Annotated in this window: 54 protein-coding genes and 4 tRNA genes (2 of these 58 running past the window's edge); 29 read left to right on the top strand and 29 right to left on the bottom strand. The window is 43.3% G+C overall.

Annotated features, from left to right (window positions below; translation table 11 throughout):
• On the top strand, positions 1 to 428 hold the 3' portion of the coding sequence (cysC, locus tag AC5FX4_RS03460; protein WP_493605118.1) for an adenylyl-sulfate kinase. 169 nt of this gene lie to the left of the window's left edge; only the last 428 of its 597 coding nucleotides appear in the window; its start codon lies beyond the left edge, outside the window; it ends in the stop codon at positions 426 to 428.
• A 3-nt stretch (positions 429 to 431) separates the two neighbouring features.
• A complete protein-coding gene (gene cysQ, locus AC5FX4_RS03455) occupies positions 432 to 1,205 on the top strand; it encodes a 3'(2'),5'-bisphosphate nucleotidase CysQ (protein ID WP_493605117.1) in 774 nt (257 codons plus the stop codon).
• A gap of 52 nt (positions 1,206 to 1,257) precedes the next feature.
• On the opposite strand, the gene AC5FX4_RS03450 is transcribed toward cysQ, so the two are convergent.
• Positions 1,258 to 2,586: a tetratricopeptide repeat protein gene (locus tag AC5FX4_RS03450; RefSeq protein WP_493605116.1), complete on the bottom strand. Its 1,329-nt coding sequence runs from the start codon at positions 2,584 to 2,586 to the stop codon at positions 1,258 to 1,260.
• Positions 2,587 to 2,745: 159 nt separating this feature from the next.
• Here AC5FX4_RS03450 and AC5FX4_RS03445 point away from each other — a divergent pair, with 159 nt between their 5' ends.
• On the top strand, positions 2,746 to 3,516 hold the full coding sequence (locus AC5FX4_RS03445) for a substrate-binding periplasmic protein (protein ID WP_493605115.1): 771 nt from the start codon (positions 2,746 to 2,748) through the stop codon (positions 3,514 to 3,516).
• Here AC5FX4_RS03445 and AC5FX4_RS03440 read toward each other — a convergent pair.
• A complete protein-coding gene (locus AC5FX4_RS03440; protein WP_493605114.1) occupies positions 3,513 to 4,355 on the bottom strand; it encodes an arylamine N-acetyltransferase family protein in 843 nt (280 codons plus the stop codon). The two genes, AC5FX4_RS03445 and AC5FX4_RS03440, sit on opposite strands and share 4 nt — an antisense overlap.
• A 142-nt stretch (positions 4,356 to 4,497) precedes the next feature.
• Here AC5FX4_RS03440 and AC5FX4_RS03435 point away from each other — a divergent pair, with 142 nt between their 5' ends.
• Positions 4,498 to 4,965: a GNAT family N-acetyltransferase gene (locus AC5FX4_RS03435; RefSeq protein WP_493605113.1), complete on the top strand. Its 468-nt coding sequence runs from the start codon at positions 4,498 to 4,500 to the stop codon at positions 4,963 to 4,965.
• A gap of 712 nt (positions 4,966 to 5,677) precedes the next feature.
• Here AC5FX4_RS03435 and tuf read toward each other — a convergent pair.
• From tuf to murB, 8 genes are all read right to left on the bottom strand, one after another.
• Positions 5,678 to 6,862 (bottom strand): elongation factor Tu, encoded by a 1,185-nt coding sequence (gene tuf / locus AC5FX4_RS03430; protein WP_152087331.1) that lies wholly within the window; start codon positions 6,860 to 6,862, stop codon positions 5,678 to 5,680.
• Between the two features lie 127 nt (positions 6,863 to 6,989).
• Positions 6,990 to 7,065, bottom strand: a tRNA-Thr gene (locus AC5FX4_RS03425).
• A 12-nt stretch (positions 7,066 to 7,077) separates the two neighbouring features.
• Positions 7,078 to 7,152: transfer RNA gene (locus AC5FX4_RS03420), tRNA-Gly, on the bottom strand.
• A gap of 45 nt (positions 7,153 to 7,197) precedes the next feature.
• Positions 7,198 to 7,282, bottom strand: a tRNA-Tyr gene (locus AC5FX4_RS03415).
• Between the two features lie 46 nt (positions 7,283 to 7,328).
• A tRNA-Thr gene (locus tag AC5FX4_RS03410) sits at positions 7,329 to 7,404 on the bottom strand.
• Between the two features lie 121 nt (positions 7,405 to 7,525).
• The gene (locus tag AC5FX4_RS03405; RefSeq protein WP_493605112.1) at positions 7,526 to 8,230 is read right to left on the bottom strand and encodes a type III pantothenate kinase; all 705 of its coding nucleotides are present in this window, start codon (positions 8,228 to 8,230) and stop codon (positions 7,526 to 7,528) included.
• Complete coding sequence (gene birA, locus AC5FX4_RS03400; RefSeq protein WP_493605111.1) at positions 8,227 to 9,219, bottom strand: bifunctional biotin--[acetyl-CoA-carboxylase] ligase/biotin operon repressor BirA; 993 nt, start codon at positions 9,217 to 9,219, stop codon at positions 8,227 to 8,229. The genes AC5FX4_RS03405 and birA overlap by 4 nt, the downstream gene beginning before the upstream one ends.
• On the bottom strand, positions 9,212 to 10,225 hold the full coding sequence (gene murB, locus AC5FX4_RS03395; RefSeq protein WP_493605110.1) for a UDP-N-acetylmuramate dehydrogenase: 1,014 nt from the start codon (positions 10,223 to 10,225) through the stop codon (positions 9,212 to 9,214). The genes birA and murB overlap by 8 nt, the downstream gene beginning before the upstream one ends.
• Positions 10,226 to 10,356: 131 nt before the next feature.
• On the opposite strand from murB, the gene AC5FX4_RS03390 reads away from it, so the two are divergent.
• Entirely contained in the window at positions 10,357 to 12,204 is a 1,848-nt protein-coding gene (locus AC5FX4_RS03390; RefSeq protein ID WP_493605109.1) for a M1 family metallopeptidase, read from the top strand.
• A gap of 30 nt (positions 12,205 to 12,234) precedes the next feature.
• On the opposite strand, the gene AC5FX4_RS03385 is transcribed toward AC5FX4_RS03390, so the two are convergent.
• A complete protein-coding gene (locus AC5FX4_RS03385; protein ID WP_493605108.1) occupies positions 12,235 to 12,834 on the bottom strand; it encodes a DUF2057 family protein in 600 nt (199 codons plus the stop codon).
• 143 nt (positions 12,835 to 12,977) lie between these two features.
• Between AC5FX4_RS03385 and AC5FX4_RS03380 the strand changes: the two genes are divergently transcribed.
• The 4 genes from AC5FX4_RS03380 to AC5FX4_RS03365 all read left to right on the top strand — a co-directional run bounded on the left by AC5FX4_RS03380 (position 12,978) and on the right by AC5FX4_RS03365 (position 20,005).
• Entirely contained in the window at positions 12,978 to 13,349 is a 372-nt protein-coding gene (locus tag AC5FX4_RS03380) for a histidine triad nucleotide-binding protein (protein WP_493605107.1), read from the top strand.
• Positions 13,350 to 13,578: 229 nt separating this feature from the next.
• Positions 13,579 to 14,235, top strand: coding sequence for a helix-turn-helix transcriptional regulator (locus AC5FX4_RS03375; protein WP_493605106.1), 657 nt, complete (start codon positions 13,579 to 13,581; stop codon positions 14,233 to 14,235).
• 110 nt (positions 14,236 to 14,345) lie between these two features.
• Positions 14,346 to 16,505 (top strand): ATP-binding protein, encoded by a 2,160-nt coding sequence (locus AC5FX4_RS03370; RefSeq protein ID WP_493605105.1) that lies wholly within the window; start codon positions 14,346 to 14,348, stop codon positions 16,503 to 16,505.
• Positions 16,506 to 16,717: 212 nt separating this feature from the next.
• Positions 16,718 to 20,005, top strand: coding sequence for a methyl-accepting chemotaxis protein (locus AC5FX4_RS03365; protein WP_493605104.1), 3,288 nt, complete (start codon positions 16,718 to 16,720; stop codon positions 20,003 to 20,005).
• A gap of 31 nt (positions 20,006 to 20,036) precedes the next feature.
• On the opposite strand, the gene AC5FX4_RS03360 is transcribed toward AC5FX4_RS03365, so the two are convergent.
• Together AC5FX4_RS03360 and AC5FX4_RS03355 are read right to left on the bottom strand one after the other, a co-directional pair.
• Positions 20,037 to 20,822, bottom strand: a complete 786-nt coding sequence (locus AC5FX4_RS03360; RefSeq protein ID WP_493605103.1) for an amidohydrolase — start codon at positions 20,820 to 20,822, stop codon at positions 20,037 to 20,039.
• Complete coding sequence (locus tag AC5FX4_RS03355) at positions 20,810 to 21,904, bottom strand: methionine aminotransferase (protein ID WP_493607764.1); 1,095 nt, start codon at positions 21,902 to 21,904, stop codon at positions 20,810 to 20,812. The genes AC5FX4_RS03360 and AC5FX4_RS03355 overlap by 13 nt, the downstream gene beginning before the upstream one ends.
• Before the next feature lie 155 nt (positions 21,905 to 22,059).
• On the opposite strand from AC5FX4_RS03355, the gene AC5FX4_RS03350 reads away from it, so the two are divergent.
• From AC5FX4_RS03350 to AC5FX4_RS03340, 3 genes are read left to right on the top strand one after another with little or no spacing between them, the layout of a single operon-like run.
• A complete protein-coding gene (locus tag AC5FX4_RS03350) occupies positions 22,060 to 22,668 on the top strand; it encodes a methylthioribulose 1-phosphate dehydratase (protein ID WP_493605102.1) in 609 nt (202 codons plus the stop codon).
• A 2-nt stretch (positions 22,669 to 22,670) separates the two neighbouring features.
• The gene (gene mtnC, locus AC5FX4_RS03345; RefSeq protein WP_493605101.1) at positions 22,671 to 23,357 is read left to right on the top strand and encodes an acireductone synthase; all 687 of its coding nucleotides are present in this window, start codon (positions 22,671 to 22,673) and stop codon (positions 23,355 to 23,357) included.
• Positions 23,354 to 23,896, top strand: coding sequence for a 1,2-dihydroxy-3-keto-5-methylthiopentene dioxygenase (locus tag AC5FX4_RS03340; protein ID WP_493605100.1), 543 nt, complete (start codon positions 23,354 to 23,356; stop codon positions 23,894 to 23,896). Before mtnC ends, AC5FX4_RS03340 begins: the two co-directional genes overlap by 4 nt.
• 65 nt (positions 23,897 to 23,961) lie before the next feature.
• Here the strand turns inward: AC5FX4_RS03340 and AC5FX4_RS03335 are convergent, their stop codons facing one another.
• The 3 genes from AC5FX4_RS03335 to mtnA all read right to left on the bottom strand — a co-directional run bounded on the left by AC5FX4_RS03335 (position 23,962) and on the right by mtnA (position 29,287).
• On the bottom strand, positions 23,962 to 25,947 hold the full coding sequence (locus AC5FX4_RS03335) for an alpha/beta hydrolase family protein (protein WP_493605099.1): 1,986 nt from the start codon (positions 25,945 to 25,947) through the stop codon (positions 23,962 to 23,964).
• 244 nt (positions 25,948 to 26,191) lie between these two features.
• Positions 26,192 to 28,153, bottom strand: coding sequence for an alpha/beta hydrolase family protein (locus tag AC5FX4_RS03330; RefSeq protein ID WP_493605098.1), 1,962 nt, complete (start codon positions 28,151 to 28,153; stop codon positions 26,192 to 26,194).
• 117 nt (positions 28,154 to 28,270) lie between these two features.
• Positions 28,271 to 29,287, bottom strand: a complete 1,017-nt coding sequence (mtnA, locus tag AC5FX4_RS03325; RefSeq protein WP_493605097.1) for an S-methyl-5-thioribose-1-phosphate isomerase — start codon at positions 29,285 to 29,287, stop codon at positions 28,271 to 28,273.
• A gap of 118 nt (positions 29,288 to 29,405) precedes the next feature.
• Here mtnA and mtnK point away from each other — a divergent pair, with 118 nt between their 5' ends.
• On the top strand, positions 29,406 to 30,608 hold the full coding sequence (mtnK, locus tag AC5FX4_RS03320) for an S-methyl-5-thioribose kinase (protein WP_493605096.1): 1,203 nt from the start codon (positions 29,406 to 29,408) through the stop codon (positions 30,606 to 30,608).
• Between the two features lie 356 nt (positions 30,609 to 30,964).
• On the opposite strand, the gene AC5FX4_RS03315 is transcribed toward mtnK, so the two are convergent.
• Positions 30,965 to 32,698, bottom strand: a complete 1,734-nt coding sequence (locus AC5FX4_RS03315; protein ID WP_493607763.1) for a DUF885 domain-containing protein — start codon at positions 32,696 to 32,698, stop codon at positions 30,965 to 30,967.
• A 350-nt stretch (positions 32,699 to 33,048) separates the two neighbouring features.
• Between AC5FX4_RS03315 and AC5FX4_RS03310 the strand changes: the two genes are divergently transcribed.
• The 11 genes from AC5FX4_RS03310 (at position 33,049) to hemB (ending at position 42,631) form a co-directional block, all read left to right on the top strand.
• Positions 33,049 to 34,032 carry a GGDEF domain-containing protein gene (locus tag AC5FX4_RS03310; protein WP_493607762.1) on the top strand — a complete coding sequence of 328 codons (984 nt, stop codon included), beginning with the start codon at positions 33,049 to 33,051 and terminating at the stop codon, positions 34,030 to 34,032.
• Between the two features lie 125 nt (positions 34,033 to 34,157).
• Positions 34,158 to 34,913 (top strand): bifunctional demethylmenaquinone methyltransferase/2-methoxy-6-polyprenyl-1,4-benzoquinol methylase UbiE, encoded by a 756-nt coding sequence (ubiE, locus tag AC5FX4_RS03305; RefSeq protein WP_493605095.1) that lies wholly within the window; start codon positions 34,158 to 34,160, stop codon positions 34,911 to 34,913.
• 8 nt (positions 34,914 to 34,921) lie between these two features.
• The gene (locus tag AC5FX4_RS03300; RefSeq protein ID WP_493605094.1) at positions 34,922 to 35,524 is read left to right on the top strand and encodes a ubiquinone biosynthesis accessory factor UbiJ; all 603 of its coding nucleotides are present in this window, start codon (positions 34,922 to 34,924) and stop codon (positions 35,522 to 35,524) included.
• A 10-nt stretch (positions 35,525 to 35,534) separates the two neighbouring features.
• Entirely contained in the window at positions 35,535 to 37,139 is a 1,605-nt protein-coding gene (gene ubiB / locus AC5FX4_RS03295) for a ubiquinone biosynthesis regulatory protein kinase UbiB (RefSeq protein WP_493605093.1), read from the top strand.
• A gap of 64 nt (positions 37,140 to 37,203) precedes the next feature.
• Complete coding sequence (tatA, locus tag AC5FX4_RS03290; protein ID WP_476290225.1) at positions 37,204 to 37,425, top strand: Sec-independent protein translocase subunit TatA; 222 nt, start codon at positions 37,204 to 37,206, stop codon at positions 37,423 to 37,425.
• Positions 37,426 to 37,428: 3 nt separating this feature from the next.
• Positions 37,429 to 37,743, top strand: coding sequence for a Sec-independent protein translocase protein TatB (gene tatB / locus AC5FX4_RS03285; RefSeq protein ID WP_493605092.1), 315 nt, complete (start codon positions 37,429 to 37,431; stop codon positions 37,741 to 37,743).
• A 22-nt stretch (positions 37,744 to 37,765) separates the two neighbouring features.
• Positions 37,766 to 38,509: a twin-arginine translocase subunit TatC gene (gene tatC / locus AC5FX4_RS03280; protein WP_493605091.1), complete on the top strand. Its 744-nt coding sequence runs from the start codon at positions 37,766 to 37,768 to the stop codon at positions 38,507 to 38,509.
• Positions 38,506 to 39,003, top strand: coding sequence for a hypothetical protein (locus AC5FX4_RS03275; protein WP_493605090.1), 498 nt, complete (start codon positions 38,506 to 38,508; stop codon positions 39,001 to 39,003). Before tatC ends, AC5FX4_RS03275 begins: the two co-directional genes overlap by 4 nt.
• The gene (locus tag AC5FX4_RS03270) at positions 39,003 to 39,782 is read left to right on the top strand and encodes a TatD family hydrolase (protein ID WP_493605089.1); all 780 of its coding nucleotides are present in this window, start codon (positions 39,003 to 39,005) and stop codon (positions 39,780 to 39,782) included. The genes AC5FX4_RS03275 and AC5FX4_RS03270 overlap by 1 nt, the downstream gene beginning before the upstream one ends.
• An 8-nt stretch (positions 39,783 to 39,790) precedes the next feature.
• The gene (locus tag AC5FX4_RS03265) at positions 39,791 to 41,611 is read left to right on the top strand and encodes a sensor domain-containing diguanylate cyclase (protein WP_493607761.1); all 1,821 of its coding nucleotides are present in this window, start codon (positions 39,791 to 39,793) and stop codon (positions 41,609 to 41,611) included.
• Positions 41,612 to 41,620: 9 nt separating this feature from the next.
• Entirely contained in the window at positions 41,621 to 42,631 is a 1,011-nt protein-coding gene (gene hemB / locus AC5FX4_RS03260; RefSeq protein ID WP_493605088.1) for a porphobilinogen synthase, read from the top strand.
• Between the two features lie 32 nt (positions 42,632 to 42,663).
• On the opposite strand, the gene AC5FX4_RS03255 is transcribed toward hemB, so the two are convergent.
• From AC5FX4_RS03255 to AC5FX4_RS03225, 7 genes are all read right to left on the bottom strand, one after another.
• Positions 42,664 to 42,972, bottom strand: a complete 309-nt coding sequence (locus AC5FX4_RS03255) for a hypothetical protein (RefSeq protein WP_493605087.1) — start codon at positions 42,970 to 42,972, stop codon at positions 42,664 to 42,666.
• Positions 42,973 to 43,248: 276 nt separating this feature from the next.
• Positions 43,249 to 45,336, bottom strand: coding sequence for an elongation factor G (gene fusA / locus AC5FX4_RS03250; RefSeq protein WP_493605086.1), 2,088 nt, complete (start codon positions 45,334 to 45,336; stop codon positions 43,249 to 43,251).
• A 202-nt stretch (positions 45,337 to 45,538) separates the two neighbouring features.
• The gene (locus AC5FX4_RS03245) at positions 45,539 to 46,840 is read right to left on the bottom strand and encodes a GntP family permease (protein ID WP_493605085.1); all 1,302 of its coding nucleotides are present in this window, start codon (positions 46,838 to 46,840) and stop codon (positions 45,539 to 45,541) included.
• 95 nt (positions 46,841 to 46,935) lie between these two features.
• Positions 46,936 to 47,631: a LytR/AlgR family response regulator transcription factor gene (locus AC5FX4_RS03240; RefSeq protein WP_493605084.1), complete on the bottom strand. Its 696-nt coding sequence runs from the start codon at positions 47,629 to 47,631 to the stop codon at positions 46,936 to 46,938.
• On the bottom strand, positions 47,628 to 48,668 hold the full coding sequence (locus AC5FX4_RS03235; protein WP_493605083.1) for a sensor histidine kinase: 1,041 nt from the start codon (positions 48,666 to 48,668) through the stop codon (positions 47,628 to 47,630). Before AC5FX4_RS03235 ends, AC5FX4_RS03240 begins: the two co-directional genes overlap by 4 nt.
• The gene (locus tag AC5FX4_RS03230; RefSeq protein ID WP_493605082.1) at positions 48,665 to 49,582 is read right to left on the bottom strand and encodes a serine hydrolase domain-containing protein; all 918 of its coding nucleotides are present in this window, start codon (positions 49,580 to 49,582) and stop codon (positions 48,665 to 48,667) included. The genes AC5FX4_RS03235 and AC5FX4_RS03230 overlap by 4 nt, the downstream gene beginning before the upstream one ends.
• 43 nt (positions 49,583 to 49,625) lie before the next feature.
• Positions 49,626 to 50,267 carry a hypothetical protein gene (locus AC5FX4_RS03225; RefSeq protein WP_493605081.1) on the bottom strand — a complete coding sequence of 214 codons (642 nt, stop codon included), beginning with the start codon at positions 50,265 to 50,267 and terminating at the stop codon, positions 49,626 to 49,628.
• 833 nt (positions 50,268 to 51,100) lie between these two features.
• Here AC5FX4_RS03225 and AC5FX4_RS03220 point away from each other — a divergent pair.
• Positions 51,101 to 52,516, top strand: coding sequence for a sensor domain-containing diguanylate cyclase (locus tag AC5FX4_RS03220; RefSeq protein ID WP_493605080.1), 1,416 nt, complete (start codon positions 51,101 to 51,103; stop codon positions 52,514 to 52,516).
• A gap of 10 nt (positions 52,517 to 52,526) precedes the next feature.
• On the opposite strand, the gene ylqF is transcribed toward AC5FX4_RS03220, so the two are convergent.
• From ylqF to AC5FX4_RS03195, 5 genes are all read right to left on the bottom strand, one after another.
• Positions 52,527 to 53,480 (bottom strand): ribosome biogenesis GTPase YlqF, encoded by a 954-nt coding sequence (gene ylqF, locus AC5FX4_RS03215; RefSeq protein ID WP_493605079.1) that lies wholly within the window; start codon positions 53,478 to 53,480, stop codon positions 52,527 to 52,529.
• A gap of 332 nt (positions 53,481 to 53,812) precedes the next feature.
• The gene (locus AC5FX4_RS03210) at positions 53,813 to 53,977 is read right to left on the bottom strand and encodes a hypothetical protein (protein WP_493605078.1); all 165 of its coding nucleotides are present in this window, start codon (positions 53,975 to 53,977) and stop codon (positions 53,813 to 53,815) included.
• Between the two features lie 205 nt (positions 53,978 to 54,182).
• The gene (locus AC5FX4_RS03205) at positions 54,183 to 54,365 is read right to left on the bottom strand and encodes a hypothetical protein (RefSeq protein WP_493605077.1); all 183 of its coding nucleotides are present in this window, start codon (positions 54,363 to 54,365) and stop codon (positions 54,183 to 54,185) included.
• 59 nt (positions 54,366 to 54,424) lie between these two features.
• Complete coding sequence (locus tag AC5FX4_RS03200; RefSeq protein WP_493605076.1) at positions 54,425 to 55,057, bottom strand: hypothetical protein; 633 nt, start codon at positions 55,055 to 55,057, stop codon at positions 54,425 to 54,427.
• Positions 55,057 to 55,395, bottom strand: coding sequence for a helix-turn-helix domain-containing protein (locus tag AC5FX4_RS03195; RefSeq protein WP_493605075.1), 339 nt, complete (start codon positions 55,393 to 55,395; stop codon positions 55,057 to 55,059). The genes AC5FX4_RS03200 and AC5FX4_RS03195 overlap by 1 nt, the downstream gene beginning before the upstream one ends.
• A 337-nt stretch (positions 55,396 to 55,732) precedes the next feature.
• Here AC5FX4_RS03195 and AC5FX4_RS03190 point away from each other — a divergent pair, with 337 nt between their 5' ends.
• The 4 genes from AC5FX4_RS03190 to AC5FX4_RS03175 form a co-directional block, all read left to right on the top strand.
• The gene (locus AC5FX4_RS03190) at positions 55,733 to 56,101 is read left to right on the top strand and encodes a hypothetical protein (RefSeq protein WP_493605074.1); all 369 of its coding nucleotides are present in this window, start codon (positions 55,733 to 55,735) and stop codon (positions 56,099 to 56,101) included.
• 10 nt (positions 56,102 to 56,111) lie between these two features.
• Positions 56,112 to 56,417, top strand: a complete 306-nt coding sequence (locus AC5FX4_RS03185; protein ID WP_493605073.1) for a helix-turn-helix transcriptional regulator — start codon at positions 56,112 to 56,114, stop codon at positions 56,415 to 56,417.
• Between the two features lie 200 nt (positions 56,418 to 56,617).
• Positions 56,618 to 57,154, top strand: a complete 537-nt coding sequence (locus AC5FX4_RS03180) for a YaeQ family protein (RefSeq protein WP_493605072.1) — start codon at positions 56,618 to 56,620, stop codon at positions 57,152 to 57,154.
• A gap of 8 nt (positions 57,155 to 57,162) precedes the next feature.
• Positions 57,163 to 57,671, top strand: partial view of a PGAP1-like alpha/beta domain-containing protein gene (locus AC5FX4_RS03175; RefSeq protein WP_493605071.1) — the 5' portion only. The gene runs 115 nt beyond the window's last position; the window shows 509 of its 624 coding nt (coding positions 1-509); it begins with the start codon at positions 57,163 to 57,165; the stop codon falls past the right edge of the window.

Raw genomic sequence — 57,671 nt, 5'->3', positions numbered from 1 at the left:
ACTTACTTGATGGGGATAACGTGCGTCATGGCCTGTGCAAGGATTTAGGCTTCAGTGATGAAGACCGAGTGGAAAACATTCGTCGTGTCGGCGAATTAAGCAAGCTCATGGCGGATGCGGGTTTAGTGGTTCTAACTGCCTTTATTTCACCCTTTCAGGCAGAACGTGATATGGTACGTTCGCTACTGGATGAAGGCGAATTTATAGAAGTCTTTTTAGATACCCCGCTAGATGTGTGTGAGCAACGAGACCCTAAAGGCCTGTATAAAAAAGCCCGAGCGGGTGAAATCAAACACTTCACGGGTATTGACTCTGAATATCAGGTCCCTAATAACCCGGAAGTTATTTTGGACACGAGTACAAACTCGCTCGACCAATCTGTTGCACAGTTAGTAGCATACCTAAAAGACAATAACATCATAGGATAAGCCATGAACCAAACAGATCTGCTTGAAGAGATCCTTCTGTTGGCACGAAAAGCCGGCGATGCCATTATGCCGATTTATGCCAAAGACTTTAATGTCGAATACAAGGCCGACGAAAGCCCTGTAACGGACGCCGATTACGCGGCACATAAAGTGATCGTCGCAGGTCTTAAGGCTTTAACGCCCGAGTTACCAATCCTCAGTGAAGAAAGCGCCAACATTGACTGGGCCACACGACAAACTTGGCAGCAATACTGGCTAGTTGATCCAATTGATGGCACCAAAGAGTTCATTAAGAAAAATGGTGAATTCACTGTCAACATTGCGCTTATCAAAGATGGTAAGCCTATTCTCGGTGTAGTCCATGCGCCAGCATTAAATGTGAGTTATCTTGCCGCCGAAGCAATTGGTGCGTTTAGAGAATGTGGCGAAGCTCGTATTGAACTGAAAGTGACCGAAAAGGCCAACAAAGGTAAAATTAACGTGGTGGGCTCTCGTTCACACCCATCTCCCGACTTAGCCGCTTACCTTGAGCAATTTGATGAGGTTGAAATGGTGCCAAAAGGCAGCTCGTTAAAACTTTGTTTAGTGGCTGAGGGCCAAGCTGATATTTACCCTCGTTTAGGTCCAACAAGTGAGTGGGACACAGGAGCCGGTCATGCCGTTGCGCACATTGCAGGTGCCAAGGTTACACAAGTTGATGGCTCTCCTTTACTTTATAATCAAAAAGAGAGTTATCTTAACCCTTACTTTGTTGTTTCAAGACTCGTTAGCGAATAACAGCAAAAAGGTCGGCATTGCCGACCTTTTTACTGCACAAATCACTTTAACCTTACACACCATATAACGTACGCATAGCTTTGTAATCAATGCCAAATTGGCGTTCAAACCAACTGTTCACATAGCTATCTGAAGGGGCGACTTTGGCACAACGGAGTACATTTTCTGCATCCGCTTCGGCATATTGATTATGACAATACTGATTAAGCCATAGCTGCTCAAGCTGCTCATCGAAGTTAAATGTGAGCTGTGACAAGTAGCTCGACATTGTTTTACTTTGATCCAAAAATTGTGCGATCTGTGGTTTTAATTCCGCCTCGTCGAAATTGGCACTATGACTGGTTGTTTGATTACTTTGGCTATCCATGTATTGGTTTGACAACAGCATGCCAGCCAACTGGCCTTGATAACTTAAACGCACCGAGTAGTTCTCTCGGTAATCCACGACAGGATAGATATAAACACGCTCCACTTCGACTTCGACTTGCTCACTGCTGTTATTCGGATCAGGACGATATTCATTGACCAAATAACGCTTTTCTTGCTGCTTATGAATACTGTCCCGTTTGTAGTCAACATCCGCAAGCATATTCAGCGTCAGGGTATTCGCACCTTTGGGCGAGTACCAAAGGCTGCGCTGAAACCTATCCTTCAGTTCACTGACAGTCCCCTCTACAAGCTGCTGGTGCGCGCGTCTGTTTGGTGTATTGAGCTGTAATTGCTTATTAAAAACCACACTACGAAAGCGGCTTTCATCAACGCTATCCACTTTCAATTGCTTTTTAGTTTGCCATACCGAACAGTATTTTTGGGTCAACTGTTTAAGATAAAAGCGTTGACCATACACCTGATTGGCCAATTCATCGCACTTGTGTTGTGCCAGCTGCGCTAATGTTTGCTGATAGCCGTGTAACTGAGGCGATAGCTGCGTATTTGAAATTAAGAACGCGTATTTGTGCTCAAACCAACGGAATTTATCGGGAAATTGGCTCGCAGCTAGGTCTTGTGCGTGCTGACGCAAAAACTGGCCCGCATAGCCCACTTCTTCATGCTGTGTAGCCGCTTGCGCCCCCATCGTTTCCAAATGCCACTCACTTTGATTGCGCAATATGGTTTCTAATTTATCTGCCGCTGCAACATGATTGGACGCCAGACGCAACATCCGCACTTCAATTAAGCCTCGGTCAATGATCTTATGCCTTGCTTGTGTTAAACGCTGCTGCGCTTCCACGTCGTTTGCATCTTCATTTAATGCTTGTTGATAGAAGTCAGCAGCCTGCTGGTACATCCCCTGCTCATAGAGCTTATCGCCCTTTTCAACTAGGCTTGTGCAGGCGCTCATGAACACTACCGCAGCCATCAATACACTAATTCGAGTCATACCGCTTTAATCCTTTTTAATCTCAGTCTCAAGCATAGAAATCATTGAAATATGGTTTCATTGTATCCAATTAAGGCGCAATTCGCGATGCATAAAATACCGTCATTTTGTATCAGTTTGACTACGCTTAGTAAACCACCATCACATTTTGGAATGCTTATGCCGCATCGGGGTTATTTTTTCATTACTTTATCCTTATTGGTTGTAAATTTCATAGCTTCAGCCAATGAAAAAAATGCACCCATTCATGTCTACACTGAAGACTTTCCGCCCTATCAGGAGTTTTTAGGGCCTGGCAAAATTGGCGGCGTCGCAACTGAATTTGTTGATGCTTTATTTAAACATGTGGATATGAATTACAAGATTCATGTACTTCCTTGGTTTCGTACCAACCATGTAGTCAACCATACCCCTAACGCACTGATTTATTCTTTGGCTAGAACACATGAACGCGAAAAGCTGTATCGCTGGATTGCGCCATTATGTGAGATCAAGGTCTCATTTTATAAGCTCAAAGCGCGTAAAGATATTCAAATCAATAGCCTTGAAGATGCGAGAAAATACGTGGTCGCCGTGGCGTCTGGGCAACCAACAGAGCAACACCTTGTCGAGGAAGGGTTCAGCCAAGAAGATAATTTGGTGATTTTGGCCAGCCATGAGCAAGGCGCACAAATGCTCAATAAAGATAGGGTCGACCTGCTTTATGGCGCGGATTTATTTATAAAAAATATACAAGATGCCTTAGGTAGAAGTGGTGAATGGGAGCGGGCTTATGTTTCCCCCCATCTAAGTAAGCGCATGTATTTGGCTGCAAATATTAATAGCGATGACGCGTTGGTCAGAAAGCTGCAACAAGGCTTCAAAGAAATCAATCAGAAGCTCAATACCGCAGCGCGATGTGCACAAGCCATGCAGCAGCACGCCAATTAGCTGGCCTGCTGCGCAAAACGCTTGATGACTTTATCAAATACAAACTGGAGTGATGCAAATTGCGCATCAATGTTGAAATAGTCTTTTAATAGCTGTTGTAGCTGCTCTGGCTGCACAATTTCCGTCTCCACTTGTTCACCGGTGTGTTCGTTCAAGTGATTAAAGTGCAAGTTTCGGATCAAATAGCGGTGGCCATTTTCAATACGCGATACCACTAAATTATTCACAAACGCGGCCTCTGGGTGTTGATGACTATAGAAATGCCCAACTTCGCAATCCCCTTCAAATACCTGCGCCAAATCGATTTGATACAAGCCTAAAAGCTCCGGCTTGGTCATGGCGATGGTCGCGTGAGATGACGTACGAGTGACTTGGTAGCAATTTGGCCCTTGGCTCAATGTTTGATTTTGATCAATTGCGATTGGCATAACGGGCGCTTTAACACCAAACCCCACATCAATTGCGTAGGATTTTCCAGCATAAGTTAATAAAGTCACTCGGTGTGTACGAGGATTATCGCTTTTGCCGTTGAGCATAACGCGTGCTAAAGCAGGCCTCACTTCATAGCCCAGTGCCGCCAGTGTTAAAAACATGATTCGATTGTGCTCAAAGCAGTAGCCTCCCTGACGCTTGTCAATCAAACGCCCGAACAAAGACTCCGCATCTAGCGTAAGATATTGTCCTTGCATGGCATTAATACTGCTAAAGCTATAGGTAGCAAGATGTTGCTTTTGCAGTTGCTCAACAAATTCAAAGCTGCCAACGGGTGCGAGAATTTGCAAGCTATTTAAATAACGAGTCATATATTCGGGTATTATGTGATGATGCATATCTAACATTCTGAGTTCCTTGTTGCTTTTTTTAGCTTCGAAACAAGATAAAAGCTCAAGTTAAGTTAAGGTCAAACATTTTTTGTACCTTATTTAAAAATAAGGCACACTGCTCTACAACTCAATAATTAATTCTTTAATTCAACCAATTATGAAATTAGACACTCAACGACTTATAATAAGAAGTGCCGATGTCAACTTTGCTGACGCAGTCGCGTCGTTTTACACCACCAATAAAACCTTTTTTGCCCACTCCCAACCCGCTCGTGATGCATACTTTTTCACTGCTGAGTATTGGCATGAGAATCTCACCCATTTGAAAACGAGCTTTGAAAATGACACCCAATATCAGTTTTACCTGTTTGCTAAGCATGATCCCAATACCATCATTGGTCAGATTTGCATTTCAGGTATTCAAAGAGGCCCATTTCAAGCCTGCTTTGTTGGCTATCAACTTGATAAACAGCACAATGGTTTCGGTTTGATGCATGAAGCTCTGAGCCGCGTTATTGACTGGTTATTTAGCGAAAAGCATCTCCATAGGATCATGGCGAACTACGTTCCGACTAATGAAAAAAGCGCGTCGCTTTTGAAAAAGCTCGGGATTACTTGTATTTAAACGGTCAATGGCAAGATCATATCTTAACCGCACTTGTGAATGATGAATTAAGTGTAAAGGGCTAACGACAGCGAACGAAGTGAGAACGTTTCCTTTACGCAAGGTGAAATGAGCTAGTTTAACTACTGCCGAGGAAAATGACCTCTAAGAGAAACTCTCACCGTCGGAAGGCGCTTCGCTTATACCGACCTACAAACATAAAAAAACCCGAGATCTAAACTCGGGTTTTTCTAATGCTTTATGGCATATACGTTCAAAAGTTTAATGACAAAGCGCGAAGCATTTACATTCCTTTTGCGCAAGGTGATTAAGGTGTAAAGGGTTAACGACTGCGAACGAAGTGAGAACGTTTCCTTTACGCAAGGTGAATGTCGTGCAAAAGTTTAATGACAAAGCGCGTAGCGCTTACATTCCTTTTGCGCAAGGTGAAGCAAGCCAGTCTAACAACCGCTGAGGGACTCACACCGTCGGATGGCGCTTCGCTTATGCCGACTACAAGAGCCAAATTTCAGGCATTAAAAAAGGCCGCATCCTTTATCAGGAAACGACCTTTTTTACAGTGTTACTGCAATCTAAAAATTATTCTACGATTGTAGCTACAAGCACCTACTTACCCTGTAGAGAGCGCCACCTTCACCGTACACTAGATACAAAAAACCCGAGCCTAAGCTCGGGTTTTTCTAATGCTTTGTGGCATTAACTAAAGTTAATATTACTCAACGATAGTTGCTACAACACCAGCACCAACTGTACGGCCACCTTCACGGATAGCGAAACGTAGACCTTCGTCCATCGCGATTGGTACGATTAGGTCAACAGTCATCTTGATGTTGTCACCAGGCATTACCATTTCTACGCCTTCTGGTAACTCAACGTTACCTGTTACGTCAGTTGTACGGAAGTAGAACTGTGGACGGTAGCCTTTGAAGAATGGCGTGTGACGACCACCTTCATCTTTAGAAAGTACGTATACTTCTGAAGTGAACTTCGTGTGTGGAGTGATTGAACCAGGCTTCGCTAGTACTTGACCACGCTCAACTTCGTCACGCTTAGTACCACGTAGAAGTGCACCGATGTTCTCACCCGCACGACCTTCGTCTAGAAGCTTACGGAACATCTCAACACCTGTACAAGTTGTCTTCGTAGTGTCTTTGATACCTACGATTTCAACTTCGTCGTTCACGTTGATGATACCAGCTTCAACACGGCCAGTTACAACAGTACCACGACCCTGGATTGAGAATACGTCTTCGATAGGCATGATGAATGGCTTATCGATGTCACGCTCTGGCTCTGGAATGTAAGTATCTAGTGCTTCTGCAAGCTCAACAATCTTGTCTTCCCACTCTTTCTCGCCTTCTAACGCTTTAAGCGCTGAACCTTGGATTAGAGGTAGGTCATCACCTGGGAAGTCATACTCAGAAAGTAGTTCACGTACTTCCATCTCTACTAGCTCTAGAAGCTCTTCGTCGTCAACCATGTCACATTTGTTCATGAATACGATGATGTAAGGTACACCAACCTGACGTGAAAGTAGGATGTGCTCACGTGTTTGAGGCATAGGACCGTCAGTAGCCGCAACTACTAGGATCGCGCCATCCATCTGTGCAGCACCAGTGATCATGTTTTTAACATAGTCAGCGTGTCCTGGACAGTCTACGTGTGCGTAGTGACGAGTTGGCGTGTCATACTCAACGTGTGAAGTTGAGATTGTGATACCACGCTCACGCTCTTCTGGAGCGTTATCGATTGATGCGAAATCTTTTGCTTCACCACCGTATACTTTTGCAAGTACGTTAGTGATTGCTGCTGTTAGAGTTGTTTTACCGTGGTCAACGTGGCCGATTGTACCTACGTTTACGTGCGGTTTTACGCGTTCAAACTTTTCTTTTGCCATGACGGAACCTATCAGTTTTTGTGTATCTAGATTACATATAAAAATAACCCGCAATACGCGAGCTAAGATTATTCTTTCAATAATTTAATGACAAATCAAAGGAAGTATATGAGAAGATTCAAAAGACTGGTGCTGATAGGCAGATTTGAACTGCCGACCTCACCCTTACCAAGGGTGCGCTCTACCAACTGAGCTATATCAGCACACCAGAATACTGGAGCGGGCAGCGGGAATCGAACCCGCATCATCAGCTTGGAAGGCTGAGGTAATAGCCATTATACGATGCCCGCTTTAGGAACCTGTTCTTAACTACCTCAGAACCGTCAAGAATAAAGTGGTGGAGGGGGCTGGATTCGAACCAGCGAAGGCAGTGCCGTCAGATTTACAGTCTGATCCCTTTGGCCGCTCGGGAACCCCTCCACGAAAAATTCTTTCCTAAAGCAACTGCAATTTGCAGTGTAAAAAATGGTGCCGACTATCCGAGTCGAACGGATGACCTACTGATTACAAGTCAGTTGCTCTACCAACTGAGCTAAGTCGGCACTGCTTTAGTACGGGGCGAGATTCTAAGGCAAGGTTCCTAGCGATGCAACAACAATCTGCAAAAAATTGATAAAATCTTGTTTAAGTGCTCATATTTACGTCAAAAAGACATAAAAGCACCTAAATTTGTGCGTTTTTACGCCAAAAAAGCAGTCCGTGTAATACGAGATGTTCATGAAATTCGCTTTCACAATTAAGTTGTTGGGAGATAAACGCCCCATATCCACCAGCACAAACCACACGATACCGCTTAGTCTCCGCTTTTAATAGCTCAATACCGGCGTAAACAGCTCCCAAAGTGGCAACCAATGCGCCGTTTTTAACTGCATTTGGTGTATTTTTGCCTAGCTCTTTAGAAAATTGCGTTTGTTCATCACTGAATACTTTTTGGGTATTATTCACCAAACTGTCAATCATCATATCAAGACCCGGTAAGATCCATCCTCCTAGGTGCTGACCATTCGCATGTAACACATCGACTTTGCTGGCAGTGCCTGAGTCCACGATCACGCAATGCTGATTGGGATATAAATAGTGACAAGCCACGACAGTCAACCAGCGATCAATTCCGAGGTTTTGAAATTGCTCATAGGCGCATTTTACGTTACCCAATTGGGGGGTTACTTTTGCATGTATTACTTTGATACCTAACTGGCTGGCTTGCTGCTCAAATGGCGCCAGTAACTCTGATTTACCCACCTGCGCCACCAGCACTTCTGAGATATGCGCCCATTGCAGTGCATGCTCATCAACAAAGTTGATCTCACCTTGATGCTCCAACGCCAATTTGATGGCGGTATTGCCCACATCAATCAATAACCTCATTCAGCTTCTTTCCTCAATGAAATTTCACCACCATAGTAGCTTTTTAGCTCACCATCTTGACGAAGCACCACACCCCCTTGCGCATCAATCCCTTCACATATACCTCGCCATTGTCGCTGCCCGGTGCTCAATGTCACCACCTCACCCGCAAACGCATTCAGTACATTCCACTGCGCGGTCATATGTTGCAAACCCGATGTTTGATATTGCTGTAATCTCGCAGCTAAACATTGTGTCAAAGTCGCAACTAACTGGTTTTTGTCTAATGCCCGGGTATGCGTAAAAAGGTCCGTCCATGGTTGATCGATATGACTGGACGCCCCCTCTGGCATCAGTAAATTAATACCAATGCCCATGACTAAGTGACACGGCCCTTCTACTTGACCATCTAGCTCTACAAGTACACCCGCTAGCTTCTTGCCATTTAAATAAATATCATTAGGCCATTTAAGTGATACCGTTAAATCATACAGCGCGTTTATCGCATCATGTACCGCCAATCCAACCGCAATCGACACACCCATCGCAGCTTGCAAACCATCATCTAATCGCCAGTAATAACTGTAATACAAATTTGCACCAAAAGGAGACTGCCAAGTACGGCCACGGCGACCCCGTCCAGCTTGCTGCATTTCAGCGACCAGCACTTGCCCAGAGACGAGATCTTGCTTGCTCTGCACTCGTCGCATCAGCTCACTATTCGTTGAATCAATAATGGCTTCCACTTCAACAGGGTTTGTACAATTCACTTGAGCGAGACATTGCTCAATTTTACTTTTGTCGAGCAGGAGTAAGCTTCGATTTAAACAATACCCTTTGCCACTCACAGTAAAAATATCAATGCCCATGTCTTGCAAGGAGTTGATATGTTTAGATACCGCCGCACGGCTGATCCCCAGCTGTTTCCCTAGCATTTGACCGGAAACAAACACACCTTGGTTCAGCGCCTTAAGTATGGCTAGCTTATTCCCTTGTGGCGCTTTAGTCATCGCTGACTCCCTGTAAGTGAATTTCTCGGTCGTGTGCTAACAATCGCACCTCGTGCTCTAGCTTAACAGCAAATTTTGACCATACCTGTTGTTGAATATGCTCAACCATTGCTATGAGCTGCTTGGCATTACCTGCGCCTTTATTGACTAACACCAAGGCTTGTTTGTCATACACCGCTATATCACCAATTTGATAACCTTTTAACCCAGCTTGCTCTATCAGCCAGCCTGCCGCTAATTTACTATGTTGTTCGTCGACGGGGTAAACTGGAATATGTGGATAGATATGTTGTAGCTTTTCCACCTGCGCCACTGCAACTATCGGGTTTTTGAAAAAGCTACCCGCATTGGCAAGTGCATTGGGGTCTGGCAGCTTACTTTGGCGAATTTTAATGATTTCATGGCACACTTGCTGCGCTGTTGGTGACGAGTCCTTAAGCTGTTGCAATGGCCCATAATCAAGTACAGGTTGCCATTGTTTATTGATTGTCAAACCCACTTTGGTGATCACAAACGCGCCCTTTAGCGCATGCTTAAAGATGGAATCTCGATAAGCAAACGCACATTGCTGTGGTGTTAAACGCTCAATTTGGCCGGTTCGATTGTTAAAACCCTCAACATAAGCCACAAATTGCGCCAATTCGACACCGTATGCACCAATATTCTGCACTGGGGCAGCACCCACATTGCCCGGGATCAATGCTAAATTTTCAAGCCCTGCAACGCCTTCATCAAGTAAGTGTAAAACTAACGCATGCCAATTTTCTCCCGCTCCCACTTCAACTAGCCAATGATGCTCATGCTCAACAATTGCGCGTCCCGCAATTGCCATCTTAATGACGGTCCCAGCAAAGTCATCTAAAAATAAAGTGTTGCTCCCCTCGCCCAATAGACAAAAAGGCACAGAGAAATCGATATCTAGCAATTGTTGCCAGTGTTCAATCGTGACGAGTTGGTGACATTGACTTGGAAGTGCAAAAGTATGGAGTGACTGCAAAGCTTGCACATTTAGGGCCTTAACGAAAATTATATTATGGATAGTTTACCCTATCGTAAAACTCAGCGCATCCATGTGTGATCTTGTGCTCAAGCATGCTATAACATGCGCTCTTACATTCCATAATGAGCAAGGATATTATGAAATTAACCGCCTTCGCGACCAGCTTAGCACTGGCCGGACTCTCACATACAGTCATGGCAACACAAGCTGTCGACCAGCATACTTATGCCAACTTAACTGATGTTATCTCAACCCATTTGTATTTAGACTTAGACGTCGACTTTGCTGATAAGCAGCTCGAAGGCTTCGTTGAACATACATTAGCGTGGCAAAATGCCAACGCAAGAAAGCTCGTACTTGATACTCGCGACTTAGATATCAATAAAGTCATCTATCAAGGAAGCAATGGTCAGTGGCATAAGGCTAAATTTACCCTTGCAAAACGTGATGATGTAAAAGGCGCAAAGCTCACCATCACCTTTAATGAACAAACAAAAAAAGTACGTATTTACTATAACAGCCTGCCTCAAGCCTCAGGTTTGCAGTGGTTAACACCAGAGCAAACGGCAAGTAAAACGCACCCGTTTATGTACAGTCAATCTCAGGCCATTCATGCCCGTAGTTGGATCCCTGTACAAGATACCCCTGCAATGCGCGTCACCTACTCAGCGCGTATTCACACACCAGAAGATGTACGTGCAGTGATGAGTGCAGACAACACCGGTGCGCTTATTAAAGATGGTGATTACTTATTTGATATGCCACAAGCTATTCCACCTTATCTTATCGCCATTGGTGCAGGTAACTTAGAATATAAAGAGATGTCGCACCAAACCGCCATTTTTGCAGAGCCACAGATCCTGGATGCGTCAGTTGCCGAATTCAATGACACGCAAACCATGATAAACAAAACCAATGCAATGTATGGTGAATACGCATGGGGCCGTTATGACTTGCTCATGCTGCCGCCTAGCTTCCCATTTGGTGGCATGGAAAACCCACGCTTGTCGTTTATCACACCAACGGTTGTAGCGGGTGACAAAAGCCTAGTAAACCTAATTGCCCATGAACTCGCTCACTCTTGGTCTGGTAACCTGGTGACTAACGCAACATGGGAAGACTTATGGCTCAACGAAGGTTTTACTTCATACGTTGAAAACCGCATTATGGAAGAAGTTTTTGGTCGTGAACGCGCAGTCATGGAGCAAGCACTCGATGCAGCTGGCCTACGTGAATTGTTAAAGACCATTGCTGAGCCAGATACACGTTTGAATCTAAAACTAAATGGCCGCGACCCTGATGATGCATTTAGTTCAGTACCTTATACAAAAGGTCAACTGTTCTTAATGTACCTAGAAGAAAAGTTTGGACGTGAGAAGTTTGATGTATTTGTCAAAGAATACTTTAAGACTTACTCATTCAAATCCCTCACTACCGCGGAATTTGTGCAGTACTTAAATACCAACCTGCTGCAAAAATACCCTGGTATCGTGAGCTTAGAAAAAGTCCAAGAGTGGATATTTGAGCCTGGACTACCTAGCGATGCACCAAACCCAACGTCTGACGCGTTTGACAAGGTCGACGCGCAAACACAGGCGTGGCTGAAAAATGAAAAAGCCCTCAGTGAACTGCCTACAGCTCAGTGGTCGGTACACGAATGGCTGCATTTTATTAACAACCTACCTCGCGATCTAGACTTAACACGTATGGCTGAATTAGACGCAGAGTTTAACTTAACCAACTCAACCAATGCAGAGCGTGCCTTTGCGTGGTATATGCTGGCGGTAGGCAGTGGTTATGAAGCAGTCTACCCGGCACTAGAAAAACACCTAACAACCATCGGTCGTCGCAAACTGATTGTTCGTTTGTACAAAGCGCTTGTGGCAAATGGTAAACGTGACTGGGCCCATGATGTGTATGAAAAAGCACGCCCTGGCTATCACTCGCTGGCGCAAGGAACGATAGACGCGATTTTTGCGAAGTAAGCTGATAACATCGTTAATTTAAAAGGGCCATTATTGGCCCTTTATTTTTGCTAAAAAGGCTGCGCGTTGGGCGTCATTGGCTTGTTGCCACCAAAACTCGAGCATGGAATAAGCATCGGGATGTGCAATACCTTGCTGTATCGGCCTGCTCTTAGGTGCAGGTTTGCTGATTGGCGTTGTTGCGACTGGCCGTGTATTAGACTGCTCACTGGCAAGTGAATAAGCCGTCAGTGGTGCTAGTTTGTATACATTATTTTGTGGCGTTGTAACACTTGCTGCAGGCTTACTAATGAACTGCTTAGCCGCACTCACTGAGTCAGGACGTTTGAAAGTTACCTGGTAATCACCTTCATTTTCAATCTTTAACGATACCCAGAAAGGTTCAGACTCAACCACTTCATGTTCATCATAATCGAGTTCAAACAAATCACTGTATTTCAACTTCAGCGCATATTCACCAGGAGATAACTCCAGCTCCGTTGTTTTACTAAACAACGAGTGCTCAATCATTCGTTCATTCACCTGCAGCGGATAAAGCTCATTTGAAAATTGCACAGTGGCAGCACTGACCGCCGATATATTCAGCATGCTCAGTACACCAATGAACACCCCATATCTTTTATTATTCACACTTGTTCCTTACTTGCCCTAAATTCATCGTTCCAGTTTGACAGTCCGAATAAACTTTGTCATTAGTGTAACCATTAAACCTTAGTATACTCACTTTGAACCTCCATCTATTGATGGACAAAGATAAATTAGTAGGATCTAACATGACTGACAGTACCATTTTCGACAAAATAATCGCCAAAGAAATTCCCGCTGATGTGATTTATGAAGATGAACACACCCTCGCTTTTAAGGACATTAATCCGCAAGCCCCTTTTCACGCTTTGGTGATCCCCAAACAACGTATTGTCACCATCAATGATGTGAATGAAGATAATGCCCACCTAGTTGGCAACCTTTACGTTGTTGCGGCAAAACTGGCTAAAGAATATGGCTTTGCGGAAGATGGCTATCGCGTCGTCATGAACTGTAATGAAGATGGCGGACAGTCGGTATACCACATCCATTTGCATGTATTAGCTGGTAAAACAATGGGATGGCCGCCTTATCAAGATAACAAGAAAAAATTAATTTAAAGTATTCTTTGTTAACTATTGTAAACAGTTAAGTTATTATACTGAAAACCAAAATTGTTTTTAGATCAGTCGCTTAAGGTATGCCGTGTTGCTAACCGGCACTTTGTATAGGTCCATGCACTTGGATATATAGCAAATACTTCTATGACTTAACCAAAATACTAATACAAAAGGGCGGAACCTCATGTTAGCATTAAAACAATCAGTTTGAAGAAGAGTGTTAGCATCAATGAGCAGTTCTGCCTTTTTGTTATTAGACAAAAACCCAATCAATACCATAGGAATTAACGTCCTTCAGCCATTGCTGAAAACGCAAGGGTTGGAAGTCACAACAAGTACAGAGATTGAAGACGTACCTGAAGGTACCCGTATATTGTTTATTGAAACGGCAACAAATGACGCTTGGGGCACCTTAAAAGAGCAACTCACACGTTTAAAAGTTAACTGTGACATTGTACTATTTAACTTAGATGAAAACCCTGAGCTCGCGAATCGCGCATTACTTAGTGGTATCCGTGGCGTTTTTTATACGACTGATAATGCAGATGTGCTTATGAAGGGTATTCGCTTGCTGATGGAAAATCAGCTTTGGTACCGTCGTGAAATTATGTGTAATGCACTTAATCGCATGCTGCAGTTTAACAAAGATGCACTGCATAAGCTCACTGAAGGTGATATTGAACCTGTCAAATTGACTAAACGTGAAAAAGCCATTATTTCGTTAATGAGTAAAGGTGCGAAGAACAAAGAAATTGCTGAAGACTTGAATATCAGCCCACATACGGTTAAAACGCATCTTTATAGCGCATTCAGGAAAACGAAGTGCCGTAACCGTATCGAGCTTCTTTCATGGGCCCAGCAAAATATTCCCGATGAAATTCGATAACGTCAATTTTTAACAACAGCCGCTCATGCGGCTGTTTTGTTTCTTTACTCCCATCGCACAAGTCTCTATGCTAGCTAGTTAAGTACCTCATTCATAAAATAATAAACGTCATGTTTGATCCAAAAACTTTGTACATTACCAGTGCAGCCATGATGGCGATGATGGTGTTACTCAACTTTTTAACGTGGCGAACCAACAAAGATACTCCTGGTACTTTACTTTATATTTTCTATCCTTTAGTTTTGTTTGCGGCCATCATTGGCTTTTCAATTCACAGCCAACTTAACATGTGGCAAACCATTGGCTGTGCTAATGCTCTGTTGTTTACCGCTTCAATTATTCATTGCTTTGCGATTTCCCAATTTTTGAACTATCAAGGCGCTGAACTAAAGCTATTTTTAAGCGTGACGGCCGTGCTGTTTGTCGGCTTAGTGTACTTTAGTGTTATTGACGATCACCTGAGATATCGCATTCTTGTTTCTGATTTACAGCATATTGCAGAAACCATCTTCCTTCTGTATCTATTTTGGCGTTTTGCACGACCGCTTTACCCCAACGGAACGATTGTTTACACCATCATTTTGATGCTAGTCATGGTTGCCTTTACTGCCCGCACTTTCTTAATGGAAGAAGTCACACCGTTTACTTTGCTTGACGATAACTGGTTTGTGACAACCTTGTTTATCAATGGCGTACTGGCACCTATTTTTTATGCCACCGGTATGGCTTTGCTCTGCAACGAGCGAAGAGAACTCAACTTAAATCGACTCACAGCTAAAGCACAGAAAGATTTAGAGATCCGAGGGCTCTTCTTATCCACCATTAGTCATGAAATTCGCACGCCCCTAAATGGCATTTTAGGCAGTGCCCAACTGGTACTTAACCGCACCACCAATCACCGTAACAAAGCATACTGTGAAGCCATCATTAACTCGGCAGAATCACTGAACTTGCTCATAGACAAAGTGCTTGACTACGCCAGCTTAGATCAAAGTGATGAAGCGCTGTATGAGGAAGATGTCGAGCTCAAAAGCTGGCTCAATAATCTCTGCCTGCTACTAAGTCCGCTCGCCGAGCAAAAGAAACTATCATTCGAATTAGTCTATGATTTACCCGATCAGGCCTGCTATTACTGCGACCAACAAAAACTTCGTCAAATAGTGATTAACCTAGTCGGTAATGCCATTAAATTTACCGACAAAGGCTGTGTGCGGATCCGTGTTGAGCTGGTTGCTGAAACCAATATGAGTCATACTGTTCGGTTTAGTGTTATTGACTCTGGCCCTGGTATAGAAAAAGAAGATATCGACAAACTCACAGAACCCTATGTGCAAAGCAGTGCCGGTAAAACCAAAGGGGGCACCGGTCTGGGTTTAGCCATCACAAGTAAATTACTAGAGCGTTTAGGTAGCCAACTACAAATACAAAGTGAAATCGGCCAAGGTAGTGCTTTCAGCTTTGATGTGACATTGGCCTTAGGTGAACTGAGCTTAGTAGAACAAAGACATCATAACCCTGACTGTTTGCTAGGGTTAAACGTCCTACTAGTGGAGGATTTGGATTTAAACCAAAAGATTGCCATTGAGTTTATGGCAGCCGACGAACACAAAGTGAAACTAGCCACTGATGGTAAGAGTGCCATTCAATTACTTCAGCAGCATCAATTTGATGTGGTACTGCTGGATATGAACTTGCCAGATTTAACCGGGCAAGAAGTCATGCGCCAGCTGAAAAACATTGAACACAAAAACAAACGCACGCCATTTCTTGCTTTCACAGCCAGTTTAAGTCCAGATGAAATAAAAGAATATTTAACACTCGGCATTAAAGACATTGTGGGCAAACCAATTAAACAAGAAAAACTGCGACAAGCGCTCAGTGACTCACAAACCGCACAAAAACCAAATATAAGCGTGGAATTGTCTGACACGCTGTACGATGAAACCGCTGTCAATTCACTGAAAGGCGGCTTTAACGAAGATGAAATTTCATCGGTATATAACGAATTCGTACTCTCGGCACGCAATAAGCTCATTCATATCCAGCAATTGCAAGGCGTTAATAACGAACAATGTATAAAGCTATTGCATCGCCAAGCAAGTACCGCACTGCAGCTAGGTTTTAATCGCTATGGATTAGAGCTCAAAAAAATAGAACGACGCCTACTCGATGGTAAATGCAGTGACACAGAGCTGACTCAAGCTATGACATTATGGCAACAAAGCTTAGAGACATACCTCGGTTTTGTGCGAAAAAATACCTTAGGATAACGAACGATTCGGCCGCATAAAATTTTATTTGCGGCCAACTTTAAGCTATCTGTTTGTACCAGCAACTTATTATTATTTTTGCATCAATTAATCAACCTATTATCCGATAAAAGCGACGAATTTATCTAGACGAGAACGAGAACTGTTCTAAACTTCATAGGTGTTTGCCGTTTTGATTTACCCTTTTCAACATAGGTAACAAGGATTATGTGATGCGCCAGTTATTTCAGTACTTAACCACTTTGAACTTGAGTAAAAAGCTCACCATCGCATTTTTACTCGTCGCTTTAGTGCCAATTACATTCATTATTTCAATCGCTCTATATCAAGCATCAACAGCACTTCAGGCCCAGTCTTACGCGCAACTAGAAGCGGTAAGTGAAGTAAAAAAGAACGCGATTATCAGGCATTTTCAAGACCTAGATGACAAACTACAGATGCTCGCTTCAAGTCCCCATACTGCCAGCGCTGTAAAAGCATTTACGTATGCAATCGCCAACCTTGATCCGCCAACTTTTGTGCCCTCGGCACTCAGTCATTTTTATGCCGATGAGTTTTCAAATAAATTTATCGCGGAAAACCCAAGCACTATCCCGCCAACAGATCTCGTCGATAAATTAACCCCAGAAGGCATTGAGCTGCAAAATCGTTATATTGCCAACAACACCTTTGTGCTTGGAGAAAAAGACAGCTTGATTTCAACAGGTCATGAAGATAGCTACGATAAGGCCCATCAGCAATATCATGGGTATTTTCAAAAAATTGTACAGAGATACGATTTATACGATTTATTCCTCATCGACAATGACACTGGCATGGTGACCTATTCCGTTTTTAAAGAACTCGATTTCGCAACTTCTTTAATCAACGGCGCATTTGCACAAAGCAATCTAGCGAATGTTTTCAACAAGGCAAAGCAGCTACCTGAGGGTCAGAATTATGCTTTTGTTGACTATCAAATGTATCTACCCTCATACAATGCTCCGGCAAGTTTTATTGCCGCACCCATCGTTATTGATGGGGAAAAAACCGCGACATTGGTATTTCAAGTATCCGTTGCTGCACTGAACAAGATCATGACTGAACGCGAAGGCTTAGGTGAAAGCGGCGAAACTTACTTGGTCGGACAGGATGGTTTAATGCGCTCCGACTCGTATTTAGACCCAATTAATCATTCGGTCGTCAACTCGTTTAAAAACCCTTCGTCAGGGCGGATCGACACTGAATCATTCAACCTCGCTATATCCGGTGAACAAGGGCAAAAAGTCGTCATTGATTACAACGGTCAACCAGTCCTTTCAGCCTATACACCGATTAATGTTCTAGGCGTTCAATGGGCATTGCTCGCTGAAATAGATGAGAAAGAAGCCTTTTCAGCGGTAAACAAGCTAACGAAGTTACTCGCTATTGTTTTAGCCGTAAGTTTGGGGGTGATTGTTTTCGCCGCTTTCTTGTTCGCTCGTTCGTTAACAAAACCCGTTCATCAACTCGTTCACACCATGCGTCGCGTGGAAGATGAGGGGGATTTTTCGCTTCGAGCGCCTGTTTCTTCCAATGATGAAATTGGTGACTGTGCCAATGCTTTCAACTTCTTGCTCGATGCCTTGCAGTTGTCAATTACAGAGACTAACCGTGTGATGAATACCATGGCCAAAGGCTGTTTTTCAGAACGCATCGAAGCAGACTGTAAAGGGGAATTAGCGACCTTAAAACAAGCGACTAATCACTGTGCGCGCACGTTAGATATTGCAATCGGTGAGATAAACACCGTTGTAAAGGAAATGTCAGAAGGGCAGTTTGGCGGTCAATTGCAAGCCACGATGTCTGGGGATCTTGATAAGCTGAAAAGCAATGTGAATTACACTTTGCGCGCGCTCGACAATACCATGGATGCCATCGTCCACGTGATGGAAAATGTTGAACAAGGTAATTTTAAAGAACAAATTGATGTTGACGCAGGTGGCAAACTAAACCAATTGAAAAATAGTGTAAACAACTCGGTTATGAGCTTATCAGGTGCAATGGATGACATCAGTATGGTCATGAATGCACTTAGAAATGGTGACTTTTCACAGCGCATCTCACTACCACTGCAAGGACAGTTAGAGGCGCTGAAAGACGATATCAACTTTAGCGTGGCAAACCTCGCCGACATTATGCTAGACATCAGTAATGTGATGGCGTCGGTCAGCCAAGGCGACTTCAAACACACGGTGAATTGTGCTGCCAATGGCCAACTTGGTAAGTTAAAAGAAGACATTAATTTATCTATTGAGTCTCTCGATTGTGCCGTCAGTGAGATTTCATCGGTAATGACAGCGATTAGCTTCGGTCGTTTTGACAGAACAATTACTTCGCCGATGACAGGACAACTTGATAATTTAAAAACAGATATCAACCGCTCTGTAGGTAACCTAAATCAAGTTATAGCAGAGCTAGGAAGTGTGATGGCTGCGATGTGCCAAGGTAACTTCAGCCTGCAAATTAGATCTGAATTACAAGGCGAATTGTTACAGTTGAAAAATGACGTCAATGGCTCAACCGCGATTATCAACGACGCGATCTGCGAAGTAACGCAAGTGCTTAGTGCATTGGCTAAGGGCGATCTCACGCATTCTATTCAAGGAGAATACGAAGGCGTATTTGCAACCTTGAAGGGAGATGTAAATGCAACCATTAAAAAACTCACGGAAGTCATAGAAGGCATCCAGTTATCGGCAAACAATGTGTCGCAAAGCGCTTCTGAAATCGCTGACAGCAATACGGAGATCAGTGCCCGTACGGAAGAGCAAGCCGCCAATTTAGAGGAAGCCAGTGCTAGCACCAGCAATATGCTTGATGCACTCACGAATGTATCAAAACGCTCAGGTGTGGCAGTACAGCTCGCCCACAAGGCGGAAGACACGGCTAAAGAGGGGGGCGCATTGTCAAAAGATACTGTTGCCGCCATTGATGAAGTGGAAAAAGCCAGTAAAAATATCAATGAGATTGTCTCAGTGATTGATGGCCTTGCCTTCCAAACTAATTTATTGGCGCTCAATGCCGCAGTTGAGGCAGCAAGAGCGGGAGAAAACGGACGAGGCTTTGCAGTCGTAGCTAATGAAGTACGGGAACTCGCGGGGCGTAGCGCAGCATCGGCTAAACAAATCAAAGAAATTATCGCCAATAGTAACGATAAAGTGGGCCAAGGTATTGAAATGGCGAATAGTTCTGGTCAAAAACTTGACCATATTGTTGCAGCCGTCGCAGAGGTCAGTGATACCATAGTCAATATCAATAAGTCGACCGTCACTCAGCAACAAGCAATTAAAGAAGTTGATCAAGTCGTACAACGTTTAACTGACTTAATTCAGGAGAATTCGGCCATTACCGAAGAAACCATGGCCGCAGCCAAACAAATGGCAGAGCAATCACGTGAGATGAAGCGACTACTCGACTACTTCAATCTCGACAAACAAACGCCCAACGCGACTTTGCTGGTACACCAATTTAACGCGTAACAAACAAGGGCCCGCAGCGGGCCCTTGTTGTTTAAACTAATTTAAATTCGTCGGCATCAAGATAAGCTGGAAAATGAGCTCGATACTTGTTTAACTCATCCAAGCTAAGGGTGACGATATTCAAGCTCTCCACATCATCACTTGCTTGCATCAGAGGTTGGCCTAAAAAGTCATAAGCCGCCGTGCCACCTGAATGTGCAACCCCTTTACCATCTTCACCAACTCGCGTGCACCCTAGCACATAGCTTTGATTTTCTATCGCACGGGCAATAAGCAAATGATCCCAAGCATAACGTCTTGCCGCGGGCCAATTTGCAACATTCACCATCACATCATAGTCGTTACGATTTCTTTGAAATACGGGAAATCTCAAGTCATAACATACCTGCGGCAGAATTCTAAATCCGTTGATGGTGTAGATTTCACGAACTTGACCCGCACCAACGTGATCACCTTCATTGCCCAAACGGAACAAATGGCGTTTATCGTAAAACTTCACTTGCCCATCAGGCCACACCCAATAAAAGCGATTTCGCTTTTTCTCTTCAAACTGAACCAATACCGAGCCCGCGACAACCGCATTTAAGCGTTTTGCCGTTGTTTTCATCCAATTTAGCGTATCGCCATTTTCCGCCGTCTGCGCAACGTCTAAGTCAATGGCAAAGCCTGTTGCGAAGGTTTCAGGCAACAGCACCAAATCTACCTGTCCACATTGTGACAAAAGCTCATCTAAGTGAATTAGATTTTGTTCAACGTTACACCAATGAATATGGGTTTGTAACAAAGCAACTTTCAACGTGTTTTCTACAGTTGACATAATTTGTTTGCAGCCTCTAGCAAGGTTGAAGTTTCCTTTGCAAAGCAAAGGCGGATCACAGTGTCATTCACCGGGGTTTGATAAAACACACTCAGTGGAATAGCCGCTACGCCGACTTCTTTGACGAGGTATTCACAGAACTCAGTATCAGCCTGCTGCGATATGTCAGAATAATCAAGCAGCAAAAAGTATGTGCCTTCGCTCGGTAAAATCTTAAAACGACTGTTAGCAAGCGCTGCGATTAACGTATCTCGCTTTTGCTGATAAAACAGCGCCAACTCGCCAACATGCTCTGGCTGTGCCTTTAGCATATCTGCTAGAGCTAACTGCGCCGGCGTAAAACTAGAAAACGTCACATATTGATGGATTTTTTTAAATTCAGCCATCAAAGTCGGCGGCGCAACACAGTAACCCATTTTCCAACCAGTACAGTGAAATGTTTTACCAAAACTGGATACCACGAAACTGCGCGCAAAAAGTACGTCGTCCGACAAAGCACTTAAGTGCGCTTGGCCATCAAAAGTAATATGTTCATACACTTCATCGCTTATCAGTAGCAAATCGTGCTTTACCAACAAGCTTTTTAACGCGGCCAAGTCGGTTTGTTTGAGCACCTTGGCACTGGGGTTGTGTGGGGTGTTGATAATCAATGCACGCGTGTTTTGCGTAATAGCATTACTCACCAACTGCCAATCAATGCTGTAATCGGGTGCACGTAGCGCGATATGCACAGGTTTCCCCCCTGCCAATTCAATCGCTGGCGCGTAGCTATCATAGGCAGGATCAAAAATGATAATTTCATCCCCTTGGCGCGTGATTGCTTGTATTGCGACAAATAAGGCTTCGGTCGCGCCACTGGTCACGGTGATCATACTTTGTAGATCAACATCACGGTCATAACAGCGGTTTACCAGATTGGCTATTTCTTGTTGTAATGCTGGCACGCCGGATGAGGGAGAATATTGATTTAATCCCTGCTCGCTATAGTGAGCAAGCTGTTGCTTGAGAAAATTTGGTGCATCAAATTCAGGAAAACCCTGAGATAAATTAATGGCTTGATATTGATTAGCCAGTGCTGTCATCTGACTAAAAATACTGGTGCCTACGTGCGGTAATTTACTTTCCAATGTCCGTCTCTCTTTGATGATGGTGCAAAACTAAAAGCAATGGTATTATTACACAAATAGATGTATAGCCGTCTAAAATATTTTTTAGCTTTAACACAAGGTAACACAGGATGAACAGTGATGCTGCAAAATCAGCGCTCATCGAAACGGGTCAATGGGTAAGCCAGCGTGGTTGGGTACCCGCCACAGGGGGCAACTTTTCGGTTAAAACAGACACTGGTTTTGTGGTCACAGCCAGTGGTCACGATAAAGGATACTTGCATAACGAGCATTTTTTGGAATTGGATGAACTCGGCACGATTTTGCATGGTGCAGGCAAGCCATCGGCGGAAACTGCCCTCCACTTAAAGCTATACCAACTTGTACCCAGTACAGAATGCGTATTGCATACGCATTCCGTTGCCGCAACCGTCTTATCAAGGTATGAACAAAGCAATGTACTGTCTATCAATGGCTATGAAATGCAAAAGTCCCTATCCGGCATCGCAAGTCATCATACCCCTGTAAATATCCCTATTTTCGACAACGATCAAGACATTGACAGGCTTGCAAAGCTCGTCGCCGAATATCACAACCACAATGCTGTGACTCATGGTGTACTTATCCGAGGCCATGGCCTCTATGCTATCGGCAGCAGTGTCAGTGAAACTCGACGTCACATCGAGGGGTTAGAATTTTTATTTGCGTGCGAATTAGAGCGCATAAAATTGGAGAAGTAACCGTGATCAAAGCGATTTTAACGGACATTGAAGGCACAATTACCCGCATATCTTTTGTAAAAGACGTGCTTTTCCCTTATGCGGCGAAACATTTGCCCGATTTTGTTCGTGAACATCAAAATAACGCCCAAGTTAAAGCGCAAATTGAAGCGGTTAAGCAGGAGCTAAAAGATCCAAATGCAGATATTGATGCTGTCATTAGCACTTTGCTTACTTGGATTGCGGAAGATAAAAAAATAACACCACTAAAACAGCTGCAAGGGTTAGTCTGGCAATTTGGTTATGAAAATGGTGACTTTACGGGGCATTTATATGACGATGCCCACCAATTTTTGACGCAGCAGAAAGCGAGCGGTCGTCAGTTGTATGTATACTCTTCAGGCTCTGTCAAAGCGCAACAACTGTTATTTGCACATTCAGACTTCGGTGATATTCGTGAATTATTTAGTGATTTTTTCGACACTCAAGTGGGTGCAAAACAAGACCCTGACGCATATCAAAATATTCTCTCAAAACTACCTTACAAAGCCGAGCAGATCCTCTTTTTAAGTGATGTGGTTGCTGAGCTGGATGCCGCCAAAGAAGTCGGTATCAAAACATTACAGCTTTTCCGAGATGGACAAGTGACATCAAACGCACACCCTATCGTCAACAACTTTACCGAATATGATGAAGGAACACTACTGTGAGCCAGTTAAGTATTTACCACGAAAGTACGCCTAATACACTGTTTGAAAAAGAAAATGAGCCAAATGCAATTGCCGAAAAACTGGCACAACAAGGCGTCCGTTTTGAGCAGTGGCAAACAGCAACAGATACCCACTCTGACATGTCTCAAGATGACATCATCTGTGCCTATCAAGCAGATATAGACAGGCTCAAAGCACAAGATGGCTACCAAACCGTGGATGTGATCTCATTGGCAAAAGGCAATCCAAATGCTGCAGAGCTTAGAGAGAAGTTTTTATTTGAACACACTCACTCAGAAGATGAAGTGCGCTTTTTTGTCAAAGGACAAGGGCTTTTTTGCTTACATCTTCAAGGCAAGGTGTATCAAGTGCTATGTCAGCAAGGGGATCTAATTTCTGTGCCTGCAAATACCCCGCATTGGTTTGATATGGGAAGTGACCCTGAATTTACGGCAATTAGGCTGTTTAACAACCAAGAAGGTTGGGTTGCTCAAGGTACAGGCTCTGATATTGCAAAACAATTTCCTCTGCTCGATTAATCTAAAAAAAAGCAGCAATTTACGTTGCTGCTTTTTCGTTTCATATTGCATTGTAGAACGGTGTTTTAGAGCTTTAGGTGTTGTGACAAAAACGCGAGTACTTTCTCATAATATTGCGTTCTGCTTGTCGCGGTATAAAAGCCATGCCCTTCATTCTCAAGCACATAATAGCTATAATCTTTGCCCTTCTTTTTCAAAGCATTCACTAGTGACTCGGCTTGTTCAATAGGCGCTTTCTTATCTTCACCACCATGTACAATAAACACAGGAACTTTCAATTTATCTACGTTATAGCTGGGTGAAATAGCACTTAACTTGGCAGGTTCATCGCCGAGTACTTTCTTCAGATAACTCAAGCCAGCGTCACTTTCGGATAGCTCGCCTGCTTCAAACATTTTAGGCAAGTCGTACATCCCCATGACCCCAACGGCGCATTGAAACATATCAGGCTCCAAAATTGCGCTTTGCAGTGCCGAGTACCCACCAAAGCTAGCTCCCATAATGCACACGCGCTTTTTATCCGCAATGCCTTGATCAAATAAGAAGTTTACGCCATCAATGATATCGTGCTGAACGGCACCGCCCCAATGACGATAACCAGCCTCTTCAAACTCACTGCCATAACCACTCGAGCCCCTATAGTTAACCTGAAGCACCGCAATACCGCGACTGGCCAACAATTGCACCTGAGGATCAAACTCCCAAACATTTCGCTCATCATGTGGACCTTGGTGAGGCAATACAACCAAAGGCAGATTTTTCTTATCTTTGCCTTTAGGCACCGTTAAATAGCCATGGATTGTTAGTCCATCTCTCGATTTATACTCAATGGGTTCCATCGCTGACATTTGCGCAGGATCCACCCATTTTCTGCTAGATGCGAGATATTTAAGTTCATTCTTTTGTGTATCAAATAGATAATAATCTCCCGGATTGACGTCGCTGTGTGCCAACACAATAACTTTACTACCATCCGTCGTGGCGCTAATAATTTGTACTTGATTTCCGGGGATAGAGGCGAGCAATGATTTTAACTGCGCGCTTCTAGCTATGTTGTCTGCGGTAAACGCATAAGTTGGATAACCCTGTTCTAACTCAATCGCAAATAAACGTTTATCGACTGGATCAACCCATAACTGGGAAGGGTCAACTTTTTTATCTTGGAAAATCAGCTTAGTTGCACCACTTTTTAAATTTAGAGAATACACGCCCTGAGGCTGTCCATTGCTCGAACCCGAGATATAGGCATTGTCACCGGTTTCATCAAATGCATGGACTTGAATCTTGGATAATTTTTCTGATAACTGTAGCGCTTTCCAATCTGACTTATCTGCGGTGCGTACAAAGATACTGTCTTGCTCAAAGTCTTGTGCAGAAACGGCAATTTTAACTTGCCCTTGGTTATCCGTTAAAAAGCGGCCTTTTCTATTCGGAGCGGCCGCAACTTTTCGTCTTTTTCCCGTATTCACATTCAGTTCGTAAACGATGGCGACCGATTCTGTTAACATGTTATCGGGTAACATCTTATCTGAAGATGCCCAAGGGTAGCTGACGATCAGCGCCTTGTCTTCTTCATCTACGAGAGGGTCCAGTAAGTAAGAGGTTGCGCGCAGCGCTGTCGCTTCTCTCACATTAGACCCCGTTTTCATTTTGCCACGATAACCAATTAAATACTCGGAGCGACTGCCATCGGCATTAATCCCAAACAGTTCGCCATAATAGTTCGGCTTTGCTTCCCACCCGTCAACATATTGCTTTTGAAGCACAACCCGCTCTTCATTCACCCACTCATAATCACCGACTTGGCCATTATCTGGAAAATTGACAACATGCAGCACTGTAAACTTGTTTAACTCTAAAAAGATAAGCACATTCTTACCCGCGTGCTTAGAAATGAACGCCAAGTATTTGCCCGTTGGTGAAATTTTTACTTGATTGTATTCGCGCTCTTTACTGAACGTTTCGATAGGTAGAGGTTTACTCGCGTAACTTGGGGTATTGAACAAAACCGCCCCCAATATCACACTGACCATGATTAGTATTTTTTTCATTATTTTTCTCATCCGTTAGTAATAAATTGGTGGGTAACTACATTAAAAATAAGACTTAATTATTTAATGTAAAATATAAAAATATGATAAAGTTCATATTTTGTACACCAATAAATCACTTCTAGACAAAAGAATCTTACGTTATCCACAAGGAGCAGTGAATTTTGATAGAGGTTTGGAGATAGAGAATTTAGAGGGAAATAAGGCAGTACAAAGCTTTGTTTGCACTGCCCAAAGAAGGAACTTAGAGTTTAAGGTGCTGCGACAAAAACGCTAACACTTTCTCGTAGTAGGCCTTTCTGTGCTCAGGCTTGTAAAAACCATGGCCTTCGCTTTCCAGTACGTAATAATTGTATTCTTTATCGGCGTTTTTCAATGCCTTTACTAACACTTCTGCATGTTCGATTGGTGCTCGCTCATCTTCGCCACCGTGAATAATGAACACCGGTGCTTTTAGCTTATCAACATGATAAACAGGTGAAAATGCTTTAAGTTGTGCTTCGTCTTGCCCAAGTACCGATTTTAGATAGGCAATACCTGAATCGCGTTCTGCAACATCACCCTCTTCAAACATCATTGGTAAGTCGTAGATACCCATCACCCCGATAGCGCATTGGAACATCTCGGGCTCCAAAATTGCGCTTTGCAATGCTGAATAACCACCGAAGCTCGCTCCCATGATACAAGCGCGTTTCTTATCAGCGATCCCCTTATCGAATAGGTGTTTTACGCCATCGATAATGTCATATTGGATCTCTTGACCCCACTTACGAAAACCTGCACGCTCAAAGTTTGTACCGTAGCCCTCAGAGCCTCTAAAGTTAACTTGCAATACCGCCACACCGCGACTGGCAAGTAACTGAACTTCAGAGTCAAATAACCACATATCTCGAACATAATGCGGCCCACCATGCGGCATAACCACTAGGGGTAAATTTTTCTTTTCCATTCCATTCGGTACTGTCAGGTAACCGTGGATAGTCTTGCCATCTCGCGATTGATATTCAATAGGCTCCATCGGTGACATTTGTTTTGGGTCTATCCACTTTCGGCTTGAAGCAAGATAACCCAAGCTATTTTTCTTCGTATCATACAAGTAATAGTTGCCCGGGTTCACATCGCTGTGTGCAAACACAACAACCTGACTACCGTCTTTAGTCGCACTGACAATTTGTACCTGATTGCCTGGAATAGACGCTAATAAAGATTTCAACTGTTCCTTCCTGACTGAATTTTCTTTAGGGAACGCATAGGTTGGATAACCCGGGTCTAGTTCAACCGCGAACAAAGTTTTATCCACTGGATCGATCCATAGCTGTGTCGGGTCAACTTGTTTATCTTGGTAGATAGACTCTAGTTCATGAGTGGTTAAATTAAGTGAGAATACCCCTTTTGGCTCACCTCCATAAGAACCTGACACGTATACACGCTCACCGCTTTTATCAAAACCGTGGATGTCTATTTCAGCCAGCTTTTGTGGTACTTTTAACTCTTTCCAATCAGGCTCTTTACGACTGCGCACATAAATTTCTGAACTCACACCGTCGTCTGCCGATACCCAAACGATGCGAACTTCCCCCTGATGGTCGGTAAGAAAATGACCGCTATCTTTTGGTGATGCAGCAATACGATTTCGTTTGCCTGTGTGAATGTTCAGTTCATACACATGGGTGACTGGCTCAGCAGAACCAGACCAAGGATAAGTGACAATCAACGCCTTATCTTCATCATTCACCAATGGATCTAAAATGTATGAAGTACCATATAAAGAGGTGGCTTTACGTGCACGCGTACCTGTATTGGTCGTTCCTTTGTAACCCACCAAGTATTTGGCTCGGCTACCATCGGCATTTACACCAAATAGTTCACCATAATACTTAGGCTGGGCTTCCCAACCACTGATATATTGCTTTTGCAATACAACACGCTCTTCATTTACCCATTCGTAATTACCTACTTCACCATCATTTGGGAAGTTAACAATGTATCGAACCTTGAAATCATTCAGCCCAAGGAAAATCAAAACATTCTTGCCATCATGTTTTGAAACAAATGCCAAATATTTACCTGTCGGAGAAATTTTAACTTGATTATATTCTCTGCCTTTACTGAAAATATCTATTGGTAGTAACTGCTTAGCCGTGGCTACCGTGCTAAAAAGCATTGAGGCCATCAAAGCCACAACAACAAAAACTGTTCTGAACATCTAACTTATTTATCCATATTACGTTATTAAATGAGTCACCCTATTAAACAGGCAACTTCGCGAGCAAAGTGCCAATTATACATCCATGCAGTATAACGATGTTCATATATTGTAATATTAAGTAAATGCGCCCTGAATGATCTCATCCTCGGTAAAATGGCCTTTATCCAAAATCCACCCAGTCACTAACTTAGCGGGTGTTACATCAAAAGCGGGGTTGAACACAGCAGCATGCTCAGGCGCCCACTGACACGACCCAAAACTACCACTAACCCCTGTTACCTCACTCGGATTGCGCTGCTCGATTGGGATAGCTTCGCCATTTTTGCACGCTAAATCGACTGTGGTATAAGGCGCGACTACATAAAATGGAATGTTATGGTAGTGTGCCAATACCGCTAAATTGTAGGTTCCTACTTTGTTTGCAAAATCGCCATTGGCCGCTATCCTATCCGCTCCTACAAAGATTTTATCCACTTGTCCTGATGCCATAAGACTGGCCGCCATATTGTCACAGATGAGAGTGTAAGGAATTTGCCATGTGGCTAATTCATACGCGGTTAATCGACCGCCTTGCAGCAAAGGGCGAGTCTCATCCACCCAAACATGAATATTACCGTGACGTTGGTGCGCTTTGTAAATCACACCCAATGCTGTGCCAATACCAGCAGTCGCAAGCGCACCAGTATTACAATGCGTTAAAACCCGGTCACCACTTTGCACCAACTCAGCGCCAAAGCTCGCCATTGCGTCACACAAAGCCACATCTTCCAGAAACAATTGCTCAGCGGTGTGTACTAAGGCACTCACATAGTCGTCATTCAATAACGCTTCACGCATGCGCGCCATGCAATGCATTAAATTCACCGCAGTTGGGCGCGTAGCCTCCAGATCATTAATCGCTTGTGCTAGTTGCGCCTTGCTCTGACCGCGTTCAGCCAACGTTGCAACCAACAGAGTCGCCGCCAATCCAATTAACGGCGCACCTCGCACTTTCAGTGAAACAATGAGTTCTTCCATCTGCGCGACATTCTCACACTGATGCCAAACCTCTTCATGGGGCAAAAGGTATTGATCTAACACATATAACTTATTGTCGGTGTACTTAAGGCTGCGTGCTACTAAGGTTTGCATAATGATTCTCTCAATTGGCTGAACGGTGACATTTTACCGAATAAGAAAAAGAAGTATAGACATCTAAACATTTAAAAGTTTAGAATTCTATAAGATCTTTTACTAATGATGGTGAGCCATGAACGATTACATTGCATTCGATAACGAACGAGCACTCAACTATATCAAGCAGCTGGGACAGTTTTTTGCTCCGGATGCGCAGCTTACTTGCTACGAATTTGGCGATGGTAATCTCAATCTTGTATTCAGAGTGGCTGACCAACAAGGCCACAGCGTTATTTTAAAACAAGCGCTACCTTATGCTCGGTGTGTAGGCGAATCTTGGCCTCTCACCCTCGATAGAGCGCGTATTGAAGCGAGTGTGTTGTTAAAACATGGCGAAATATGTCCTGAAATCACCGCTAAAGTGCTGTATAAAGACGATAACTTGGCCATCACGATTTTAGAAGATCTCGGTCATATGCAGATACTTCGTGGTGAATTATGCAAAGGCATCCAGTTCGAGAATTTGGCTCAAGATGTTGCACAATACCTTGCCAAAACCAGCTTCTTTACCAGTGATTTCTACTTAAATCCTCAACATAAAAAGGCGCTGGTAAAAGAATTCACCAACCCAGAGCTATGCGCCATCACGGAAGATCTCTTCTTTGATGACCCGTATAGAGAAAGTGATAGAAATAACTTCCCAAGCGCACTCAGCGATGAAGTTAAGCGCCTGCAAAATAATGCGTCACTCAAATTGGCCGTGGCACAACTTAAAGTTAAGTTCTTAAGTAGTCCTCAAGCGCTGTTACACGGCGATGTGCATACTGGCAGCATTTTTGTTGACCAAAAACATACAAAGTTAATTGACCCCGAGTTTGGTTTTTTTGGACCTATCGGTTTTGATCTCGGTTCATTCATTGGTAATTTGCTATTGAATTACTGTGCACATAATGCACGTACACCTGAGTTACCACAAAGACGTGACTTACACGCCTACTTACTCAACTGCATTCAAACTTGTATCAGTGAGTTTGAACATACTTGGTTAGCATTAGCGCAGCAACACACCCAAGACTTGGCACTGCAAGCCAAAGGCTATGGTGAGTTATTTGTCATGCAAATACTGCGAGATACATATGGTTACTGTGGTACAGAGCTTATCCGTCGTACCATAGGCTTGGCACATGTCGCGGATATTGCCGATATAGAAGATGAACAAAGCCGGTTAGCCGTACAAACACAAACACTACAACTAGGTGAGCAACTCATTTTACAAGCGCCCAAATGTCACTCTCGCCAAGAGCTGTCCCAACTGCTACTTAGCCTATTGTTGTAAACACACCTAACGGTCTCTAACACTAAAGAAAACCCAGCGATTTGCTGGGTTTTCTTTTAGGGCGTGTTGATCTTTGAGGTATGACTTTTGTTCAAATCAAAGGCTTTCAATACCAGAAATGCGCTATGACGCATAGCAGACTATGCGAGTAGCGCATGACGCCGTAGTAGAAGCCTTTGGTTGAACCCTATGGGCAGCGCCATTCGGCCTTTTTTCTACGTTATCGCCAGACTTACATAGAATAACTATGCGACGCAGGCTCTGCCTTGCCAAAATGACCGAATGACTGCTGCAAAAACACACAGCAAAGTTCAACACGCCCTAATCAAATACTGAAAAGAGCGACCTATTTGTGACTAGAAAGTCAGCTTTTGTGTCTTTGTAATATAAGAGTCAATTTGCTGCTCAAGCACACTAAGCGGAATTGAACCATGACGTAACACTTGATAGTGAAACTCTCTTAAATCAAAACGTTCGCCTAATCGTTGCTCTGCGCTTTTACGCAGCTTTTTAATCGTCAGCTCACCAATTTTGTATGACAACGCCTGACCTGGCCACGAAATATAACGGTCAGTTTCAGTTTTTACATTATGAAGTGACAAAGCGGTATTATTCTTCATAAAGTCCATAGCTTGTTGGCGAGTCCAACCAAACATGTGCATACCAGTATCTACGACCAAACGCGCGGCACGCCACATCTCATAGGTTAGTCGGCCAAAGTTGCTGTAGGGGTCTTGATAAAATCCAACCTCTAGGCCCAAGTACTCAGAATAGAGCCCCCACCCTTCACCAAACGCCGAAATGTATTCCGTGCGACGATATTCTGGCAAATGAGTTAGCTCTTCATTCAGTGAAATTTGCAAGTGATGGCCAGGCACCGCTTCGTGTAGTGTTAATGCCTCAAGCACATAAAGCGGACGCTTATCCAATGCATAAGTATTGACCCAATAATAGCCCGCTTCTTTATCGTTATTAGCGGGGGCATAACGCCCAGTGGTATATTTAGGCGCAATATTCGCAGGTACGGCTTTAACCCCATATGGGCGTTGTGGCAATGTATGGAACAATTTAGGGAGTTGCGCGTCAATGCGCTTGGAGATATAAGCCGCCTCTTTAAGCAATTGCACGGGCGTCTCAGCATAAAACTGCGGATCGGTTCTTAAAAAATGAATGAACTCAGCAAATGTCCCCTCAAAACCCACCTGCGCAATCACTTGTTCCATTTCAGCGCGAATACGGGCGACTTCTTTTAAACCAAGCTCATGGATCTGCTTTGCGGTCATATCCGTCGTGGTGAAATAGTTGATCCGATTCGTATAAAACGCCTCCCCATCAGGAATATCTTTAATCGCAATGCTATTTCTAGCCGCCGGATAATATTGTTGCGTAAAAAACTCGAGATACTTCTTATAAGCAGGTATCACCGCGCGAGATAACACGTCTTTCGCTTTACTTTGCATATCGGCAAATTCATGCGCTGATAATTTCGCTGAATTAGTAACAAACGGACCATAAAACTGTGATTGGGTTACATCGTCATGAATAAAGGCCTGAATTGACTTTTCATATCCCTCCAAGACAATTTTAGGCTGGGTGTAACCGACCTCGATACCTCTTTGCATCCAAGCCATGTTTTGCTCAAAGTAGCGAGGTATTTGCGACAACCTTTGCAAATATAGATTGAGATCTTCAGCATTACGATAGTCGCTGAGCCAAATTATCTCGGTCAAATCGGAGTGAAACCCACCTTCGGAATTGAGCGGCATATAGCGTTTATTAAAATGATAACCATCCACGCGGTTTTGCACTTGCGCACGCAAAATAACGTAGTTGATTTTGTTTTGCTCATCTAATTGTGCAACATCAATTTCAGACAAACGCGCCAAAAAGCGCACTCTTTGCTGGTTTGTTTTAGCGAGGAAATCTGCATCTAAATTGTATAACAGATAATCCGCTTGAGAAGATAACTGCTGATATGGGTCTATCTGCGCATTAAACTGAGTTATTTCGTCAGCCAAATGACTAAACTGCGCATCAGTCGAGCTTGGCGTCAATTGGCAGCCAAATAATAATGAGCAAAAAACCAACATATTTAACGTTGAAATCACATTTTTCTTCACATTGTTGTCCTTGGTACAGCGTTTTATCAGACTCTACCTGAGCCAATCTGATCACTGCAAATAAAAGAGCCCAATTCCATAAATTGCAATGCGAAGAAAAAGCAGGCAAACTAAGAAAAATTGATGATATAAACAGCGAACAGTCGCAGAAATTTAACTTTTTTATTTCACACTTTCATGTTTTACTTTTAAATACAAGCCAGAATAAGTACTCTGGTACGAACACGTTAGCTTAGCACTATCGAACTTAAGCGATAGGGTTGAATAACTCAAAGAACGATCTCATTGTTGCGGTAATTAAAATGATGTTCCATGATTCCATGGCGAGCGCCCAAGAAAAAATGACACAGGTTTGCCTGTTTTTAGAGTTGCATCATTTGCCTCCAACACCCTTGAATTATCAAGTGGCTTATACCTATATCAGTAAAACTCACAACCAGCTAAATCAGTCGCTAGACTCTGCAATAAAAAACAAGCAGCGTATTGATAACATCTTCATTGAAAACCTCTATTTTGAACACCTTAATTTAGGTCATAAAAAGGAGACTGAATTACTCGATAGCGTTGATGGTTTACTGACTAACCTGACAAAAAACACACACGAATCACATAAACACATCGCTTCATTTGCCAACACGGTGCATAGCTGTGTAAACAACTTTGATGAACACAATTTGTCAAAAACTAGGTTATTGTTAAATAAGCTAAAAAATAGTGCTGAGCAATTGGCAAAACGCCACTCTATGTTCAAAGAACAGCTGAAAAAAGCACATTTATTACAGCAAAAATCGCAACAAGCATTACAACAACTGCGCAAACAACATGTTATCGACCCACAAACAGGGTTGTATAAACGACACTACCTTAATCAACAAACGCAAATATGGCTGGCACAAAACAAGTCCTTGTGTGCGATCGCCATACAAATTACCAACTTTGATGAATTCAACGAGCAATATAGTCCGCTCGTCGGTGATGTCGTGCTCAATCGCGTGGCGAGCAAAGTGCAAAAATATGTGCAAGAAAGTGGCTTACCGGGCCGAACCAGTAAAGAAGAGATCACCGTACTACTGGCTGACGTTGATTCAGACACGGCCAACGTGATCGCAGAGAAAATCAAAAGCAGTGTGGATAAATTAAAGTTTGTGAGCTCAAAAAGTGCCGTAGAACTACCGCGTATCGCCTTATCTATTGGTATATGCGCGCATACGCCAGAGCAAGACTTTAATGAACTGGCACGCAAGGCGCATTTAGCAGCCCACAAAGCGTACCTTTCTAATCAAAGTTGCTATGTCACACCGTAAACCAAGGTCCGGTTTATTTTAACGCTTAAACTCTGAATTTCTGTAGCGTATAAATTGCACCGAGCGCGCGCAATCAAGTACACTAGTAGCCAACTTTAGCGCAACCGCCACAGCAGAGAAGCACCATGAAAGAGTCGCAGCAAAATACCACCGATTTTGGATACAAAACCGTTGCCAGAGAAGAAAAAGCCTCAATGGTGGCTGACGTATTCCATTCTGTCGCAGCTAAGTACGATATTATGAATGACTTGATGTCATTCGGTATTCATCGATTATGGAAGCGCCAAGCTATCGCATGCTCAGGTGTGAGAAAAGGCCATACAGTACTCGATTTAGCGGGTGGTACTGGTGATCTTACCGCTAAATTCAGTCAACTTGTGGGTGATACAGGCAAGGTCATCTTAGGGGACATCAACGATTCAATGCTGAAAGTGGGGCGTGATAAGCTCCGTGATCTCGGCCTCGTCAGCAACATTGAGTATGTGCAAATGAATGCCGAAGCTCTCCCGTTCCCTGATAACAGTATTGATGTGATCACCATCGCATTCGGGCTACGAAATGTCACCGATAAAGATGCAGCCCTGCGCTCTATGTATCGCATTTTAAAACCCGGTGGTCGTCTATTAATTTTAGAATTTTCAAAAACAGACAATGAAGCCTTGTCTAAACTCTATGACTTCTATTCATTTAACCTGTTACCGAGCATGGGTAAACTGGTTGCCAACGACAGCGAATCCTACCGCTACTTGGCGGAATCTATTCGCATGCATCCAGATCAAGAAACACTCAAAGGCATGATGGAAGAAGCTGGCTTCGAGCAAACCAGCTATCAGAACATGACCGGTGGCATCGTTGCCCTTCACCGTGGTTTTAAATACTAGAGAATACAATGATAACGACCCTGCTCACCGCTGGTGTAGAAAAAGTACTGAATGCGCTATTGGCATTTGAACCCGAACTAAAGCCCGCTTTGGGAACAGTACAGCACAAGGTATTAGCCATTGAGATCCGTGATTGGCAGCATACTTATGCATTGACCTATACCGGCCAAAGTTTCATCGTATTTAGCCACTACCAAGAGCAGGCAGATTGCAAAATAAGCGCAAGCATCAACACCTTGAGTGAGCTAAAAGACCCAAGTCAGCTCACTAGACTGATCCGTCAAGAGGCGCTGGATTTAGATGGCGACCTTCATATTGCACAAAAATACGCGCAAATATTTTCCGAACTCAATATTGACTGGGCCGAGCATTTATCACATTACCTTGGCGATGCAGTGGCACAACAGCTCGTTCAACATGTCCGTACAGCCAAGTATAGAAGTAAGCATGTAAAACAAACGCTTACTAACACTACTCAAGGGCTTTTTCAGGATGAGCTTAAAGTCACTATCCATCCATTAGAGTTAGAACAATTTAAGGCGCACACTCGGCAACTAAAGCAGCAAACCGCACATTTAGAACAACGTATTAATCAATTACTTTCTCGCTAAGGAATCCAGTTTGGCTTTTGCTCGATTACATCACATCACTCGCACTTTGCTCAGTTATGGACTAGACGAGTTTATTCCATCGCATAAGCGTCCTTGGTACGCACGCGTTGCCAGAAGCAGCCTTTTTTGGATGGCCAATAAGCACGCAGATAAACCGCTAGGTGTACGTTTGCGCCTCGCGTTACAAAGTTTGGGTCCTGTATGGGTTAAATTTGGCCAAATGTTGTCTACGCGACGAGACTTATTACCCCAAGACATCGCGGAAGAACTCGCTTTGTTGCAAGATAAAGTTGCCCCATTTGATGGTGTACAAGCACAGAAGCTGATTGAAGAAGCGTTAGAGATCAGCCATATCAGTGAACTGTTTAGCGAGTTCGATCAAACACCGTTGGCCTCAGCTTCCATTGCGCAAGTGCATACGGCTATATTACACAACCGAGGAGTAGATCAAGAAGTCGTCATTAAGGTGATCCGCCCCGACATTGAAGCACAGATAAAAGCAGACTTGGCACTGATGGAACGATTTGCACGTATGCTGGTGAGAGTCTTTAAGCAAAGTCGTAGATTACGACCCGTTGAAGTCGTGCGCGAGTATAAAAAAACGTTGCTAGATGAACTGGATTTAATGCGTGAAGCCGCGAATGCCATTCAATTAAAGCGTAATTTCACGGATTCTGAATCTTTATATATTCCTAAAGTATACAGTGATCACTCTCGTAAAAATGTGCTGGTAATGGAACGCATCTATGGTATTCCTGTATCGGACACAGACGAACTGCTTAAACAAGGCACTAATATGAAGCTATTGGCTGAACGAGGCGTCGAAGTGTTCTTTACGCAGGTATTCAGAGACAGCTTCTTTCATGCCGATATGCATCCTGGCAATATTTTTGTCTCCCGTGAGAATCCTAAAAACCCACAATATATCGGGATTGATTGCGGCATAGTCGGCACCTTGAATAAAGAAGATAAACGCTATTTAGCGGAAAACTTCATTGCATTTTTTAATCGTGACTATCGCCAAGTGGCACAACTGCACGTAGATTCAGGCTGGGTGCCACCCGATACCTGTGTTGAAGAATTTGAGTTTGCAATACGAACGGTGTGCGAGCCTATTTTCAATAAACCTTTGGCAGAGATCTCTTTTGGTCATGTGTTGGTCAACCTATTCAATACGGCTAGACGCTTCAATATGGAAGTGCAACCTCAATTAGTGCTTTTGCAAAAAACACTGTTGTACGTTGAAGGGTTGGGTCGACAATTGTATCCGCAACTAGACCTGTGGCAAACAGCAAAACCATTTTTAGAGCAATGGGTTAAAGATCAAGTTGGACCTTGGTCGGTGCTAAAACAATTGTACGCCAATTTACCATTTTGGGCTGAAAAAATGCCTGAGTTACCCGATCTTGTGTATCAAAATTTAAAACGTAACAATCGCCAACTACAAGTCACACCACCGAAGGCCGATGGCAAGTCAGTCTTATTGGGGATGCTCTCCTGCTCAGCTCTGATCTGTGCCAGTCTCTCCTACATTGCTGAGCAGTGGTTGCTCAGTGGTATCGCGCTGGCATGTAGTGCGGTGGTATTTGTTGGCGCGTGGCGCAAAATAGGGTGATATTTTGCTCACTGGGCGTATAATCACAACAGTTTAATAAATTTCTCGTATTTAAGGAGTCACCATGGGCTTAGGTGGGATCAGTATCTGGCAGTTACTCATAATTCTTGCCATCATTGTTTTGTTGTTTGGAACGAAAAAGCTACGTGGTATCGGCAGCGATTTGGGTGGTGCCGTAAAAGGCTTTAAAAAGGCGATGTCAGACGAAGAAAAATCAAAAGAGCAAATTACTGAGCAGGTGTCTGAACAAAGTAAAGTTGAGCAAGAAAAAAAAGATAAGGTATAAGCCATGGGAATGTGGGAGCTAGTGGTTGTGCTGATCGTCGGTTTGATAGTGCTAGGCCCTGAGCGTCTTCCCGTTGCGATCCGCACCGTTAGTCGTTGGGTAAACACCATTAAATCAGTCGCTAACTCAGTGAAAGCTGAGGTGAGTGAAGAGCTGCGCGTACACGAGCTACATAGCAATCTCAAAAAAGCTGAAGAGCAGAATATGCAAGGTTTATCGGGTGACTTACAACAGTCGGTCGATGAGTTAAAAAAAGCAGCTGAATCAGTGAAACACAGCTATAAAAACACCTCCACACAGTCTAAAGACAGTGACTAAAGCAAAGAAGTAAGAGTTACCTATGTCACATGCCCAACAAAGCGGTTTTATCAGTCATTTAATTGAGCTACGCAACCGAATCATGAAAGCCTTGCTCAGCGTGTTGTTGATATTTCTCGCGCTGGTGTATTTCGCGAACGATATATACAGTTTTGTCGCGGCACCTTTGGTTGCTAACCTGCCTGAACATAGCACCATGATCGCCACGGATGTCACCGCACCTTTCTTTGCGCCGTTTAAGCTAACGCTGTTTGTAGCCCTATTTGCGGCGGTTCCCATGATTTTACATCAGGTTTGGAGTTTTATCGCACCGGGTCTGTATCAACATGAAAAGCGCATGTTAATCCCTATTTTATGCTCTAGCATTTTGCTTTTTTATGCTGGTATCGCCTTTTGCTATTTTGTTGTACTGCCTATCGTGTTAGGTTTTTTTACCAGTGTAGGGCCTCAGTTGATGACGCTCTCTCCTGATATCAGCAGCTATTTAGGGTTTACGCTCAAGATGTTTTTTGCGTTTGGCGTTGCATTTGAAATACCCGTCGCCATCATGTTGCTATGTTGGAGTGGCATCACTTCTACGCAAAGTTTGAAGGAAAAACGCCCTTACATGGTCGTGGGTGCATTTGTGGTTGCCATGTTCTTAACACCACCCGATGTGTTATCACAGACTTTACTGGCGATCCCGATGCTTGCATTGTTTGAACTCGGGCTCATTTTGGCCAAATTTTATAAAAAAGAATCAAAAAAACAGGAATTACAAGAATGAAAACTGTCGCATTGTTCAGCCTTTTACTTGCCTCTAGTTCGGCATTAGCACAATCTGTCAATCTTCAAGCCTTAGAAGCTTGTACCTTGATTGAAAAAGATTTCAATCGCCTACTCTGCTTTGACAAAGTCATGGCCAACCAACCAATTAGCGCCAGTGAACTGGTTGCACCTAAACAAACTGCAACGCAACCTACTTCGCAACCCGCTTTGTCTCAAGAAGAGAAGTTTGGCATGAGTGCTAGGTTGATTGAAAAGAAAACAGAACAAACTCAAATGGATGAGATCCAAGCGGTTGTGACACAAGTAGAAAAATCTCCGTTGGGTAGTCGTAAATTCACGCTTGATAACAACCAGAAATGGGATCAAATTGGCTCAGACACATTTTACGCGAAAGAAGGCGATCAAGTCGAAATTCGTCGTGGCACACTTGGCTCATTCTTAATGAAAAAAGTGGGCTCTAATCGCAGTATTAGAGTAAAGCGAGTAGATTAATGTCCAGCCAGTATATCGATGCGGGCGTCAATCTCACGAGTTCTCAATTCGACGATATTCGCGACGATATTGTAACAAGCGCCAAGTTAGCTGGAGTAACCGATATGCTGCTTATCGGCAGTAACATCGAGGACTCCAAGCAAAGCTTGTCGCTGGCACAAAAATATGGCTTTAACAGCACCGCTGGGATCCATCCTCACGATGCCAAAAGCGCAACGGATAACTTCCTAAGTGACATTGAGCAATTGCTAACACACGCTCATGTCGTCGCTGTCGGTGAATGTGGTCTTGACTTTAACCGTGACTTTTCTCCGCGTCCGCAGCAGCTAAACGTACTCAATTCACAACTGAAACTTGCCGAACGCCTGAATAAACCGGTGTATTTACATGAACGTGATGCCTTTAATGCGATGCAACAACAGCTCAACCGAGTGTCGGTTCGGGGGATATTGCACTGTTTTACTGGCGATCAAACAGCACTTGAGTTTTATCTAGACTACGGTCTAATGATTGGTATTACCGGTTGGGTATGTGATGAAAGGCGCGGCGAGCAATTACAACAGCTTGTGCCACAGATCCCCGACGACAGATTGTTAATTGAAACTGATGCGCCCTATCTGCTGCCCCGTACTTTAAAACCCAAACCGAAATCTCGCCGCAATGAGCCTGCATTTATTTCAGCGATTGTTAAGCAAATAGCGCTGTTACGTGGCCAAACTGAAGAACACATCGCCACAATCAGCGCTAATAATTTTAAACGTCTCTTTTTAAAGGATTAAAAGTGACCATGCCCCGTTTTTGCTTATTTGTCATGCTCTGCCTACTGTCAGTGTTTCCAGCTCGGGCAATAGAAATCGATGCACAGTTCAACAAACAGCTCACCTTGCCTTTCGATTTCAGTATTAATAACAGCGAAACACCCACCGAATTACTGAACAGCAACCCCAATTGGCAACCCGTTGTGAACGGTTTTTTGCAGCTAAAGCAGGTAAATAAAACTGTTTGGTTAAGAGTCAGTTTGACCAATAGCACTGAACAAACCTTGCCATTACTCATCAATATCAATAATAATCAACTCGATAGTGTTGCTGCATTTGTGCCTCAGAACAATCGCTCACTGTTAGCGAAGCATAGCTCAATGCCCATTTTGCATGAAGCTCAGCTCATTCCGCTAAAGCTGGCATCAAAAGCACATAGCGTCATCTACATTAGAATTCAAAATAGCAAGCCGACTTACCTGCCTTTGAGCTTATGGCATCCAATTGAATACTTAAAATACACCAGTAAATTCAACTTGCTATATGGCATATTAGCGGGCTTTATTTTGGCTATGGTCCTGACCAATGCAGCAATGTACTCTTTTACGCGTAAACAATACTTTCTCTTTGGCGGCCTAACAATTGCCTTTATCTGGTTACTTAACATACATTTGTATGGCTTCAGTCACCGCTATTTATACGGTGATTGGCAATGGATGCAGCAGTTCGGTCAAGCACTATTCTTACTGATCTCGACTTGGTTATTTGCGCCATTGCTGAAAATGTTGCTGGTTCCAAAAGTTGCGCAACGCAGTCAAAAGGCACTAACTTGGCTATTCCAAATCGGACTATTAGTGACCGTTTTGATTTGTTTTGCACCATACAATGTCGCCTTGTCTATCGCTTATAGTTACAGCCTCCTTCTCTCGCTGTGCTTTGTGTTTATATCGACACGTGCTTGGAAGTTAGAAACACCTGCCCACAAAGCTTTCTTACTCATGTTTGTCATGCAATTACTCGCTTTGAGCTATCAAAGTGCGTTTGAGCTAGGCCTTTTATCAGATGCATTGCTCGATAGGCCCTTAACTTATCTCTGCTATTTGTTGATCAGTATGACGCTCAGTTACGCACTCGCTCGGCAATACATCCAAGAACGCGACAACAAAATAGAAGCACAACAAGCACGTCTAGCACAGACCAGAGCAGAGGATGCGCTCTTAAAAGAACGGTTACTCTTGCAAGCCCAAGCCCAAGAAGAACTCGAAAGTAGTATCGATGAGCGCACCTTTGAGCTGGAAGTCACATTACGTGAATTAGAAGAGAAAAACCGTGAGTTAGAAAAGCTCAATATGGAAGATCCACTCACCAAAGTTAAGAATCGCCGTTACTTTGATAAACGGATCATGATGGAAGTGCGTCGTTCTCGCAGAGAACAAACCATGCTCAGTGTGGTAATGCTCGATATCGACCATTTCAAACAGATCAATGATAATTATGGGCACCTTGTGGGTGACCAAGCTATTTGTGCTGTCGCGAAAGTCATTGAACAACACTTAAAGCGTCCATTCGATGAAGTATTTCGCTATGGCGGGGAGGAATTCGTACTGTTGCTTCCTAACACAGATCAAATTGGCGCTATCGACTTGGCGGAGCAAATTCGTCAATCATTGGACGGCACACCGTTTGACTTTGGTGGCGTAGCAGTCAACATGACGCTCAGTGCCGGCGTCCATAGCGCGATTGCCAACGACAGTAAAAACCCAACCATCTATACCGACCTAGCCGATAAAGCCTTGTACCAAGCAAAACAGCAAGGCAGAAATCGCGTAATTGCCTATCAAGAATCTTAGGAGAATAATGTGGCTCAATCTGGATTAGATTTGTTTCCTTATACACGCATGCGTCGTATGCGCCGTGATGACTTTTCAAGACGCCTAATGAGCGAGAATCAGCTTTCGGTTAATGACTTGATTTTTCCAGTGTTCGTATTGGAAGGAAAGAACAGACGCGAAGCCATTGAATCCATGCCTGGTATTGAGCGTCTATCAATTGATTTACTCATTGAAGAGGCCGCACAACTTGTTGCATTAGGCGTGCCTGCTATCGCCATTTTTCCAGTGACACCGAGCGATAAAAAATCATTAGATGCAGAAGAAGCATATAACCCCGAAGGGCTAGCACAACGCACGGTACGCGCACTAAAAGCGGAATTCCCTGAACTGGGCGTGATCACCGATGTTGCACTCGACCCATTTACCGTTCATGGCCAAGACGGCATCATCGATGATAATGGCTACGTGATTAATGATGTCACGACTGAGGTGTTGGTCAAACAAGCGCTGTCACATGCTCAAGCGGGTGCCGACATCGTCGCTCCCTCAGATATGATGGATGGCCGCATCGGTGCAATTCGTGAAGCGTTAGAAGCCGAAGGACATATTCATACTCGTATCATGGCATACTCTGCTAAGTATGCTTCAAGCTATTATGGCCCATTTAGAGATGCCGTAGGATCAGCGGGTAACTTAAAGGGTGCAGACAAGAAAACCTACCAAATGGACCCCGCCAATTCGGATGAAGCATTGCGTGAAGTTGCGCTCGATTTGCAAGAAGGTGCTGATATGGTCATGGTAAAACCGGGTATGCCATACTTAGATGTGGTTCGCCGGGTTAAAGATGAATTTGGCGTGCCAACCTTTGCTTATCAAGTCAGCGGTGAATATGCGATGCACAAAGCGGCCATCAATAATGGCTGGCTGGCTGAAAGACCGGTCGTGATGGAGTCGTTACTTGCATTTAAGCGTGCCGGCGCGGATGGTATTCTAACTTACTTTGCCAAGCAAGTTGCAATTTGGCTTAACGAAAAGTAACCATATCAAAAATGCGCCATGAAGGCGCATTTTTATTCACTTGCTAATAACTGCTTTGCTCTATCAAAACTAATTTCACTGAGTGACCAGCTGTAAAAAGATTGCACCTCGCCACTTTTCATTTTCACCGTTAGCAGCGTCAACAAAAATAACGACTTACGCTCTATCTCTGCGATATCTTCGTTATGAATATAACGTGTGCCCAGACCAAGTGAGTAGCTTATTCCTGCTTTATCGATATGTACAAAGCGTTTATTGGCAATGGCCAAAACAACAGGGATCAAACAGCCACCGATCACAGCATAACTTAATATTGAAATAACGGAATGACTCGTGCCCACGGGGGCCACCTGTAAAAAGATGAGACAAACTACCAGAAAAGTGCCATAAAGTAGCCAATTTATCGATAAATCTACAGTCCTCATCACCCAACTCCAAATGCTATCATGCGGGGCATGCAATACGTTTATTTTGCACGCAGCAATAATATCATTACAAGTACCTAAAACAAGACCGGTGAGTGTGAATTATTTATTAACCTAAATTCAGGTCGGTTATTTAAAAGCATAAAAAAACCCGCTCAATCAAGCGGGTTTTTTAAGAACTTAAAGCGATTATTACTTAGCCGCTTTTTTCTCTTTTTCTGCAGCAATTACAGTGTCAGCAACGTTTTGCGGACATGGTGCGTAGTGTGAGAACTCCATAGAGAACTGACCACGACCTGAAGTAATTGTACGCAAGTGACCGATGTAACCGAACATTTCAGATAGCGGTACGTCGCCCTTGATGCGAACGCCTGTAAGGCCAGCTTCTTGGTCTTTGATCATACCACGACGACGGTTAAGGTCACCGATTACGTCACCTACGTTGTCTTCTGGCGTGAACACGTCAACTTTCATGATTGGCTCAAGAAGTTGTGCCCCCGCTTTAGGGATAGACTGACGGAATGCACCTTTCGCTGCGATTTCGAACGCGATTGCTGATGAGTCAACTGCGTGGAAACCACCGTCGAATAGCTCAACTTCAACGTCTAATACAGGGAAGCCAGCAAGTACACCCGTTTGCATCATAGACTTAAAGCCTTTCTCAACTGCAGGCCAGAATTCTTTAGGTACGTTACCACCAACAACCGTTGAAGTGAACGTGAATCCTGAATTAGCTTCGCCTGGCTTGATGCGGTAGTCGATCTTACCGAACTGACCAGAACCACCTGATTGCTTCTTGTGCGTGTAGCTATCTTCAACTTCTTGTGTGATAGTTTCACGGTAAGCAACCTGCGGCTGACCAACGATTAGGTCTACGCCGTAAGTACGCTTAAGAATGTCTACCTTGATGTCTAGGTGTAATTCACCCATACCTTTAAGGATGGTTTCACCTGTTTCTTCATCCGTTTCAACCTGGAATGACGGATCTTCTGCAACCATCTTACCAATAGCGATACCCATCTTCTCGTTACCGCCTTTATCTTTCGGCTGTACCGCGATTGAGATTACTGGATCAGGGAAGATCATCGCTTCAAGTGTACATTCATGCTTAGGATCACATAGAGTGTGACCAGTTTGCACGTTCTTCATACCCACAACCGCGATGATGTCACCCGCTTGCGCTTCTGAAATCTCATTACGGTCGTCTGCTTGCATCTCAACCATACGGCCGATACGCTCTGTTTTACCCGTTGCAGAGTTAAGGATCGTGTCACCTTTTTTCATGCGACCAGAGTAGATACGGATGAAAGTCAATGCACCGAAACGGTCATCCATGATCTTAAACGCAAGCGCTTTAAGTGGCTGATCAGCGTCAACAGTTGCTACTTCACCAGTAGGCTCACCTGTTTCAGGATCAGTTAGCGGCTGAGGATCAACTTCAGTTGGCGCAGGTAGGTAATCTACAACCGCGTCAAGTACTAGTTGAACACCTTTGTTTTTGAATGCTGAACCACAGTAAGTTGGGAAGAACGCTAGATCGCGAGTACCTTTACGAATACAACGCTTGATGTCTTCGATAGAAGGTACTTCACCTTCCATGTACGCTTCCATTAAGTCGTCATCTTGCTCAACCGCAGACTCGATAAGCATCTCATGGTATTCTTCAACTTTGTCTACCATGTCTGCTGGAACGTCTTGTACTTCGTAGTTTTCAGGAAGACCAGAGTCATCCCACACGTATGCTTTCTTTTCAAGTACGTCAACAACGCCACAGAACTCGTCTTCGATACCGATTGGTAACGTCATAACTAGTGGGTTAGCACCTAGTACTTTCTTAACCTGACCTATTACGCGGTAGAAATCAGCACCCATACGGTCTAGTTTGTTTACAAAGATAACACGAGCTACTTCTGACTCGTTCGCATAACGCCAGTTAGTTTCTGATTGTGGCTCTACACCACCTGAACCACAGAATACACCGATACCACCGTCAAGAACTTTTAATGAACGGTATACTTCAACAGTGAAGTCAACGTGTCCTGGAGTGTCGATAACGTTTAAACGGTGACCTTTCCACTCACACGTTACAGCAGCTGACTGGATTGTAATACCACGCTCAGCTTCTTGTTCCATGAAGTCAGTAGTAGACTCACCGTCGTGTACCTCACCAGTTTTATGAATCTTACCTGTAAGCTTTAGGATACGCTCAGTGGTGGTAGTTTTACCCGCATCAACGTGCGCGAAAATACCAATGTTTCTGTACTTCGATAAATCTGCCATTGTTTTGCTCTATTTAAAGTAGAAAAATTATTCGGCGGGAGTATATCACCTCTTATTGCGAACATCATCCTTGATATCGCTTAAAATGCGCACAATTTGCGAAAAAGTTTTTATTCGTGGCGATAAGTAATAATCGCGCTTCGAAAATCACAGGGGTATAAGCGTCTTTTTATTAAAAGAGAGTAGTTACTTACCATTTAGCTTAAAAAAGCGTGAATAGTCCCAAAATCACTGCCAATCCAAGCAAAGGCACCACCACCGTCAATACCGCCAATGGCCAGTAAGCAGCTTGATGGGTTTCTTTGCAAATGGCCCGCACGGTCGTAACCACATAACCATTGTGCGGTAAGGTATCCAACGCGCCAGAGCTAATTGCCACAACACGGTGTAATTGATTCGCATCCACACCTAAGTCCATATAGTGGGGCGCAACAAGTGGTAATGCGATGGCTTGCCCTCCTGATGCCGAGCCTGTTAAGCCTGCGATCATACTAATGGCTATCGCTGCGCCCAGTAATTCGTTACCTGGGATTTGCGTCATCACTTCAACCGCACTTTGAAACGCTGGGGTCACTTTTGCTACAGCCCCAAAGCCTACCACCGCGGCCGTATTACCTATCGCTACCAACGCCCCCGTAGTGCCTAGATTAATCGCCTGTTGTAGATTCACAAAGTGCTTGAAGTTCACTAGCAAAATCGCCAATACACCGCCTAATAAGGCAACAATTAATGCGCTTTGCTGTAGAGTTTCGTGTAAGGTAAATGACAACCCTAGCACCACCAACAAAGGTAACAGTCCGGTAACTGGATGTGGTAAGGTACGTTTTTGTTCTTGTGGGTCGTCCGCCCGTACTTCAAACACTTCACCATTGGCTTTGGCCTTGTTGATCATGCGCATAAGCAGGCCATAACCCAGAGCCGCCATCAAGATGGCAACCACTAAACTTTCTTGCCAAGCGGCATAAGGTGAGGTGCCTAGATACTTAATGGGGATCCAATTTTGAATTTCCGGTGAGCCGGCGGAAGTCATGGTGAAAGTAACAGACCCAAATGCCAAGGTGGCTGGAATAAAGCGCCTCGGTAAATTGGCGTCTTTAAATAAACTTAAAGCCATGGGATAAACCGAGAACGCGACAATAAACACACTCACGCCGCCATAGGTTAATAGAGCACACGCCAACACCACGGCAAGCACCGCATACTTCATACCCAGTTTACCGACAATGTAATGTGCTACCGCATCTGCAGCCCCCGTATCTTCCATAAATTTGCCAAACAATGAACCGAGCAAAAACATAAAAAACCAAGCTTGAATAAAGCCACTAAAGCCACTCATATAGCTCGTGATAAAATCTGTTTGGCCGTCCATAGGAAAAATGATCACGCCACTGGTTAACGCGACTAATAAGGCACATAAAGGAGCGCTAAGAAAAAGATTCACACCCCTGAGGGTTAAAACGATTAAAAGTATGAGCGCGCCAACGAGTCCAATCAAACTGAACATATTCATCCTTATTGTTATTTTTCTTTTTGCAGTTCCCCTCTAGGATTGAACAAAAATAAAACGGATTCAAGCGTTTGTCGCTGATACTTTATTACCTATAAACGCCATTTCTGTTTAAACAGTGCCGCTTGCTTACGAGATAGCGGAATAATCAGGCCACCACACAGAGTGACTTCAAGCGCCCCTCCAACTTCCAATTCAACGCTTTCAATATGATTAACATTGATAATGCAACTGCGACCAGCGCGAAAAAAATCGTCACTCGGTAAGCGACTTTCAATATGAGATAAAGTGCGGTACACACTCATTTTTTGGTTCACTAAATGTACCTGCGTATAATTACCCAAGGCCTCAAAGGCCGTCACTTGCTCTAATGAAATAAAAAAGCATTTGTTTGCATCTTTAATAAAAAATTTACTCTCCATAGCCATAGGTTTGGCTGCTTTTTGTTGATATTTATCTAATGCCGCTTTAATGCGCTCATTGGTGACAGGTTTAAGTAAGTAATCTAACGCATTCACCTCAAACGACTGAACTGCAAATTCATCGTAGGCGGTGACAAAGATGACATTCGGTACATATTCCAACTGAGCAAGCAGATCAAAGCCACTACCATCAGGCATATTGATATCGAGAAATATAAGCTGAGGCTGTAAACGTTCAATTTTTTCTCGGGCCTCCGCCACATTTCCAGCTTCCGCGATGATCTCTTGTTCACCAAACTCATGTAGCTGTGCTTTGAGCTCGAGCCTCGCTAAGCGACTGTCATCTATCAGCATAATTCTTGTCATACGTACTCCTTAGGCAGCTCAATCTTCACTAACATGTCTTTTTTTTGCTTTAGTAATTCCATCCGAGCTTGGCCTTGATAAAGTAGCTGCAGTCTATCTTGTAGATTCTTAGTGCCAATCCCCAAACTAGGCTGGCTCGTGCGTGCTGCAACTAACGGGTTAGTTATCTCTATTTGTAAGTTGTCATGGCTGCATCGAATACAGGTTTTTATTTCTCCGCCAGCCAAATTAGGGGCAATCCCATGTTTCACCGCATTTTCCAAACACAACTGTAAAATCAATTTAGGAACCAAACAGCGCCTCGCCTCAGCTTCGACATCAAATCTAAAGGCCAGCCGGTCTTCTAGACCGATTTTACAAAGCGCCAAATAATTTTGCGCGCAGGTTAACTCTTGCGCCAGTTCTACCTTGTCCCCTTTTAGCGGTTGCAAACTGTAGCGGAGCATGTCAGATAACTGCGCTAATCCTGTCCGAGCTTGCTGAGGGTGCTCCAAAATAAGTGCTCGTAAATCATTAATGGCATTAAATAAAAAGTGGGGATTTAACTGATTATTAAGTACTTGCAATTGGCTTGCTTGAAGTGATGTTTTAGCATCATGAAGCTGCCTTACTTTAATCAGCACTAAGTAACAGGCGCTCCAAAGTAAGCTAAGTCCAAGCATATTAAAGGCATTACTAAAAAAAACTTTATCAATAACGAACGCCCACTGCGATTGAGGAATGGGGTATGACCAACCGAGATATGCAAATACAAACACCGCCAGTAACAAAATCAAAGTGGATAGTGTGGCAACTAATAGCGCACTAAAACCAAAGTAGAACACATGTATCCACAACGCATAGCGATAAATAAACCGTTTGAAAACCACCCTGACTACATGGCTCAATAGCATCCCGCTCACAAATAAAACGCCTCCGTACCCATACTCAAGCGGTGAAGCAAACGGATTGCGTATGATCATATAGCTAAAAATAAGATAAGCGCAAAGCCAACCACCGAAATGACATAAAATATAGTGGTTTTGTGTATGTCTCATAGTTCATCCATTTGATTAAAAAGCAGTTGCCCGACTTGTGTGGTATTTACAACACCTGCGGCAAGCACAATCACTGCTTGTTTTCGTTTTGGGTCAAATATCACCATACTACTATATCCACCAGTTTGGCCACTGTGCCAATAAACCTGCTCACCCTGACGCATCCAACCAAATGCCATCTGGTCATTCAATGGGGTTAATGTCGCTTGCATTTGTGCATGTAAAGCCGGGTTGGTTTGAGCAAAACGCCAATAGGCCGATACCCATTGCGCCAGATCATGTAATGATGCAACAACAGCACCCGCTCCAGCCAAACTATCAAACTGCCAGCGCTCGATGGGGTTATCGAAATAATCGACCGCTTTGACTAACGAGGCACTTTGACTTTTCTTCGAACCACTCAGTGATAAATCTGCCGTTTTCATATTCAGTGGCGTAAAGACATGTTGATTCAGTATATCTTCCAATGGCTTATGCAACGTTTGCGTCAGTAAATACCCCAATAGCCCATAACCATAATTGGAATACTCAAACGTTCCACTTTGCGGTGTTGACACTTTTAAAGCAGCTCGCAGTTGTTCAACATCATAATGTGCATAGGGGTTTGCTTCATCAATAGGCGAAAGGTTACTGGGTAAACGGGGCAGCCCCGACGTATGGGTAAGCAGTTGCTGCAAAGTATAATGGTGATGTGAAACAACTTTATCTTTAAGAAGTCGGGAGAGTGGCGCATTAAGTTGCCAATCTCCCAACCATACTAAATCACTGATGACTTTTGCAACCATAGGTTTCGTGAGTGAACCTACCTCAAATAACGCATGTTCATTAACTTCATTGCCAAAAAAATAGTGTGTGATCTGCTCCCCCTTAATCAAGGCAACAGCCCCATTTACTTTTGCAAAATGAGCATCCAATTGCTGAGCAATATCACCACTGGTCGTTGCTTGTTGGTCGTTGTCATTTATTGTTTTTTTTTAAAGTTAAAGGCATGGCAAATCCTTGTGTAAATGTGCCCTCATATACACCTTCTTTCATTACCCCTTCAAAACTGGCGTGGATCAGTGCCGATTCAAAGCTCACTTTTTCATGATCAATAGCAAACTGGCTTAACGGTATACCAAAGCTTTGTTGTGCCGGACTATCTAGTGTCGCATGAAAACCATCTTGCAATACCGCCACTTGTAGATCTAATGGTAACTTGTTACCACTCACATCCAACGCACCTGAATACGTGCCTTCTAATACCAGCCTTTGCTTGCCTTCACCGTCTAATAATGCAAATGTCAGCGGCATCGATTTGCCTTGTGTAAACGTACCGACCAACTTGCCATTCGTAAACGCTCCTTCATAACTTGCATTGAGCTTTTTATCTGAAAACGTGATTGTTTGATCCGATACAGCAAACTCAGATGGGATGTAGCTAAACATTTGCTGATTGGGGCTATCGAGCGATAACGTCTTTTTATCTGTATCAATATTTAAACCGACGACCAGTGTCACTTGCGGTGAAATAACCAGCTTACCCCGCCATTGTTCAATAGCCGCCTGGCTAGATAAAGAACATAACAGCATGATAGTGTATAGAATTTTTGTTCTCATTATTTGTCTCCTTAAAAGTTATCAATACTGTATCAGGCTTAGTTGTGCATATTCTTTTTTTATGATGAACACCATCATTTGCAGTGTGAACAGGTGTAAAAACATGATGATTATTTCACCTTACGCAACACTAAATGCAAATGAAAATTAATATCAATTAAGTGTTGACACATCATTAGATCTAACTGATAATCAATCTCAACAAAGAGGGATTGACGGCTCTCTTTGTTCGATAACTCATATTGTTTCTCGACCCTGAAACAAACGTGTGGCGCACGTAAACAGCCATAGGTTGAGTGTACTTGTAACAACGCCCCTTGAAGCAAATACGTTCAACCGACTCACTATTTTACTTGCTACATTGCTCATATCGGTGACGGTAGATATGACATTAAAAAGCCCCTTGCGGGCTTTTTTTATTTGTAAAGCACCGCTGTAAAAATCAAATGAAAATTAATCGCATTTAGTGTTGACAGCCACAAGAATCTAAATGATAATCAATATCAACAAGGCGAGATTGACGGCTCTCTTTGTTCGATAACTCATATTGTTTCTCGACCCTGAAACAAACGTGTGGCGCACGTAAACAGCCATAGGTTGAGTGTACTTGTAACAACGCCCCTTGAAGCAAATACTTTCAACCGACTCACTATTTTACTTGCTACATTGCTCATATCGGTGACGGTAGATATGAAACCAAAAAAAGCTCCTTTCGGGGCTTTTTTTATACCCAACAACAACCTTTCAAGCGTGCTGTAATTTGTTGTAATCGACTATAAATTCAACACCATGTATCATGGCAATTCTCAGCGCCCGAATAAAAATAATCATTCATGATCCACGCACGACGTCGCATCAACATTACTTTGGCCTTATTACTGTTAACAGGCTTTACCTTCACCAGTTGGTTTAGCTTTTATATGGCTCATAACTCGCTCAGTGAAGGATTAATTGATGATGCGCTTCCCCTCACCAGTCATTTGATCAGTACCGACTTACAAAAGCAGTTGCAAGGACCAATTTATGTAGCACGGAGTATGGCGCAAAATCACTTCGTACACCTTTGGCTTAAAGACCGTCATGCAAATAACAACGAACTATTCGCTTTTTTAAAAAAAACCAAAGAGCTATTTCAAAGCCAGACCAGTTTTTTAGTTGATCATAAAAATAAGCTTTATTACCACTTTGACGGACGTACCCGAAAACTGGATACACGCTCCGAAGACGCTGCGTGGTATAACGACGCCATCGCGCAAACAGATCTCGACTATGTATTAAATGTCGATCTCATGCCAATCGATAATTTTAAAGCCATTGTCTACGTTAATCACAAAATAATCGTTGATGGCGAACTGCTTGGGATCACGGGCGTTGGGATTCAATTAGCCGATTTACAATCTCTGATCACCAACTACGAACAACTTTATAAACGCAAAGTTTATTTTGCCAACCACCAAGGGCAGTTAATCTTTTACAAGCATTCTTTGCTGCCAAGTAGCACATTGGCATCAGAATTTGCTGACAACAGCCAAGCCATTTTGCAAAACGATAACTATAAGTTTTCCATATCGCGAGAGGGTGAAAAGCGTTTGGTCAATAGCCGATATATTCCAGAGCTTGGTTGGTTTCTTTTGGTCGAACAAACCTTTACAACGGAAAACACATTAACCGATGCGCTTATCGCCAACTTGTTACTCGGTGCTGTGATCACGGCCTGCATACTCGGCATTGCCCATTTGACCTTTAATCAATACCAAACCCGTTTAGAAACGCTGGCCCATACCGATAAATTATGTAATGTACTCAATCGTCAAGCGTTTGAACCACAACTACAACAGCACATAGGTCGCGCTAAATTTGGTCGCGTACCATTGAGCCTCTTGCTGCTTGATATTGACCATTTCAAACTCGTGAATGACCAATATGGCCACTTGGTAGGTGATGAAGTACTCAAGCATTTTGCACAACTATGTAAAAACGTGGCCCACAATAGCCACTTCATCTGTCGCTGGGGTGGTGAAGAATTCGTGATTTTAATGCCCGATGCCCACGTGCAGCAAGCGGAGCAATTGAGTGAACGGTTACGTGAAAAGCTCGCCTCGAGTAATTGTGAAGTGCCCATCACTATCAGTGTTGGCGTCGCACAATACAGACAAAATGAAACGGAAGATGAGTTTTTAAAACGCGCCGACGACGCCCTGTATCGGGCCAAAAAGTTAGGCCGAGACAGGGTCGAACTCGCAGCTTAAAGCTGCACGGTTATCGTCTATTTTTGCGGGCGCGTGCGCGACGCTGGCGCTTTTCTTCCTCTTTCGCCGCTTTTTTCGCTTCGGCTTCTACGCGTAACTGCGCCACCATCACCTCTTCTTCCTCGCGCATTTGCGGGGTTTCCATGGTAATGCGACCGATCACGGCATCGCGAAGCTCGTTGATCAAGATCTCAGACATTTTATGTGTATCAACCTGATTGCCACCGCGGATACAGCCACGCTTGCGCCCCGCCATTTCCACAAATTCCCAATCTTGTTCTGGCAATTCATCCAGCTTGTAGCGCACTTTAAGTAAGTCAGGGTAAGCCGCTAGTAAGTATTCTGCGGTATAACTGGCTACTTCTTCGTAATCAATGGCTGTATCACGTATCGCCCCCGTTGCAGCAAGTCGATAACCCGAGTTTTCGTTCTCCACTTTTGGCCACAACATACCCGGCGTGTCGTATAGCATAATGCCGTCTTCTAACTTGATGCGTTGCTGCGCTTTAGTCACCGCTGGTTCGTTACCCGTCTTAGCGACAATGCGCCCCGCCAATGTATTGATCAACGTCGACTTGCCCACATTGGGAATGCCCATGATCATGGCTTTAAGTTGTTTGTCGGCACCGACTTTGTGAGGCGCTAGCTTTTTACATAACTCATTAATTTTGTGCACTTCGGCCGCTTTATCATGACCAAAAGCGATGGCTTTAACACCACTGTCTTGTTCAAAATAAGTCATCCACTGTTGGGTCAAGTTTGGGTCAGCTAAATCGGCTTTGTTTAAGATTTTGATCACGGGTTTATCACCACGCAGTGCCGATACCATGGGGTTTTCACTGCTATATGGGATACGCGCATCCAACACCTCGATAATGACATCCATCTGCGGCATAATTTCTTTAATCTCATTGCGCGCTTTGTTCATATGCCCAGGAAACCACTGGATACCTGCTCTACTCATTTGATTTATAAACCTTTACTGTACGAAGTACACTCTTAGGGCTACTTTGGAGGTATAAAAACCCCAAGCCCACTGCACTTCAATATGATGGCTTTGCCGTTAATCGTTCAAGTTTACTACAAAAGTAGAGATTGATGAATCGCTTAGCCTGTCAGCTATTGTGCTGGTGTTATCGCCTGCTCAACTCAAGGCTTGTGCTATGCTGAGCGCTCTACACATCGAGGCTTATTCGTTGGTATATATACTGGCGGATAATAAGCGGCTCGAAATTGCTGCGGCAATCCACCTTGGCCTGTACCACCATTTGCACCGGCTAATTTGCACACGGTAATTTAAGGCTTTACAATACAGTCACTTGATAAATAAAGAGAAAAATTAAACCCTGCATGCATTTGTTGTGGTTTACCGCTTTGATCTGTGACACCAGTTGTGCCCCCCGCGACTTCTTTAGCTTGTTTGTGAGTCAAAATTTTGAGACGCCTGACTGCTAGTTTCATATTTATTGCCTTATTGTTAATTGTGTATTCACTACAATGTGCTAATACGGTAGCCAAAATCAATGAGTTAACCGTTCTTTTGTTCTTTTAAGTACCCGCGAATTCAAGCCCGAAGTGCACCACCTGCCACTTTACTCACTTCCTTTGTTGATAATCGTTTTACTGATACTTTCATGAACTAACCTCACAATATTTGGGGTTTCACCTATTTTGTCATGGTAATTTCAGGTTTTATAATACACTCACCTGATAAATAAAGAGAAAAATTAAACCCAGCTTGCATTTGTTGTGGATTGCCGCCTTGATCTGAGTTGCCTGAGGTGCCCCCCGCGACTTCTTTAGCTTGTTTGCGAGTCAAAATTTTAAGACGCCTAACTGCCAGTTTCATAATTATTGCCTTATTGTTAATTGTGAGTTCACTACATTGTGCTGATACGGTAGCGAAAATCAATTATTTAACCGTTCTTTTGTTCTCTTATACGCAAGAACTAAACCATCAAGACTCATAGAAGTGAGGCCTAAAACTAGTAAAAAAACGAGGAACAACTTAAGGTATGGGTAAGCATAATATACATAGGTGATACTCATTAAGTCAGGATTAGCTGCGATAGGGAACCATTTAGAACTAAAGAACTCAGGGTGTCTGATTAAATGCTCGATACACAGCAGTGCATTAATAAAAATTGAACAAATTAAAACTTGCCTTAACCTATATTCTTGCTTTGTAACGCCCATATCCATCAATATTTTTGCAAAATAATTTTTTTCATTATGAATGCCAAACAAATTGGCAATTTTAGCGCAAATAAACAACCGGTAAGTCAACGATAGTATTAATAGTCCATCAAGAATGGAGTAGGCAATTTGTCTCGTTATTAACTCTCGCGGGAGGAACACTCTAAGTACAAAAGCATCTATAATCAACCAGATAAGAAACGACCCTGCTATCCACACTCTATTTGGATCTTTGTAGTTAAAAATAAAAAGTGTAAATAGCACCACAAAAAAGATAGGCGTTATGAGGTTTACAAGTTCAGTGTGGTTATTTACAAAATTAAACAGTGAAAAAAGAATATCCATTAATTTTCATCTCTGATTTTTTCTTGGAAAAGGGCAACCAGCCTTTTCTTTAGACCGGCAGGCAAGTTCATGAAAAGATTAATAAGTTGAGAAATAGTATGCTCATTCGTTAGAAACGATGCACCTTGCCTTTTATAAATACTCTGCATTATAAAGTATTCGGGCAGATCGGGGGAGTTGGTTAACTCGATGTTTTCCCACGCCCTGACTGTTTTGACATCCACGCCAACTAAAGCGGCCCAGTCTTGCTCAGAGTAGCCTAATTCTTCGCGCATAAGCCTCACTTCGTTTGCAGAGCGTCTAGTCATGTCATTCGGTGACTTAGGCAACTTACGCAAATTCTCTCCCTATTCGCACAATCGTAGTAATGTAATAAATTAATTATAAATGTGAAAAAGGTGAAAAAAACATCTTTTTGTTAACATTTCGGAATTTTTTTTCCTTTTCGCTCTGTTATATTTTTCCCGCGAAGCACCCTTAGAGCTAATTTTATATTTTTAACAATACCTTGCCTAACGAAAGATGTGAACGAGATAAGGAACAAAACTTCATTTCATTGTGGCTATAAATACAGGATGACGATTGGCGAGTCGTTATTTATCTATACCCGCACAGGAATATACAACATTTAGTTCACAAAAACATGGCAAGCATAACAAGACGAGAGGAAACACTATGGATGGTACTAATTTATTACACGGCGTCAATGCCACTATCAAACCGGTGAGAGGTTTTAAAAACACTTTTATTTATCAAAAATACAAGCAAGCGGTTTATATAAAGCATGTATTTGCCAATAAGGTAGGCAACCACCTTAAACCTAATATGAGCGCACAAGACATCGATTTAATACGCCAGCTTGATGTGTTACACCTACGTTGCTACGTCTTGGTTCATTTAAAAAGCCAAAATAGCCACAGCTATGATTTAGTGCTTTTTTTAGATGATTATGAGGCAATACAAGGGTTATCCGGTGAACAGGTAAGGCAAAGAGCCATGCCGCTCAATCAAGCTGTTCATTTGGTTAACACCATTTTGCTATAAGGAGATGAGCATGAAACATAATACGGCACGCAGAAAAGTCCTGATAGAGCAATTTAAAAGCGAACTGCAAATTATGATCCGCACACTTAGAAAAGAAAAGGGCCTTACACAAAAGCAACTTGCCACTCTATTGGGCGTTGATCAAGCAACTATCAGTAACTTTGAAAGCGGAAAAACGGTAATGAACTTAATTCAAGCCTATGAAATATATTTAATATTTGGCAAAGAATATACTAACCCCGCACTGTCAATGCCGTTAAGCTCCCGCAACGGCCATTTGTTAGTAAATCACCCTATCTCAGATCAAGCATACTAAAAAACACGATTAACAATATAGCCACCATGATCCGAATTCTCTTTCAAGCTTTCGTGTAGATCATGTTTGGCTATAACACGTCATTACCCGAGTCATACCAACTAGTCATACTTTTTCTGCGCCGATATTTATAAATTACCAAATTGGCAGGCAAAAATTGCGTATACTAGCGGCATTAATTATCAGGGTTTCTCATTCATATGGCGTTAAAGTCCACTATTATAAAAACACACCTATCACTGAGTGATATGGACAGACATGTTTATCAAGATATTTCAGCAACCGTTGCACAGCATCCGTCAGAAAATGACCACCGTTTAATGATCCGCTTGCTGGCCTACGCTTTGCAATATCAAGAACAGTTAGAGTTTACCAAGGGGCTGTGTGCAGATGATGAACCGGAGATCTGGGTAAAAAACTACAGTGATGAAATTGAATTATGGGTGGAATTAGGGCTACCCGATGAAAAGCGATTGAAAAAGGCCTGCAATAAAGCAAAACAAGTCGTGCTGTATGCTTATGGAGAAAATACCCAATCGATGTGGTGGCAAAAAAACCAGTCTAAGTTGATGAGTTATGACAATTTATCAGTAGTAAGCCTGCCTTACTCTGCCACAGAACAATTGGCAGCAATGGCAACTCGCTCTATTTCTTTGACCATTACTGTACAAGATTCTGAGATCTGGGTTAGCAATGAGCAGCACAGCGTACATTTAGTACCTGAAGTATTAAAATAAGGTTTAATATGGCGATAAAACGGGTTGTTGTGTTACATGGTTTATACATGTCAGGGTTTGTCATGCAGCCCTTATGTCACAAATTACGTAATGATGGCTTTGAGATCCTAAACTTAAGCTACAGCAGCCTAACGCCAGATAAAAACGCCATTTTCACCGCAATTGATGAGTTTATTGCCAATTCACCCGCCGCGCTTGTTTGCCACTCAATGGGAGGGCTAGTTGCCAGAGCCTACTTAGAACATCATTCCGCGCAAAGCCAGTGGGTTAAAAAAGTGATCACGCTTGGCACCCCGCATAAAGGTAGCGCCATAGCGCAACACATGCATGACAAAGGCTTTCACATGCTATTGAAAAATAGCATTGAGTTTTTACTCAGTGACAATCAAGACTGGCCTTTTAAAGCTAAGTTATACAGTATCGCTGGCGACTTACCCATAGGTCTGATGCCATTACTAAAAAAAGGCAGTAGTTCAGATGGAACCGTGCTTTTGGAAGAAACGAAACTCAAAGGTAT

This window comes from Pseudoalteromonas sp. ATL1, assembly GCF_058933015.1.
The sequence above is the reverse complement of the archived record's forward strand: the minus strand, read 5'-3'. Positions and strand labels throughout refer to the sequence as shown.

Coding starts and splice junctions, on each gene's coding strand:
- AC5FX4_RS03380 (WP_493605107.1), top strand. CDS start 12,978: ATGACTGACAGTACCATTTTCGACAAAATAATCGCCAAAGAAATTCCC.
- AC5FX4_RS03240 (WP_493605084.1), bottom strand. CDS start 47,631: ATGACAAGAATTATGCTGATAGATGACAGTCGCTTAGCGAGGCTCGAG.
- tatA (WP_476290225.1), top strand. CDS start 37,204: ATGGGCTTAGGTGGGATCAGTATCTGGCAGTTACTCATAATTCTTGCC.
- AC5FX4_RS03360 (WP_493605103.1), bottom strand. CDS start 20,822: ATGTCAACTGTAGAAAACACGTTGAAAGTTGCTTTGTTACAAACCCAT.
- AC5FX4_RS03180 (WP_493605072.1), top strand. CDS start 56,618: ATGGCGTTAAAGTCCACTATTATAAAAACACACCTATCACTGAGTGAT.
- AC5FX4_RS03265 (WP_493607761.1), top strand. CDS start 39,791: ATGCCCCGTTTTTGCTTATTTGTCATGCTCTGCCTACTGTCAGTGTTT.
- tatC (WP_493605091.1), top strand. CDS start 37,766: ATGTCACATGCCCAACAAAGCGGTTTTATCAGTCATTTAATTGAGCTA.
- AC5FX4_RS03300 (WP_493605094.1), top strand. CDS start 34,922: ATGATAACGACCCTGCTCACCGCTGGTGTAGAAAAAGTACTGAATGCG.
- AC5FX4_RS03200 (WP_493605076.1), bottom strand. CDS start 55,057: ATGGATATTCTTTTTTCACTGTTTAATTTTGTAAATAACCACACTGAA.
- AC5FX4_RS03375 (WP_493605106.1), top strand. CDS start 13,579: ATGAGCAGTTCTGCCTTTTTGTTATTAGACAAAAACCCAATCAATACC.
- AC5FX4_RS03405 (WP_493605112.1), bottom strand. CDS start 8,230: ATGAGGTTATTGATTGATGTGGGCAATACCGCCATCAAATTGGCGTTG.
- mtnA (WP_493605097.1), bottom strand. CDS start 29,287: ATGCAAACCTTAGTAGCACGCAGCCTTAAGTACACCGACAATAAGTTA.
- AC5FX4_RS03450 (WP_493605116.1), bottom strand. CDS start 2,586: ATGACTCGAATTAGTGTATTGATGGCTGCGGTAGTGTTCATGAGCGCC.
- AC5FX4_RS03270 (WP_493605089.1), top strand. CDS start 39,003: ATGTCCAGCCAGTATATCGATGCGGGCGTCAATCTCACGAGTTCTCAA.
- ylqF (WP_493605079.1), bottom strand. CDS start 53,480: ATGAGTAGAGCAGGTATCCAGTGGTTTCCTGGGCATATGAACAAAGCG.
- AC5FX4_RS03185 (WP_493605073.1), top strand. CDS start 56,112: ATGAAACATAATACGGCACGCAGAAAAGTCCTGATAGAGCAATTTAAA.
- mtnK (WP_493605096.1), top strand. CDS start 29,406: ATGAACGATTACATTGCATTCGATAACGAACGAGCACTCAACTATATC.
- tatB (WP_493605092.1), top strand. CDS start 37,429: ATGGGAATGTGGGAGCTAGTGGTTGTGCTGATCGTCGGTTTGATAGTG.
- AC5FX4_RS03335 (WP_493605099.1), bottom strand. CDS start 25,947: ATGAAAAAAATACTAATCATGGTCAGTGTGATATTGGGGGCGGTTTTG.
- AC5FX4_RS03205 (WP_493605077.1), bottom strand. CDS start 54,365: ATGAAACTGGCAGTTAGGCGTCTTAAAATTTTGACTCGCAAACAAGCT.
- AC5FX4_RS03315 (WP_493607763.1), bottom strand. CDS start 32,698: ATGTTGGTTTTTTGCTCATTATTATTTGGCTGCCAATTGACGCCAAGC.
- ubiE (WP_493605095.1), top strand. CDS start 34,158: ATGAAAGAGTCGCAGCAAAATACCACCGATTTTGGATACAAAACCGTT.
- AC5FX4_RS03225 (WP_493605081.1), bottom strand. CDS start 50,267: ATGAGAACAAAAATTCTATACACTATCATGCTGTTATGTTCTTTATCT.
- cysQ (WP_493605117.1), top strand. CDS start 432: ATGAACCAAACAGATCTGCTTGAAGAGATCCTTCTGTTGGCACGAAAA.
- AC5FX4_RS03370 (WP_493605105.1), top strand. CDS start 14,346: ATGTTTGATCCAAAAACTTTGTACATTACCAGTGCAGCCATGATGGCG.
- tuf (WP_152087331.1), bottom strand. CDS start 6,862: ATGGCAAAAGAAAAGTTTGAACGCGTAAAACCGCACGTAAACGTAGGT.
- AC5FX4_RS03350 (WP_493605102.1), top strand. CDS start 22,060: ATGAACAGTGATGCTGCAAAATCAGCGCTCATCGAAACGGGTCAATGG.
- AC5FX4_RS03220 (WP_493605080.1), top strand. CDS start 51,101: ATGATCCACGCACGACGTCGCATCAACATTACTTTGGCCTTATTACTG.
- AC5FX4_RS03310 (WP_493607762.1), top strand. CDS start 33,049: ATGGCGAGCGCCCAAGAAAAAATGACACAGGTTTGCCTGTTTTTAGAG.
- AC5FX4_RS03435 (WP_493605113.1), top strand. CDS start 4,498: ATGAAATTAGACACTCAACGACTTATAATAAGAAGTGCCGATGTCAAC.
- AC5FX4_RS03210 (WP_493605078.1), bottom strand. CDS start 53,977: ATGAAACTAGCAGTCAGGCGTCTCAAAATTTTGACTCACAAACAAGCT.
- AC5FX4_RS03355 (WP_493607764.1), bottom strand. CDS start 21,904: ATGACAGCACTGGCTAATCAATATCAAGCCATTAATTTATCTCAGGGT.
- AC5FX4_RS03330 (WP_493605098.1), bottom strand. CDS start 28,153: ATGTTCAGAACAGTTTTTGTTGTTGTGGCTTTGATGGCCTCAATGCTT.
- AC5FX4_RS03440 (WP_493605114.1), bottom strand. CDS start 4,355: ATGTTAGATATGCATCATCACATAATACCCGAATATATGACTCGTTAT.
- AC5FX4_RS03275 (WP_493605090.1), top strand. CDS start 38,506: ATGAAAACTGTCGCATTGTTCAGCCTTTTACTTGCCTCTAGTTCGGCA.
- fusA (WP_493605086.1), bottom strand. CDS start 45,336: ATGGCAGATTTATCGAAGTACAGAAACATTGGTATTTTCGCGCACGTT.
- AC5FX4_RS03245 (WP_493605085.1), bottom strand. CDS start 46,840: ATGTTCAGTTTGATTGGACTCGTTGGCGCGCTCATACTTTTAATCGTT.
- AC5FX4_RS03235 (WP_493605083.1), bottom strand. CDS start 48,668: ATGAGACATACACAAAACCACTATATTTTATGTCATTTCGGTGGTTGG.
- birA (WP_493605111.1), bottom strand. CDS start 9,219: ATGACTAAAGCGCCACAAGGGAATAAGCTAGCCATACTTAAGGCGCTG.
- AC5FX4_RS03190 (WP_493605074.1), top strand. CDS start 55,733: ATGGATGGTACTAATTTATTACACGGCGTCAATGCCACTATCAAACCG.
- AC5FX4_RS03365 (WP_493605104.1), top strand. CDS start 16,718: ATGCGCCAGTTATTTCAGTACTTAACCACTTTGAACTTGAGTAAAAAG.
- AC5FX4_RS03445 (WP_493605115.1), top strand. CDS start 2,746: ATGCCGCATCGGGGTTATTTTTTCATTACTTTATCCTTATTGGTTGTA.
- AC5FX4_RS03390 (WP_493605109.1), top strand. CDS start 10,357: ATGAAATTAACCGCCTTCGCGACCAGCTTAGCACTGGCCGGACTCTCA.